The sequence below is a fragment of the Hwanghaeella sp. 1Z406 genome (genome assembly GCF_048892425.1).
GTDB lineage: Bacteria > Pseudomonadota > Alphaproteobacteria > UBA8366 > Aestuariispiraceae > Pacificispira.
Genome location: NZ_JBLZHU010000006.1, coordinates 229,463 through 287,133 on the forward strand (window position 1 = coordinate 229,463; position 57,671 = coordinate 287,133).

Consider the following 57,671-nt stretch of genomic DNA (forward strand, 5'->3'; position numbering starts at 1 on the left):
ACCTTTTCCCAATCCGACAGGCTGAACCCGACAGCGCCCAATCGATCAAACCAGGCCACACGGGCGAAATCATAAGCGCCTGGATAAGAAGGTCTGGGCGGGGGCGATAGTCGGGCCATAAGGCGGACCCGATCTCCAATTCCAGGATATGCCCCCGCCCGAAGCTTAATGCGCACGACTTCGGGGACTGGATCGCCCCGCCCGCGCCAGCCGAAGTCTAAATCCTTCAGACGAATGCGGGCACCGTCCGGGAATGTCTCGACGGCGGCAACTCGGCCACTCATGCCAGGATAGACCTGCGCGCGTTCCAGAACCGGGGCGGCCACCCAGTGCGTTTTCCATACGCTATAGGTCAGTCCGAATAGGGCAAACAGCAACAGAATCAGAATTCCAGAAAGGCGTGGCGCCCCCATCCAATGCGCCACACCTGTGATCAGGCCTGCCAGGACGCCGCAGAATACAAGGGGCAAAAGCGGTGGCTCTATGGGTAGGGAGAAGTATGCGGCTATACCAATGCCAAAGAAGACAGGGCACCACAAAGCCCACCGGTCCCGCTCGCCGGCCAGGGTTGCAGCAAGGGCATTCTGCCAAAAACGGGCAGAAAAGGTATTATCCCGCCGCATAAACGACGCTGCGTTCTGGCCTTTAAAATGACCGCTGTTCATGGTGTCCCCCCGCCAGAATGCCACCATAAAGCGACAGGTCATGACTGGCGAGATACTTTTCCAGGCTTTGCCCAACAGGTGGCTGCTGTGCTAAAGGACACACGCATTTGCTAAATCACGATCTCATTTTAGGAGTGACCATGACTGTTGTTACGCGCTTTGCCCCCTCTCCGACCGGATTTCTGCATATTGGCGGCGCGCGTACGGCCCTGTTCAACTATCTGTTTGCCCGTCATCATGGCGGCCAGTACAAGCTGCGCATCGAAGATACCGATCAGAAACGCTCCAGCCAGGAAGCGATAGACGCGATCAAGGACGGCCTGTCCTGGCTTGGCCTAGAAGGCGACGGCGACATTCTGATGCAATCCAGCCAGGCCGCGCGCCATGCCCAGGTTGCCCGTGATCTGTTGGCTAAAGGACATGCCTATTACTGTTATTGCACACCAGATCAACTGGTCGCGATGCGCGAGAGAATGAAGGACGAAGGCCGCAAGACACCCTATGACGGGACCTGGCGGGACCGGGACCCGGCGACTGCACCGGCAGGCGTTGATCCGGTAATCCGGATCAAAATGCCCCGTGATGGCGGCAGCACGACGATCCACGACCTGGTACAAGGCGATGTGACGATTGAAAATGATCAATTGGATGATTTCATCCTGTTGCGGGGCGATGGCACGCCGACCTATATGCTGTCTGTTGTCGTAGATGATCACGATATGGGTGTCACCCATGTGATCCGGGGGGATGACCATCTGGTCAATGCCTTCCGCCAGCACCATCTGTTCCTTGCGGCCGGTTGGGTTGTCCCAGCCTTTGCCCATATCCCCCTGATCCATGGTCCAGATGGGGCGAAACTGTCCAAGCGGCATGGCGCTTTGGGGGTGGAGCAGTATCGGGAAATGGGCTATCTGCCGGAAACCCTGAAAAATTATCTGCTGCGCCTGGGCTGGTCCCATGGGGATGAGGAAATCATCTCGGAAGAACAGGCAATCGCCTGGTTTGATATGGATGCGGTGGGTCGGTCGCCGTCTCGCATGGATTTTCAGCGTATGCAAAACCTGAATGCTCATTACCTGCGGCAATCCGATCCGGTGCGATTGGCCAGAATGATCGCCCCTGCCCTGAATGTTTCTGATGATGCGGATATGATTGAACGCCTGGCAGCGGGCATGCCCGGCCTGACACAGCGGGCCAGCACACTTCCTGAACTGGCCGATGCTGCGCGGTTTTATGTTCAACGCCCCCATTTCCCCTTGGAAAATCCGAAGGCGGCAAAACTGGTTTCGGGCGATGGCCCGGCAATCGCCAAGGATTTTGCCGATCAGGTCTTATCCACCCTGTCGCCCTGGACAACCGAGTCCTTACATGATGCGATGCAGGCCTATTGCGACGCGAAAGGCCTTGGCTTTGGCAAGGTCGCTCAACCGATCCGGGGGGCTGTAACGGGCAGCAATGCCTCTCCTGACCTGATGGAAGTGCTGTTTGTCCTGGGACGTGATGAGTGTTTGGCCAGGATTGCCGCAGTTCCAGCAGAGTCATAAATTTGTAGGCACTTTCGCCATATTGTGCGCTGCGTCATTACCTTGTACTGTTCCGCACCGAAGCGAAGATAATGCTCATATTCAGCCCTGCCCTACACTCATGGGGCACACGGTAACAGAGATTGGGCACATTGATAATTAGGAGGTTCCAGCATGAGCGATAAAAAACAGCATACAATGACCCTGACCGATAACGCGACGGGCAAGAGCTGGGAATTGCCTGTAATGAGCGGGTCTGTCGGTCCCAAAGTGATCGACATCCGGAAGCTTTATGGCCAGACCGGCTATTTCACCTATGATCCAGGTTTCACCTCTACCGCCTCTTGCGACAGCGCGATCACCTATATTGATGGTGACGAAGGTGTTCTACTGCACCGCGGCTATTCAATCGAAGATCTGGCGGAAAACTGTGAATTCATGGAAGTCTGCTATTTGCTGTTGCATGGGGAATTGCCCAATAAGAAGGAAAACGAGACGTTCAAGCACACCATCACCTATCACACGATGGTGCATGAACAACTGCTGTATTTCTATCGCGGCTTCCGGCGCGATGCCCACCCGATGGCCATTATGGTCGGTGTGGTTGGCGCATTAAGCGCGTTCTATCATGACTCCACGGATATTAATGATCCGGCACAGCGCATGATCGCCTCTCACCGGCTGATCGCGAAAATGCCGACTATTGCGGCGATGGCGTTTAAATATCCAATCGGCCAGCCGTTCATGTATCCCGATAACAGCTTGAGCTATACCGCAAATTTCATGCGCATGACTTTTGGTGTGCCGGCGGAAGACTATGTCCTGTCCCCGGCGGTTGAACGGGCGATGGACCGAATTTTCATTCTACACGCGGACCATGAGCAGAATGCGTCGACATCAACGGTACGCATTGCAGGCTCTTCCGGGGCCAACCCCTTTGCCTGTATCTCCGCTGGTATCTCGTCCTTGTGGGGGCCTGCCCATGGCGGCGCAAACGAAGCTGTTCTGAATATGCTGGAACAGATTGGCGATGTGAAGAACATCCCCAAATTCATTGAGCGTGCCAAGGACAAAGATGATCCTTTCCGCCTGATGGGCTTTGGTCACCGTGTCTATAAAAATTATGATCCACGCGCAGGCGTTCTGAAGAAGAGCTGTGATGAAGTGCTGGCCGAACTGGGCGTGAATGATCCCCTGCTGGAAATCGCTCAGGAATTGGAGCGTATCGCGCTGGAAGATGAGTATTTTGTCAGCCGCAAGCTGTTCCCGAATGTCGATTTCTATTCAGGCATCATTCTGAAGGCAATCGGCTTCCCGACCAGCATGTTTACGGTTCTGTTTGCCCTGGCCCGCACCACCGGCTGGGTCGCCCAATGGAATGAAATGATCGCAGATCCGCATCAGAAGATCGGGCGTCCGCGTCAGTTGTTCCTGGGGTCGGACCGTCGCGATTTTATCGAAATAGATAAGCGCTAATACGCAATTATCTGACATGAAGAGCGCGGCTCAACTTATTGTTGGGCCGCGTTTTTTATGGTCAGACTGGCAAGGATCATGCGGGCGGCTGCCACGCTTGGCGCATCCTCGCCTGATGGTTTCAACTGATCCAGATAGGGTGCCAGCAGTGACGCCTGTTGCGTGCCGGATGGCCCCAAAAGGGCATCAATATCCTGGGCCAATTGGCCTGCCAGACAGTCACTTTGAATGCGTTCCGGCACAATTTCGCGTTGGGCCAGAATGTTCAGCAAATGGGCATATTGTGTTTTGATCAAGCGCCGCACCAGAAAATGGGTCAGCCCATTGATCTTGTAGGCAATAACCGTTGGCACCCGCGCCAATGCCAATTCCAGGGCGACGGTACCAGACGCTGCCAGCGCCGCATTTGACGCGGCCATAGCATCATATTTCTGCGACTGATCTTCCAGAACAGTCACATCAACCGGCCAATCTGCTGCTTGTGCCTTAATTGCCTGTACCAGATGCGGCACAGCCGGGATAATCACGTGCAAACCTGGATGTTTTATCTGTGTTTCTGCGACAGCATCCTTAAACACGGGCAGCAGTCGCTCCATTTCGCCACGTCTGGACCCTGGCAGGACACACAGCACCGATGCATCAGAGGCAATGCTAAATCGCTTTCTAAACCCGGGGCCATTCCCTGTGTCGGCACCACTTTCCAGAATGGAATGGCCAACAAAGTCTGCTTTCAGGTCAACAGCCTCAAAATAGGGCGGTTCGAACGGCAACAGGCACAGCAAGCGGTCGAACAAGGCCTTGAACGCAAAGACCCGCTTTGGTCGCCAGGCCCAGACCGTGGGCGCTACATAATGGACTTTGGGCCATACTGTGGCCCCGCAGGCGCGCGCCAGGCGCTTGTTGAAACCAGGCGCATCAATCGTCACCATAACATCTGGATCAAAGCGGATGGCCGCCTGGGCCGCCTGGGCAATCCGGCGCTTCAGTTTCGGGATATGTGGCAGGATCTCGATCACCCCCATGATCGCCAAATCGGATAGGGGAAACAGGCTGTGCAGCCCTTCCTTTTCCATTTCCGGTCCGCCAATCCCCTGCAGTTCAATGCCCTGGGGCGATAGCTTTTTCAGGGCGGCAATCAACCGCCCCCCCAGAATGTCGCCGGAAACTTCGCCGGCGGATATGAAGACCTTCAAGGGGCGCGACGGCAGCGTCACTTTGTGTCGTCCCCATCCGTCACAGCCAATAGAAACAAACCAGCAGAATCCGCGGCCGCAATCGTCTCAGCCTTAGACACCAACAGGCTGCGGCCCGCCTGAATGACCACACCGGAAAACCCCGCCCTTGCGGCGGCGCTGATGGTATCTGGTCCAATGGTCGGCAAATCGGCGCGCTCTGTCTGTTGCCGCTTGCTCAATTTCACCAGAACGGGTCCATGGCCGCCTTCTTGCCCCGCGCGCTTCAAATGACCGCAGCGATTAATAAGAGCATCGGTCCCTTCCGCTGCTTCGACGCCCAGGATTACGCCATTCTGAACCACGACCGCCTGACCGATATCCAGTCCGGCCATGGCGTTCAAAACCGCGCATCCTTTATCGATATCAGGCTGTACGTCCAATGGCACCGCAAGCGCGCCCAATTGTCCAGATTCCGGCATGATATCATCCAGAATGGTATGGATGGGATGAACAAACAGCCCCTCTTTCTCTTCCAGATAGGTTATCACGGAGCGTAGAAGCCCGTCATCGCCCAATTTCATAAGGCTGCTGCCCACGATGGTCAGTGCCTTTTTATCCGGACGAAGCTCAAAGAGGGATGGACGATTGACCGCGCCAACAAAGACCAGATCACGAATGCCAAGACTGCGGACCAGATCGATGGATGCCTGGGCGGCCCCCATACGAATAACGTGACAGGCATATTGTTCCTGATACAAGGACGGATCAGCCTGATCCTTCAGGATCAGGACTGTGACATCCACCCCCATGCCGCTGGCGCGTTGAGCGACCTTTAGCGGCAGATCCCCGCGTCCCGCCACTATTCCCAGTTTTTCAAAGGGCATCATGGCGACGTCCAATCCTGTTATTTGCCTAGTCCGCCTGTCCAAGAGCGCGCGGCTGCGTCAGTCCACGGCTGGACTGCGCCTGAACGAAATCGACGATCTGTTTCACGGCCTCGTCTGTGCCGAAGATTTCAGCAACATCTGCGACGCGTTCCTTGATCGTGCCTTCATCTGCAAACAGCATGCGATAGGCAGAGCGCATTCTGTGAATGGTTTCCTTATCAAAGCCGCGTCGTTTCAGGCCGACCACATTCAATCCACACAGGCTGGCCCTGTCCCCCATCACGGAACCATAGGGGATGACGTCATTTTCAACGCCAGACATGCCACCGATCATGGCATGCGGGCCGATACGGACGAATTGATGGACCGCTGACAAGCCACCAATAATGGCGAAATCTCCAACCGTCACATGCCCTGCCAGGGTCGCATTATTGGCCAGAATGACATTATTTCCGACCATACAATCATGTGCCACATGCGCGCCCACCATGAACAGACAATCATCTCCGACCCGGGTCAGCAAACCGCCGCCCTCTGTGCCGGGATTCATGGTCACATATTCACGGATCTTATTCCGCTTCCCAATTTCCAGGAAGGACTCCTCGCCACGATACTTCAAATCCTGCGGCGCCATGCCGATGCTGGCGAAGGGGAATATTTCCGACCCCTCGCCTATTTTGGTGCGGCCATTGATAACGACGTGGGAATGCAAATGCACATCCGCGTCCAACACGACATTCGGGCCGATGCTGCAAAATGGCCCCACGCGGACGGTGTCGGCCAGGGTTGCCAGAGGATCAACAATGGCGCTGGGATGAATATTGGTCATTAAATGGGTCCTGACCCTAGGGTTTGTCCCGTATCATTGCGGAAAATGTGGCTTCTGCGACGACTTTGCCGTCGACACGGGCTTCCCCACGGAATTTCCAAACCTGGCCCCTGTTTTGTTTCTTGACGACATGAACTTCCATGCGGTCGCCGGGAACGACGGGGCGCCGGAACTTCGCCTCTTCGATGGACATGAAATAGACCAGCTTTCCTTCGGACTCTGGGCCCAGGCTGGTCACAACCATAACACCGGCGGTTTGTGCCATGCTTTCAATGATCAAAACGCCCGGCATTACAGGCTTCCCAGGGAAATGTCCTTGAAAATGCGGTTCTCCGATGGATACGCATTTGATGCCAACTGCGCTTTCATACGGAACAACATTATCAATCCGGTCGATCATCAGGAAGGGATAGCGATGCGGAATACGCTCCATCACCTTTAAAACATCAATATCGTCCAGGTAATCTGTTTTTATGTCATCCATGATTTGCTCATCTCTTATTTATTATTCTGCCCCTTACGCATCAACGCAGCTACAAAAGCATGTTGTTTAAGCCATTGGCGCATTGATGTAGCAGGATAGCCCCCCACCTTCTCCCCAGGCTCAACATTGCCGATCACGCCACTCTTTGCCGCCACTTGTGCCCCGTCGCCGATTGAAAGGTGCCCGGCAATGCCAGATTGCGCACCACAGGCCACAAAATCGCCCAGCTTTGTGCTGCCTGCGATACCGGATTGACCCGCCAAAACACAGCCGCGTCCTAAGACAACGTTGTGCCCGATTTGAACAAGGTTATCAATCTTGCAGCCATCGCCAATAACCGTATCCGGCCCCATGCCGCGATCGATGGCCGTATTTGCGCCGATTTCAACATAGTTTCCGACCTTAACACTGCCGGTCTGCGGGATATCCAGGTGGCCCCGACCACTCATCGCGAACCCAAATCCACGCGTTCCGATGCGCGCGCCAGGAAGAATTTGGCAGCCCTCCCCAATATCTGCATAGCCGATATAGACGTTAGGACCAATTCGGCTGCCAGCACCTATTGTAACGCCTGTATCGATAACCGAATTCGCGCCGATAACAACGCCCTTCCCCAGTACAACATGCGCCGCGATACTGGCCCCGGCCTCTAATCGAACGCTGGGATCAAGGGTCGCGGTTTCATCTATGTGGGCTGTTGGGTGCAAAAAGGGCTCAACGGGCGGAAGAGGATAATATAACTGGGATATTTTTGCGAAATCGTAATAAGGATCTTTTGAAATCAAGCCAATCGTCGCCGGCGGCAGGAATTCTGCATCCTGCTTGGTTATCAAAACAGCGCCCGCTTTGGTTTGACCCAGCGCCGATTTATAGCGCCGATTGAAAAAGAAACTTAAAGTATCCGGCCCGGCCCCATCCAGGGTCCCAACATCCGCAATGGAAACATCTGTTTGCGCGCCATCAACAACTGCGCAGCCAACAGTGTCGACCAATTCTTTTAGCAAAAACGGGCCGGCCTTCTGGAAGAATCGTTTGTCCGCCATAAAAACCGTCGATGCTATTGAGCGGGTGGTACGGTAAAATCGATTGTCTGAACGCGCTTATCCAACCGTTCAATCACAATATCAGTGATTTCAATATCATCCGTTGCCAGAACGATGGTTGGATCCCCGACGGACCGATCCAAAATCAGGTTGATACCATTGGATGTGGCGATTTCACCGACAATTTCACGATAGTAAGTTACAATTTGGCCTTTTGCTTCAGCCAAAGCTTTTTCCATCGCTTGCTTACGTTCCGCTGCTTTCTTGTTTGATTGCTGCAGACGTTCTTCGAATTCTTTGCGTTTGGCCGCAAAAGCATCTGCGGAAAGAATGGCCTGCTGTTGCTGCAAGGCTTTTCCATCCTCTTCCAGACTGGCCTGCATTTGACGCAATTCGGCCAGCGTCGCCTCATTTGCTTTCTTGAATTTGACGCGTAAATCCTGCCAAACCAAGGCACGTCGTTCAATTTCCGGGACATCCAGAACAGCGATCTTCGGAGCGACGACATCTTGTGCGTAGGAGATAGCAGGTGTGGAAACACTGTATCCAACGGCGATCAGCCCCATAAAAAGGGCCAATCCAGCCGCAGAAAGCGGCATAATACGGATCATTTTAGAACCTCGTTCCGAAGTTGAAGCGGAAAATTTCAGTATCATCGAAATCTTCCTTTAACACGGCCTGAGAGAAATCAACCCGGATCGGGCCGAATGGCGAGACCCATTTGATACCGGTCCCCACTGACGCGCGTATTGAACCGGTATCCTGAATGGTCGTGCCACCGGAATCAACCCCCGAAAGATAACCGGCATCCGTAAAGACGGCCCCGGAAACACCGAATTCATCTGGAAGCCCTAGCGGGAAAACCAGTTCAATCGACCCATTGGCCATACGTTCCCCACCAAGGGAATCGCCACTGATGGAATCGCGCGGTCCAGCGCCCCCATTTGCGAAACCGCGCAGATTGTCACCGCCCAACAGGAAGCGGTCGTTCAATCGGATATCGTCGCCCAATCCGATCAATGACCCGACTTCAGCGCGGGTCACCAGACGCATCTCATCGGTAATTGGCAGATAATGGGATCCTGACAGGGTAGACTTAAGATACCGCACAGACCCACCAAATCCGGCTAAATCGGTTCCCAGAGCAATAAGATAGCCATCGGTGGGGTCCAATCGGCTGTTCAGCTTATCATAGGTCAGTGTTTGCCCGAAAGTTGATACAAGATCGTCGCCGGCGGAGGCCTTCACGAAGCTACTGGCATTTGGATCAACGTTTTCAATGGTTTCCTGGGAAAGGCGATAGCGAACCTGTTGCCGCCAGTCTTCATTGAAATCATATCCAAGACGAACGCCCGCGCCGGTTTCCTGACTGTCATAAGACGCAATATCCTGACGGTCGATAACGGTATGGAACAGGTCCAGGCCAGCTGAGAGCTCACGGTCCAGGAAATATGGTTCAGTGAAGGAAAAATCGATCGTCGTGCGACGCTGTGACAGCGTTGTCCCCAACCGCAGATCTTGACCCCGCCCCAGCAGATTGCGTTCCCGCATCTGAATTTCACCCAAGGCGCCATCGGCTGTGGAGAACCCGGCCCCGATTGACAGTTCCCCTGTTGACTGTTCCTCGACATCAACCATTACGACGGTCTTGTCGGGGTCTGAACCAGGAACGTTCGTTACTTCAACATTAGAGAAGAAATTCAAATCCTCAATACGCTGACGGGAGCGGCGCAATTTGGTGGCGTTGAAGGCATCCCCTTCCACAAGCAGGAATTCGCGACGAACAACTTCGTCCAGGGTGCGCACGTTGCCGCGCACCTCAATACGCTCCACAAATACGCGTGGTGCTTCCTGAATTTCAAAGGTGATATCAATCGTCAGCGCATCTTTATCGCGGTTTACGATGGGCCGAACATCCACAAACGCATAGCCCAAATCGCCCACGGCGTTTGTAATGGCGACAATTGTGTCATCCACTGCATCGGCATTATACCAATCGCCGGTTTCCAACTCGATCACGGGCTTCAGAGTTTCCGGATCGATATCGGGAATCTTGGATGTCAGGTCAAACTTACCAAATTTGTAGCGCTCACCCTCATCCACTGTGAAGGTGATAAAAAAGTTTTCCTGGTCTTCCGAAAGCTCAGCAACGGCAGACGACACCCGAAAATCAGCAAACCCGCTGGCGAGATAATGGCGACGGAGCAATTCCCGATCAAATGTCAGCTTGTCTGGATCATAGGTGTCAGAGCTGGATAGGAAGCGGTACCAACGGGTCTCTTTGGTGACCAGCACTTCACGCAAGGCGCTGTCTGAGAAATACTTGTTCCCGACGAAACCGATGTTTTCAATGCCCGTCAATGCGCCTTCATTAATTTCAAAGACCAGATCGACCCTGTTCTGCTCCAACTGAATGACTTTGGGCTCAACCTTTGCGGCAAAACGACCGTGACGTCGATACAGATCAATAATGCGCTGAACATCGGTTTGAACCCGGGTGCGCGTATAAACGACGCGGGGACGCAATTGGGTTTCCGTCTGCAGCGTCTCATCATCCAGACGCTTGTTCCCCTCAAACGCGATTCGGTTGATGATCGGATTCTCTACCACCCGGATGGCCAGCGTATTGCCGCTCATCTGCATGCTGACATCGGCAAACAAGCCGGTTGCAAACAAGGTCTTCAACGCCTGGTTCACACCACGCGAATCAATCTGATCGCCTTCCCGCACACCAATATAGGAAAGAACGGTTTCACGCTCGATCCGTTGGGTGCCCTCAACTTCGATGCGCGTGATCGTCGGGGATCCGGGCTGAACAGTATTTGAGCCCGACCCGGAAACACCCGGTGCCGTCCCCTGCGGTTGCGGGGCAACGATTGGCGGTACGGTTTGTGCGGCGGCGAAATCAACGGAGACTGTCAGCGGCAGAAGACATGCAACAAAACCACAGGCGAGCCGAAACGCATGACCCAGCCCAGTGTAACGCCTTTGTGGACCACCCTCAGACTTTTGTGCCACCACAAAGCCTGCAAGGTCCGCTTGCGTAATCTCAAGGCCGAAACCGTTATTGGAATTGTTCCTCACCCACACGCCCTTTTTTTTCAAGCAACCGCACACAAAACGACACACTGGTGATTCAGCTTACACTGATCACAGCAGTGTTCATACCCTATCCTGAGTCCAGATTAAACCGGAAAATGCGATGTGAATCAAATTGCTTAGCCCGGATTCGTTATGTTCTCAAAACGCGATGGAACACCTATCCGGAGAAGCCCAGTAAAGTCGGGAGTTTCAGATCGTTTAATGTCACCAGGATCATCACGCCCAACAACAATGCCAATCCAGCCCGCAACATATATTCCTGCATACGCTCGTTCAGGGGTTTTCCGCGTACAGCTTCGATCACATAGAACATTAGGTGTCCCCCATCCAGCATGGGGATGGGCAGCAGGTTCAACAGCCCCAGATTGATGGACAGAACCGCCATGAAGACAACCAGATCCAGAGCGCCGCGCTGGGCCACCTGATTGGACATATCGACAATTTTTACTGGCCCGCCCATATCATCCAGGCTGCGGTTTCCAGTGATAATCTCCCCGATCGCAGAAAGCGTCAGGATGCTATAGTCCCAGGTTCGCTCAGCTGCCATTCCAACAGACTGAAAGGGTCCAAAGGTCACAACCTGGAACGGGGCATGGATACCAATCAAATAGGTTGACGACGCCTCGTTGAAATTTGGCTGCAAACGCTTGGTCAGGACCAGTCCGTCCCGGTCGACCTTAAGCAGAAGCTCCCGTCCCTCGCTGGATTGAACCGCATCAACCAGGCTCGCCCAATCGGGAATATCACGACCGTCAATGGACAGAATGCGATCGCCTTCCATCAACCCGGCCTGTTCTGCCGGGCTGTCGGCGACAATTGCGCCAATGCCATAGGTCGCAACATCTCTGGATTCACGAATGCCCGCGCCGCCGAACAACAGCGCCAGAACTGCGATTGCGAATATGAAATTGGCCATTGGACCGGCCAGGACAATCGCAAAACGTTGGGCTAAGGTTTTATGATCAAAGGAAACAGCGCGATCTTCCTGGGTCATCGCCATGCCGGTTTCGCCCTGGACGGACTCCATGCTGTGTTCGCCATACATGCGAACATATCCCCCCAGGGGAACGATGCTGAATTTCCATCGCGTTCCATGGCTGTCGGTCCAGCCGAACAATTCTTTGCCAAATCCGATTGAGAAAACCTCAATACGGACCCCGCACCAACGCGCGACCAGATAGTGCCCCATTTCATGAACAAAGACCAAAATACAAAAAACAATCACGGCATTGAAATAACCGATGCCACCAATGAAAGAGTCCATGTTGGGTCCTTACCTTTATTCCGCCGCCTGCGCGGTGAATTCCAATGCCCTCGCCCGGGCTTCTTCATCCAAGGCGAAAACAGCGTCCAAATTGTCTAATGCGCGCGCCGGAATTGCATCGATAACACGTTCGACCGTTTCCCAGATATCGCAGAAACGTCCCTGCCCTTTCAGGAAAGCTGCAACCGCAACCTCGTTCGCCGCATTCATGATACATGGGGCATGTGGCCCCGCGATCAAGGCATCCCGAGCCAATCGCAGAGAGGGAAAGCGCGCCGGATCAGGGGCTTCGAAATCCAATCGACAGGTTTCCAGAAAATTCAGTCTGGCAGATGGGCTTTCCATGCGATTGGGCCAGGCCAGGGTATTGGCAATTGGCGTTCGCATATCGGGGCTGCCCAGCTGAGCGAGAACCGATCCATCGGCATATTCAACCATGGAATGGATCACCGATTGCGGATGAACCACGATCTCAATTTTATCTTCCGGCATATCGAAAAGATAATGCGCTTCAATCAGTTCCAGTCCCTTGTTCATCATACTGGCGGAGTCGATGGAGATTTTCGCCCCCATCGCCCAATTGGGATGGGCAACGGCCTGATCTGGTGTTGCCGCCACCATTTCCAGGGCGCTCCAGGTTCGGAACGGGCCACCAGACGCGGTCAGGATCAATCGTGAAATCGCAGCCCTGTTATGCGATTCGAAGACCTGAAATATCGCATTATGCTCTGAATCCACCGGCAGCAGCGTCGCGCCATGGGTGGCAACTTCCTGCATCATTAAAGGACCAGCTGAAACCAGACATTCTTTATTGGCGAAGGCAACACAGGTGCCGGTCCGAACCGCCGCCAAAGTCGGCTTCAGACCCACCGCGCCGACAATTGCTGCCATGACATAATCCACTGGCTGTGAAGCCAGGTCGATGACCGCCGATTCCCCTGCAACGGCCATGCAATCACTGCCAGCCAATGCAGCCTTCAAATCAGCATACAGCGCCTCATCCGCAATGGCGGCGACCTTGGCCCCAAACGCTTTGGCATCCCGCGCCAGGGCGGCAACATTGCGATGCGCGCTTAATCCATAGACATCAAACCGATCGGGCGCGCGACGAATAAGGTCCAGGGTGCTTTGCCCGACAGAGCCGGTTGCGCCCAGAATGGTCACGCGGCGTTTTCCCGTCATGGAATCATGCCCCCAAACTCCTGATACAGCAGCCACGGCCCCAGCCCCAATAGGGATGCCCCCAGAAACCCGTCAAATCGATCCAGTAAGCCGCCATGACCGGGGATCAAGTTTCCGGAATCCTTTCGTCCCGCTCGGCGCTTCAACCAGGATTCCACCAGATCCCCAATTTGGGAGCACACGGATAATCCGGCCAACATCAGCACCATTTCAAGTTCAGAATGCGGTACCAGGTCCCCATGGAACAGATAAATCGTCACCAAGCCCAAAATGATGGCGGAAACCACGCCCCCAATTGCGCCAGACCATGTTTTGTTTGGACTGACCCTGGGGGCCAGCTTCGGCCCGCCAACAAGGCGTCCTGTAAAATAAGCCCCGATATCAGTACCGATCACCGCGGGCACCAACAGGATAAGCGGCGGAATCGTGTAAAAATCTGCCCGCAACTCAGACAAAACCATTGTCAAACAGGCCAGACAAACTGACGCGGCGGCAACCATTCCCATGGGAAAGGCGCGCTTGCGCGTTGATGCCGCCCAGGCGACCAGCAGGGTCCCCGCCATCAATAATAAGGCAACCCAGACCGGAAATCCCTGATTCGGTAAGGCTGGGATCATCGCCAACAGACCAAGCGCGCATAACCCCATCGCAAGCAAACGCGGGCCAGTCCGCTGAACCCCGGTCAGATCCAGGGCCTCCCAGATCATGCCTGCGGCCATGGCTGCAACAAAGATAACAAAAAACGTGCCGCCCATATACAGCTCTATCGCGGCAATCAGGATCAGCACAAAGCCGGAAATGGCCCGAACCTTCAGATCAGACGCAAGCTTGGGAGAAAGTGTCGGGGCCGGGTCGGTCATGCGTAATGCGCGGTCGTGCCATAGCGTCGATCACGGCGGCGAAAATCATCTACCGCCTGCTGAAACGCTAATTTGTCAAAGTCAGGCCAGAATACATCGGTAAAGAACAGTTCTGCATAGGCACATTGCCACAGCAGAAAATTACTGATGCGTTTTTCACCGCTGGTGCGAATGATCAGATCCGGATCGGGCAATCCCACCGACCAGAGGTAATTTTCAAACAGGGCCTCATTAACGGCGTCAGGCTCCAGCAATCCTAATTTCACAGATTGCGCAATCCGCCGGGCCGCATCGGTGATTTCCGCCCGACCGCCATAGGACAGCGCAAGCGTTAGGGTCTGGCGTGAGTTATGCTCTGTGGTGCGTTCCGCCTCTTCCACCAATTTCTGAATATCGGGGGCCAGACGTTTACGCTCCCCAATCACCCGAAAGCGGATATTCTTGCCGTGCAATTCCGCAATTTCAGACTTCAGATAGCGACGCAATAGGCCCATCAGATCACTGATTTCGGTTTCCGGCCGGCGCCAGTTTTCGGACGAGAAACTAAACAGGGTCAGATACTCGATCCCCATATCGCCCGCAGCCTCGACCGCTGCCCGCACAGCCTCTGCCCCTTTACGGTGCCCGGCCAGCCTAGGAAGGCCCCGCTGTTTAGCCCATCGACCGTTGCCATCCATAATGATTGCAACATGTTTTGGCGTGGGTTTGGTGTCGTGATCTGCATCCATGCTAAAGACCATTTTTGGGAAGGAGTAAGCTTGATCCGTTAGACCTGCATGATGTCCTTTTCTTTTTCAGCCAGGGCTGCATCGACCTTGGCGACGAACTCATCGGTCAATTTCTGAATATCATCCTGGCCTTTATGCAGCTCATCCTGACCGATATCACCGTCTTTTTCTTCCCGCTTCAGGGTATCGATCCCGTCGCGGCGAATATTGCGGATCGCAATGCGTGCCTGTTCCGCATATTTGCCGGCAACCTTTGTCAATTCGGCGCGGCGTTCCTGGTTTAATTCCGGCAAGGGAATACGCATCACCGTGCCTTCAGTCATGGGATTAAGGCCCAGATCTGATTCACGAATCGCCTTTTCAACCGCCTTTACCATGCTGTTATCCCAAACCGTGACCATCAACATGCGGGGTTCAGGAGCGGAAATGCTGGCCACCTGATTAAGCGGCATTGAGGCACCATAGGCGTCAACATGGATGGGGGTCAGCAGGTCCGTAGAGGCGCGCCCAGTCCGCAAACCCTGAAATTCCGTCGCCAATGCATCAAGTGCCCCATCCATACGACGGCGCAGATCTTTAATTTTTGCAGACATATCGTTCTTTCCCACTAATCTGGATCCCCTTGGGATCTCTTTGATTGCTTAAACCGTGATCCTTTTAACTGGTTTGCCCGGTTGGGTCCAACCGATCATCACACAGCGTCCGTAACAATGGTGAAGCGCCCTTGGCCGCACACAACCTTTGCAAACGCACCTGGATCATAAAGCGAGAAAACCAGGATCGGAATATTGCGCTCGCGTGACAAAGTTATGGCGGAGGCATCCATGACCTGTAAATCATCGGTCAAAACCTGATGATAGCTTAATCGATCATATCGTGTCGCGGTGCTGTCCTTCATCGGATCCGCTGTATAAACCCCATCCACCTTCGTTGCCTTCAACATCGCATCGCAGTCCATTTCGGATGCGCGCAGGGCAGCGGCTGTATCTGTGGTGAAGAAAGGATTTCCTGTGCCCGCAGCGAATATGACAATGCGGCCCTTTTCCATGTGGCGCGTGGCGCGGCGGCGGATATAGGGCTCGCACACCGTTGCCATGGGAATAGCGGATTGAACGCGTGTCGGAACGCCCTTGGCCTCAAGGGCCGCCTGCATTGCCAAGGCATTCATGACCGTAGCCAGCATTCCCATGTAATCGGCCGTGGTGCGTTCCATTCCCTTAGCCGCGCCCGAAACTCCGCGAAAGATGTTGCCCCCGCCGATGACCAGACAGATTTCACAGCCCATTGAGCGCACGCTGATAATCTCGTCTGCGATTCGCCCCACTATTTCCGGATCTAATCCAAATTCCCTATCCCCCATCAGGGCCTCGCCGGAGATTTTCAACAAAACACGTTTGTAGACAAGGGTCCCGGTTTCGGTGGGCATACACATTCTCCACGGATCAGATCTTTGGGGCGGGATTATTCCAGCGGGCGCATTGTGGCCTGAGCCCCCGATTCAGGCAAAACAAAAGCAACAAAAAAGGGCCGCCCCAATCTGGAAGCGGCCCCCTTTTAAAGCAGTCAGGATCAGCCTTTGACGGCAGCTGCGACTTCTGCTGCGAAGTCTTCTTCCTTCTTTTCGATGCCTTCACCCAGGACATAGCGCGTAAAAGCGCTCAGTTTAACAGGGGCACCGACATCTGCTGCGGCGTTTTCCACCACTTTGCGAACCTTGGTTTCACCGTCGATCACGAATACCTGCTCCAGCAGCACTACTTCTTCATAGTATTTGCGGATACGGCCTTCGACCATTTTCTCAATGATGTTTTCAGGCTTACCTGATTCGCGAGCCTGTTCGACCAGCACGGCGCGTTCCCGCTCCAGATTGCTGGAATCGACATCTTCAATATTCAGGGCTTCAGGCTTGGCGGCTGCGATATGCATCGCAATCTGCTTACCCAAGGCTTCCAGCTTCGCCTTGTCGCCGGTTGATTCCAGGGCGACCAGAACACCGATCTTACCCAGGCCCGGTGCAACCGCGCTGTGAATATAACCCGCGACCACGCCATCATTGACCGACAGCGCCGTGCAGCGACGGAAGCTCATATTCTCGCCAATGGTTGCGATGTTATGGGTCAGCTGTTCCTGAACCGTGCGACCCGTTTCGGGATAGGCTGCGGTCAGGACCTTCTCTGCATTGCCATTTTCCGTCAATGCGATCATGGCGACGTCGCTTACAAATGTCTGGAAGCCTTCGTTACGGGCAACAAAGTCAGTTTCCGCATTGATTTCCAACAGCGCGCCCTTGGTCCCGTCGGTAACGACCGAAACCAGGCCATCGGCGGCAACGCGTCCGGCTTTCTTGGCAGCAGCGGCAAGGCCCTTGGTGCGCAGCCAATCCACTGCGGCATCCATATTGCCATCGGTTTCTGCCAATGCTTTCTTACAATCCATCATGCCTGCGCCGGTCGTATCGCGCAGTTCCTTCACCATGCCTGCCGTAATCTGGCCCATGGAAATGCTCCTCTCGTCTCTCGGTTCAAATTGTTAGGCTACGGGAACAACGGTTCGCCGCGCGTCCCGTCGCTGTGCCACAGAATTGTGACAAAGTGACGGTCGCGACAAATATTCCCGACGATCCTCAGACTTTTGCGTCGTCTTGTGCCGGTGCGTCTTCTGCTGCGGCTTCTTCAACAGCAGGGGCTGCCGTTTCTTCTGCAACAGGGGCCTCAGCCGATTCTGCTTCCAGGGCAGGTTCAACAGCAGGTTCAGCCGCCGCACCCAGATCAACACCCGAAGCCGTCATCGATTCCTGCAATCCACCCAGAACCGCACCCGCGACCAGATCGCAGTACAGGTTAATGGCGCGCATGGCATCATCGTTGCCCGGTACCGGGAAGGTCACGCCATCTGGATCAGAATTGGAATCGAGGATCGCAATAACCGGAATATTCAGGTTGTTGGCTTCCTTGATCGCAATTGATTCCTTGTTGGTATCGACGATGAAGATAACGTCCGGGACGTTGCTCATGTCCTTGATACCGCCCAGGGCGCGATCCAGCTTTTCCTTTTCGCGTTCCAGACCCAGGCGCTCGCGCTTGGTCAGGCCTTGCAGGTTTGCTTCGTCTTCGAACTGGGATTCCAGAGTCTTCAGACGCTTGATTGAATTTGCGATTGTCTTCCAGTTGGTCAGCATGCCGCCCAACCAACGGTGATTGACATAGTACTGACCGCATTTCAGGGCGTTTTCAGCCACGATGGACTGTGCCTGACGCTTGGTGCCGACGAACAGCACGCGACCGCCAGCAGCAGCAACACGGCCGACTTCTTCCAGCGCGCGGGTCAGCATTGGAACAGACTGTTCCAGGTCAATGATATGAATGCCATTGCGTTCGCCAAAGATGAACGGTTTCATCTTCGGGTTCCAGCGACGGGTGGTGTGTCCGAAATGGACGCCAGCTTCAAGCAACTGACGCATGGTAAAAGTTGGCACGGCCATAAAATGGCTCCTTTGCTTCTCCGGTTGATCCTCCACGAAGCCTTGGTTAGCCAGGATTTTATCCCCTGGCACCGGACGGAACGGACCCTATGACGGCCACATCCCGGAAGCTCCGTGTGTGTGTTGAGCGCGGCTATAAACCGCCACCCCTTAGAATGCAAGCAAACTTGTGACGATTATGCTCCGTCCGTGCTTTCCTGTTGGCGGCGCCACATCGCGGCATAGACACCATCGGATGTCACAAGATCCGCATGCGTGCCACGCTCCACCACCCGGCCCGCATCCATCACCAGGATTTCATCGGCATCAACGACGGTCGACAGACGGTGTGCGATGACCAGCGTTGTGCGGCCCTGACTGACCTCCCGCAGGGATTTCTGGATTTCCCGCTCGGTTGCGGTGTCCAGGGCGGATGTTGCCTCATCAAACAACAGGATGCGCGGCCCTTTCAGGATTGCCCGCGCGATTGCGACGCGCTGCTTTTCGCCGCCGGATAACTTCAGACCGCGTTCACCAACCATGCTGTGATAGCCATCCGGCAGGCTTTCAATAAATTCATGAATACGTGCCAGCTTGGCCGCCGCCTGAACCTCTTCGCGGCTGGCGGTTGGGCGACCATAGGCAATGTTGTATTCAATGGTATCGTTGAACAGGACAGTATCTTGGGGGACAATTCCAATAGCGGCACGCACGCTGTGCTGCGTTGCGTCGCGCAAATCGACACCATCCAGCGTCACAGAGCCGGCGCTGGGATCATAGAACCGGAATAACAATCGGCTGATCGTCGATTTCCCGGCCCCGGATGGTCCGACAATCGCCAGGGTTTTGCCCGGCGTGACTGTGAAATCCACCCCTTTCAGAATCGGGCGACGGGGATCATAGCCGAAATCCACCGATTGAAACCGCAACACCCCTTCTGGATTTTCAAGCGTAACCGCGGCCGGCTTGTCCAGAACCTCGAAAGGAACGCCCATCAGTTGGAACATATCTTCCATATCCGTCAGACTCTGGCGGATCTGACGATAAACGAACCCCAGGAAGTTAAGCGGCAGATAAAGCTGAATCAGATAGGTATTCACCAGAACAAAATCACCCAATGTCAGCTCGCTCGCAGCAACCCCATTGGCAGCCATCAACATCAGGGCAACCAGTCCCACGGCAATGATGGCCCCCTGCCCGACATTTACCACTGACAAGCTGGTAATTGAGCGTACCGCCGCATTCTCATAGCGCTGCAGGGCATGGTCATAGCGCCGGGCCTCGTGCCCCTCATTGCCAAAATATTTGACGGTTTCATAATTCAGCAGGCTATCGATGGCCTTGGTATTGGCGACGGTATCGCTTTCATTCATCTGGCGCCGATATTTCAACCGCCATTCCGTCACCAACAGCGTGTAAGCGATATAGCCAACGATCGTCACAAAGGTGACAAGCGCATAGCTGATATCAAAAAGGCCCCACAGAATGCCACAGACCATGCCAATTTCCAGCAAGGTCGGAATGATATTAAACAGCATGAAGGACAGGACGAATTCGATGCCCTTGGTCCCCCGCTCTATCACTCGCGACAGACCGCCGGTCTGACGTTCCAAATGAAAACGCAGACTCAGGCCGTGCAGATGTTCGAATGTCTTCAGGGCGACCGTGCGGATGGCATTCTGGGCGACACGGGAAAACAACGCTTCCCGCAATTCCTGAAACAGCACCGCCATCAGGCGCATCAATCCATAACCCAACAGTAAGGCAACCGGAATGGCCGCAATGCCAGCGCCCGTCGCGACCGCCGCTGTGGTTGATGTACTTGTATCCATAGTTTTGGAGAGCTTATCGAGCGCATCCACCGCATCGCGGTAGAACAGGGGCACCCAGACATTGGCGACCTTTGCCAAAGCCAGCGCACCCATGGCCGCAATCACGCGCAGCTTTATCCCGGTGCGATTCTTTGGCCATAAATAAGGAACGACCGACAACAGTGTCTTGAAGTGAACACGGCGTTTCGCATTCTTGGGCTTGCTGTCGGATTGCATCATATTCTTTCGATAAGGTGGCGTGGTCGGTATAGCAAGTGGCATCGACGTGCTTGAAAGGCAATTGCCTGCATTGCAATGATACAAGCCGGGCGGTAGTTTTACGTCAGAAAACGCAAAAGCCGCAAAGGGATGTTATTTATGTCGATCAAGACACTGCTGGTTCACCTTGCACCCGACCCTGATCGAGAAACACGATTAAAGGCGGCGGTTGGTATCGCCAAACAGTTGGATGCCCATTTAATTGCCCTGTATGTGGCGATGCCTGTCCATATGCCAGCCGGTGCCGAAGGACGTGGCGCCTCCTCGCTTTATCTGCACGAGGCGCGGTCTGCGGCTAAGGAAAAGGCCGGTGCGATTGAAGCGCAGGTCCGGGAATTTTGTGACTCGGCTGGGATCTCTTGGGAATGGGCCTATGGCGAGGAAGATCATTTAGAACACTTGCTGGAAGAAGTGTATCACGTTGATCTGACGATCCTGAACCAGGTCAGTTTTGATAATTTTGAAGACCGTCTGATTTATCAGTTACCGGAAAAACTGGTGATGGGCGCCGGTGGCCCCGTTCTGGTCTTGCCAAAGGGGGTGGATCAGGTGGATCTGAAATCCTTCGATTCGGTTCTGATCGCCTGGACTTATTCAAAGGAAGCCATTCGGGCGTTGCGTGACTCCCTGCCGATGATTGAAAAGGCGAAGCATGTGAAACTGTTCACCTGTGGCAAAGCGCCGAAAGTTGGCGAAGATCTGGCAAAGCCAGTCCTGGAATATCTGGCGCGCCGGGGGATCAAAGCGGACCATATCAATCACTCCCGCTCCGGCCATGCTGGTGAGGAGATTCTGGATCTGGCCGATGAGGTAAAGGCCGATCTGATTGTGATGGGGGCCTATGGTCACAGTTCCATGCTGGACAAGCTGTTCGGCTCCGCCAGTCGCTATGTGATAGGGCATTCAAAGGTGCCCCTGTTGATGTCGCATTGATTCCGCGATTAACCGTACTGCTGTCGCACCGCCAGTCTGGTCTTATTTAGACAAAGAACAGAATGGTGATCAGCCCGAATATCGGCAGCAGGATCAGGCCCGACCACAGCATATACCCAAAGAAACTGGGCATTGGAATCCCGCGCTCTTCTGCAATAGACCGGACCATGAAGTTCGGGGCATTCCCGATATAGGTATTGGCCCCCATGAAGACCGCCCCGGCGGAAATTGCCAGCAACGTATTCGCCATCGGTCCCATCAGGGCCTCCGGGTCGCCACCTGCGGTATTGAAGAATACAAGATAGGTCGGCGCATTATCCAGGAAGCTGGACAGGACTCCCGTAGCCCAGAAATACATCGTATTCACAGGTTCCCCGTTATGGGTGACCAGCGATACGACCGGTTCCAATGCGCCCGCAGTCCCTGCCTTCAGAATAGCAATTGCGGGGATGATTGTGATGAATATTCCTGCGAACAGCTTTGCGACTTCCAGAATGGGAAACCAGCTAAAGCCATTGGCTTCGCGGCTTTGCCGGGATGTCAGAATCCAGGACAAAACAGCCAGGCCCAGCAGGGCGACGTCCCGAACGAGGCTCTGCAAATCAATGGTCACATGATAAATTTCGAAATCAATGCCCGGCTTCCAAATTCCGGAAATCAGCACAGAGGCGACAACACCGGCCAATAGCAGGATATTGATCCCCCCTTCCAACCGGATCGGATGGCGATCTTCCTCAGCCGGGGTTTCCACATGCAACCCTTCCTTCTGTTCCTTGCGATACAGATAGCTATCAACAAAGAAATAACCAACCAACAGAATGCTGGCCGCTACGACCATGGGCAGGAACATATGGACAGTCGGCCAGAAGAAAGAGACCCCCTTCAGAAAACCCAAAAACAGGGGTGGGTCCCCTAAAGGCGTTAAGGACCCGCCGATATTGGCAACCAGAAAGATAAAGAAAACAACAGTATGGACCTGATGTTTGCGGGTTTCATTTGCCCGGATCAAGGGCCGGATCAGCAGCATCGCCGCCCCGGTTGTCCCCATGATGCTGGCGATGAATGTGCCAATCAACAAGATCCCCACATTCACAATTGGCGCCCCTTGCAGATACCCTTTCACCCGCACGCCGCCCGCAACCGTGAACAAGGATAACAGCAGGATGATAAAGGGGATGTATTCCAGGGACATGACATGGACCAGCTCAAACAAGGCCAATTCAAAGCCATAGAAGATCGTAAATGGAATCAGGAACAACAGCGCCCAGAAGGCGGAAATCTTGCCAAAATTATGATGCCAGATATTCGGCGCAACCAATGGGAATAGTGCGATTGACAACAGAATCCCAACAAAGGGAACAATCCAAAGAAGCTGTAAATCCGCACCGTTCAAATGCGGTACCCCTTCACCCGCCGCAAAGGCCGGCCCGATAAACGCCGTCAGAAGATAAACGGCAGCGCCGCCAATCGTTGATAGACCAATCCTGTTTGAAATCAGCACCGCATTCATACCCTCTGGACCGTTGTTTCTGGTCACGCCCCCCTGTCAGGCGCTTATGTGATGGTCTTTGTGTCTAATACCCTTGTTCCAATAGATCAAGTCGACCGGGATGCCGCTTCCCGCTCTGCATCTTCCTCTTCAAGGCTGGGTGAAGAATCGGCGCGGGGATCCAATTCAACGGCCGCGGGGGTAGATTTTGGCACCGGCTGAAAGCCTTCGCCGGATGGTTCGATCCGCCCCGGGCGTTGACGCATCCGAAACAGGATGTAACAGCCCATGCCGCCATGCACCGCTGCTGTCCACCAGAACAGGGAGTGATAATCAAACAAATCCATCAGGGTTGCCGCAGGCAGGGCCCCGATCAAGGCACCAACCCCATACAGCAACAGCAAGCCACCACTGGTGGACACAAAATCTTCTGGTTCCGCTCGATCCCCGGCATGGGCGACAAGAATGGCATAAATTGACTGTGCGAATGCGCCATAGACAGCCGCCACGGCCAGGGTCAGAACGACACCATTGATAAAGGACAGCGCAAGTCCCAACGTCGCCGCGCCGAAGAAACAAATCAGGACGGGTATACGGCGATCCAGCTTATCCGACAGCCAACCGATCGGCCATTGCAGGACCGCATTGCCCAGAATTACAGCGGTGATGAACATCCCGACCGTCTGGGTCGATAATCCGATCCCCTGAGCATAAAGGGGTGACAGGCTCCAAAAAGCACCATTGGCAAGCCCAACCCCCAAACACCCTAATGTCGCAACAGGGGACGTTCTATATAAAGGTCCCATTTTTAGTTTAGCGGTCCGCAGGGGGGCTGGTGTCTGTGAAGTGGTCAGCGCGATGGGGACCAATGACAGGCACACCACAATCGATGCGACCATAAACAGCGTGGAATCTTTCGCGGGAATAAAAATAAAGAGCTGCTGACTGGCAATTTGGGCGCCGATATAGCACAGGGTGTATAGTGCCAGCACCCGACCGCGATTGCTGGCCCCTGCCCGTTCATTCAGCCAGCTTTCCACGACCATGATCAGGCCGGCACCAACAACACCATAGATGAACCTGAAACCGATCCAGGCGACGGGGTTCAGAAACAGGATGAAACACAGGCTGCTGCTGGCAGCGATGGCGGCCATCGCCCCGAAGGCCCGGATATGCCCGACCCGGCGCACCAGCCAGGGCGTCAACTGGCACCCCAGAATAAACCCGATGAAATAGCCAGTCCCCATGCCCCCGACGAATATTGCGCTAAAGCCTTCCTGTCCTGCCCGCACCGGCAGCAATGTCCCCATCAGGGTGTTGCCACCGTACAAAAGCGCAATGCTTGCCAACAGTGCAAAGAAAGACCCGAAGACTCCGGGCATACGAAACTCCTCAATAGCAGGGCAGACTCCAGAATGGTGCGCCCATGCCCGCACTGTAAACAATCAAATCATGTCTGGGAAAGTCTTAGCTGGCTCCCTGCGACATTATCCCTGTCGCAGAACGGGCTTTGCAGAGGGCATCCATTTTCGCAGGATCCGCCCGTCGGAGGTTTTGACCTGAGCTTTGGGCTCCGGCTTTTGTGTAAAGTGCTGGGCGATCTGTTCAAATGGTATGACGGTTCCCGCTTCCTTGCGATAGGCACGGCGATAAACATCGTTATGGGTCATCATACGATTCAGATAGTCGGCGGAATGGTGGCCATATTTCCGCCAGATGCGATTTAGGAAATTATCCGCGACAGGCACCAGCTTGCGCATCATAATGGGCGGGCGGCTGTCTTCGAAGGCATGAAAGACTGTTGGTTCCGTCGGGCCGGTTTCTTCCGCAACAAAGGTGGCAGGCATGAACATCCGTCCATGGTTTTCCGCCGCATACAGGGCCTGAGTGATCCACAACAGACGTTGCAGCTTTTGCGCCGGCAAATGCAGATCATCGCGGCGCGATTGGTCAAAGAACCATAACGCCACGTCCAGCGCGGACGAAACAATCGGTACAGTCATGCCTATTTCGTCTCCCGATTTTCAAATCTGTTCTGAATTGGTATAGCAAATCGAGTGCCAAGTGGCGATATTGATACCTGAATCGAATGAACGCGACGAAATGAAAGGGATTATCTAATGGAAATGACTGGCGAGTATCGCATTCCAGCGGCGCGTGAAACCGTTTGGGAAGCGCTGAACGATCCGGAAGTCCTGAAAGCCTGTATCGCGGGCTGCCAATCCCTGGACCGCACCGAAGAAGGCGGCTTTGAAGCCACCGTCAAAGCAAAAGTCGGCCCGGTCAGCGCAACCTTCAAAGGGGCCGTTCGCCTGGAGAATGTGAATGCGCCGGAAAGCTACACCATCGTTGGGGAAGGCAAAGGCGGCGCAGCGGGCTTTGCGAAAGGGGGCGCCGATGTAAACCTGGTTGAAGAGGGCAGCGATACAATCCTGACCTATAAAGTGAATGCCCAGGTTGGTGGAAAACTGGCACAGATCGGCGCGCGCCTGGTTGATTCAACAGCCAAGAAATATGCGACAGATTTCTTCGATAAATTTGTCGTCATTGCGCAGGAACGCGATTCAGGGGCGGCTTCTGCGGCACCGGCAGCCCCTGCTGCTTCGGACACACCTGCAGACACCACACCGGAAGCCCCCGCAGAACCGGCAGAATCTGCCCCATCGCCTGAACCCGAAACGCATCAATCGGAAGCGGAACAGCCCCCCCGCCCTGCGCCAAAGGAAACGCCTGTTGATCGGGATGCGATCAAGGCAGAGGCGAAACGCGCAGCCGTCGACGCGGTGCATAAACAAACCGCCAAGCGCTGGGGGCTGACGCCAATGCAATGGATCATGATCCTGGTTCTGGTCATGTTGGGCCTGTCCCTGGTTTTTGGTGGCGAAGCCCCGATGCCTGGCGCGGGGAATTAGGGGTTCATCGATAACATTTCCCCAGGGGGCAGCCTGTCATCATGAATTCACAGGATTGTGGGTGCAACCGGACTTGACCGCACGCGCTGTCAGTTCCACACTCATTGGTAAGAACATGGCTCTTTATCGCCATGCATATCACGTCATAAGGGAGGACTAATCTATGCCATCCGTTTCAATGACGGTGAACGGAAAGCAGGTTTCTGGCACTGTTGAGCCCCGGACTCTGCTTGTCCAATTCATCCGTGAGAATCTTCATCTGACGGGAACGCATGTTGGCTGTGACACCAGCCAATGCGGGGCCTGTGTTGTTCATGTCGATGGGGCTTCGGTTAAATCCTGCGCCATGCTGGCCGTAGAAGCCGATGGATCAACTGTCATGACCATTGAAGGTCTGGCTGGAAATGAAGATGTGCTGCACCCGATGCAGGAAGCCTTCCGGGACAATCACGGTCTGCAATGCGGTTTCTGTACGCCAGGGATGGTGATGAGCGCGATTGACCTTGTGAACAACAACCCGTCCCCATCCGAACATGAAATCCGCGACTGGCTGGAAGGCAATATCTGCCGCTGTACCGGCTATCATAACATCGTGAAATCCATTGCCGCCGGCGCGGCCGCGATGAAAGGTCAAAAGGCTGCCGCAGAGTAGCCGCAGAAAGAGGAGCGTTAGGACTATTCGCGCGCCAAAAGAGAACGGCATAAATGTTCCGGCGCAGCAAACAGGCAGTCCCGTATCGTCGGGATCACCCAAGGGAGAAACGTCATGAGTGCTACTGGGATCGGCGCCTCTGTGAAGCGCAAAGAGGATTTCCGCTTTTTAACCGGACGCGGCAATTATACGGACGACATCAATCAACCCAATCAAACCTACGCGTACATCCTGCGCAGCCCGCATGCCCATGCCAAGATCAAGGGCATTGATACCGCAGCGGCAAAAACTGCCCCGGGCGTTGTCGCGGTCTTCACGGGCGAGGATATGCAGGTTGGGTCCATCCCGTGCGGCTGGGGCGTGAACAATAAAGACGGCAGCCCAATGAACGAGCCGTTCCACCCTGCCCTGGCTCAGGGCAAGGTCCGCCATGTCGGCGATCAGGTCGCTGTTATTATCGCTGAGACCTATTCCCAGGCAAAAGATGCGGCAGAACTGATCGAAGTCGATTATGAGGAGTTGCCTGCCGTCACCAATACCGAAAAAGCCATCGCCCCCGGCGCGCCACTGGTTCATGACGACGCTGCGCCCAACAATATGTGCTATGACTGGGAATTGGGCGACGAAGCCGAAGTGGATGCGGAATTTAAGAATGCCGCCCATGTTGTCTCTATTGATCTAACCAACAACCGCCTTGTTCCAAATGCGATGGAACCCCGTGCAGCCGTTGGGGATTATAACAAAGGCACCGGCGAATATACCCTGTACACCACCAGCCAGAATCCACATGTGATCCGGCTGTTGATGGGCGCATTCGTGCTGCAATTGCCAGAACATAAATTGCGCGTTGTCGCCCCGGATGTCGGTGGCGGCTTCGGATCGAAGATTTATCATTATGCCGAAGAAGCGATTGTCACCTGGGCTGCTGGAAAAGTCCGTCGCCCGATCAAATGGACGGCGGAACGGTCAGAAAGCTTCCTGTCGGATGCGCATGGTCGCGACCATATCTCTCATGCCGACCTGGCGCTGGATGCGGACGGTAAATTCCTGGGGTTGAAGGTTTATACAAAGGCGAATATGGGGGCCTATCTTTCCACTTTCGCAACCTGTGTGCCGACATATCTGTATGCCACATTGTTGGCGGGCGTCTATACAACGCCCAAGATCTACGTCAATGTGAAGGCGATCTTCACCAACACCGTGCCCGTCGATGCCTATCGCGGTGCCGGTCGCCCCGAAGCAACCTATCTGCTGGAGCGTTTGGTGACCAAGGCTGCCAAGCAACTGGGCATGGATCAGGTTGCCATTCGGCAGAAGAACTTCATCCCCGCCGATGCCTTCCCCTATCAGACACCAGTTGCCCTGCAATATGACAGCGGCGATTACGAGGCGACCCTGAAAAAGGCGATGGAACTGTCGAAATGGAATGACTTCCCCCAACGCAAGGCAGAGGCCGCCAAACGCGGTAAACTGCGTGGCATAGGAATCTCCACCTATCTGGAAGCCTGTGGTATCGCCCCTTCGGCGGTGGTTGGATCACTCGGAGCCCGCGCTGGACTTTTCGAATCGGCCAATGTCCGCGTGCACCCGACGGGATCGGTTTCGATCTATACCGGGTCCCACAGCCATGGTCAGGGACACGAAACAACCTTTGCACAACTGGTTTCGGAAACCCTTGGTATCCCCTTAGAAAATATCAATATTGAACACGGGGATACGAACCGTATCGCATTTGGGATGGGAACATACGGCTCCCGCTCTCTCGCGGTCGGCGGCGAGGCCATCATGAAGGCTTTGGGCAAGGTCGTGGATAAGGCCAGCAAAATCGCCGCTCATCTGATGGAAGCCTCCCCCGAGGATGTTGAATTCAAGGATGGCAAATTCACGGTTGCGGGCACGGATAAGGAAGTTGATTTCGGGACGGTCGCATTGACCGCCTATGTGCCCCACAACTATCCCCATGAAACGCTGGAGCCGGGTCTGGAAGAAAATGCCTTCTATGACCCGATGAACTTCACCTATCCAGGTGGATGCCATATCTGCGAAGTGGAAATCGATCCGGATACCGGCACGATTGAGGTGATTAACATGACCGCTGTTGATGATGTCGGACGGGTCATCAATCCAATGATCGTCGAAGGACAGATCCATGGCGGTTTGGCCCAGGGTATCGGCCAGGCCCTGCTGGAAGCCTGTGAATATGATGACAATGGACAGCTCACATCGGGCTCCTACATGGATTACTGCATGCCTCGCGCGGATAATCTGCCGAATTTTGTGGCTACGACCGAATCCACACTATGCGCCCATAACTCATTGGGCGTTAAAGGGTGCGGGGAAGTTGGTGCCATCGGGTCCCCGCCAGCGGTTATCAACGCTGTTCTGGACGCCCTGCATGAGCTTGGGGTAGAGGATATCTCCATGCCCGCAACACCGCAGAAAATCTGGCAGGCAATTCAGGCCGCCTCCATGCCTGCCGCGGCCGAATAAGCCCGGCGCGGATAAGAAAGGAAGACAATCATGTACGAATTTTCCTATCACAAGCCCAGTTCTGTTGCGGATGCAGCACAGGCAATGGGCTCGGCGGATGATCCAAAGATCCTGGCGGGGGGCCAAACCCTGCTGCCGACAATGAAGCAACGGCTTGCCTCCCCCACGGATGTCATCTCCTTACGGGGATGTCGGGATCTGGTTGGAATATCCTCTGACGGGTCAACGGTTACCATCGGGGCGATGACGACCCATGCCGCCGTTGCAAATTCTGCGGATGTCCAAAAGGCAATCCCAGCCCTAGCCGCGTTGGCTGGTAATATCGGTGATGCCCAGGTGCGCAATCGCGGCACGATTGGGGGCTCACTGGCCAATAATGATCCGGCAGCGGATTATCCTGCCGCTGCTCTGGCGCTTGGGGCGACGATTGTCACCACCAAGCGGGAATTGTCAGCGGACAGTTTTTTCACCGGCATGTTTGAAACCGCGCTTGAAGAGGATGAGATCATCACTTCTATCCGCTTCCCGGTTCCGCAGGCGGCTGCCTATGCCAAATTCGACAACCCGGCCTCTCGCTATGCCCTGGTAGGCGTTTTTTATGCCAAGACATCCGATGGGCCCCGGGTTGCAATCACCGGCGCTGGGCAGGGTGGTGTTTTCCGGTCGACAGAGATCGAAGACCAGATTGCCGCTGGCAAAACCCCTGACAGCAGTAGCATTAATGAAGGCGATCTGAATGCCGACATTCACGCATCCGCAGCCTATCGCAAGCATTTGATTGGGGTTATGGCCAAACGCGCTGTTGCGGCGGCGGGTTAATCCAATCGACAAACTTGATGTAAAGCGGCCCTGCTTCGGTGATACGCGGCGGGGCCGTTCCTTTTCCAGCCCTTTCTTTTTTCAGCATAGGTCGGCAAAGTACCTGGATGGACATATCCACTGGATCCTTACCATGCAGCCTTACCGGTTTTTCCTTCTCTTCCTGACTGTGTGGGTGATTGCCAGCACACATGCGACCGCCCAAAGCGTTGCGCAGACAGTTGCCCAGCGGGAAGTTCTTTGTCGGGCGGCGGACACGGCGGCAGAAGTGCGCCTCAGCGCCTGTGGCAGCCTGATTGAAGGGGCTGTCTATACCAACCTGTCGGATTACGCCGTGACGCATTTCAATCGGGGAATGGCCCTGGCGCAAACTGGCGCCTTGGAGGCCGCAATGACAGATCTGGACACGGCGCTGGATTACGATCCCTATTTTTATCAGGCCTATATTCAGCGCGGCACGGTGCTTTTATCCAGGGACGAGCCCTATCGCGCCATTCTGGATTTCAGCGTGGCGGCAGGATTAGACCCCTTAATCGCAGAACCTTATGCCAATCGCGCCCTGGCCTTGTTTGCCAACAAGGAATATGCAGCCGCCCTGAAGGACCTGGAGACCGCCCTGAAGTTCGATCCGACCAACACAGCGGCGCGACGCTCCCTGGCTTGGATGCTGTCGGTTGTACCGGATAAAACGCTGCGGGATGGACCCCGTGCCATCAGCTTGATCGATGGTGGTCAACAGGCACAGACCGATCAGGTCGTCTTTGCTGCTGCGCAGGCAGAATCCGGTGATATCGATGGCGCCCTGCAAACCTATCAGGTGCTGGCAGGGCAAGATCCCCGTGCCGCGCAACGGTTTCAAACGTATCTTATGGCCGCTGGATATTATCAGGGACCGATTGACGGGAAATTCTCCCCCGAACTGGAAGCCGCGCTGAAACAATGCCTGCAGGCGGGCTGCCGCATCGGTGGACCGATGGCTCGTCCATGACCCCGACCCCCGAAACTGAATTGAAAGTTGGCGAACGGCTGGTAGAGGAGGAACCGCCACCGGGTCCCGGCCTGTTGCATTGGTTCGGGCGGGGATTAAGGACGGCCCTGATCGTGCTTGTCGTCCTGTGTCTATTAATAGGATTGGGCTGGCTGTTTCGGTTGCCCATCGCGAATGCGATCCTGCCAAAGGTCCTGGAATCTTATTTAGGTCAACCCGTTACACTGAACATCACACAAATAGAATTATCAGACGTAACGATTGAAAATATTGCTGTTTTGAATGGCCCCAGCATTGCGACCCTGCAATTGACCCCCAATTTATCCCTTACCGACGGGGTCTATCTGAATTCCATATCCTTGGCGGATCTGCGCGCCGATATTCATGTGACCGATACGGGCGGCACAGAAATACAGGGACTGGAAGCGCTATTCACCCCCCAGTCAACCACGCAGTCGGATAGCACCCTGCCGCAGATACCCATTCGGCGCATTGATGTTTCTGGCATACAAATTCAGGCAACGACCCCGATTGGCCCGCAACTGTTAAGCGGCAGTCTGGCGATGGTGCTTGAGAATGCGCCTTCCCTGATGCCAATGACCCTGGACGCCCGCCTGAATGCGCCAGACAGCCAAAGCGCGCTTCTGGCGACGGTTACAGCCGGTCCCCGTGGATTGGTCGCCGATGCGACATTGGATCTGTCACTGGGCCATTGGCTGCCCTTCCTGCCTGCCATTCAGACCGCAACGGGTCGAACAACTGCCAGTCTGGCCCTGTCCAGTGGCCCCCTGAATATGGCCCAGATTGAAGAAATGGGCCTGCCCGGTCTGATGGCGGCATTGACAGGATCTGCAGAGATTGCCTGGTCCGGCGCAACAATCAAACCCGATGATTGGTCCCTTCTTACTCTTGAAGACGGCCTTGCACGGTTAATGATTGAAGGTGGGCGTGCCCAGGTCCGCCTACCCACCCCGATTGAAATTGACAGCGGGCCAATTCCTGGCCCTCTGCGTCAATTGCTGCCCGACAGCTTGAAGACTTATGGGGATGGCAATCCACAAATTACTGTCACCCAGAAAGAGGAAACGCCTGCCCTGGTCCTCAGACCCGATCCGGGCGGCGGCTGGGCCACGGACTTTGCTCTGGATGCCAGTTTCGCCCTGGGGCCGTTTTCAGCCCAGATTACACCGGAAAGCCTGAGCTTAAACGACAGTTTCACGCCCGATACACTGTCCATCACAACCGCCAGCATCGATATGGTGCGGGGCCTTGATCTGCCGCGTCAGATTACCGGCCATCTTGAAACCGGCCACCTGGATATCATCCTGCCGCTGCTGCTGTCTGATCCATTAACGCATCCCGCTTTTGATATCCCCTATCAGGCGGATGTGACGGTTTATGGGGATATCCTGCCACCGATATGGGCCAGATCTGCTGCCCTGAAATCCACCGGCACGGCCCGATTGCGCCAAGGTTTAACAGGGTTGGACATGACCATTGATCGGGGCAGTCAATTGAAACTGGACGGATTGACCGGAACGGGGGATGTGCGCCTGTCACCGCAATTGCGCCTGGATGTCGCGGGGCGCGATCCAATGTCGGCAGGGATGGATTTTACAGACCCACTCAACAGCCTGACGGTTCAGGGGGCGTTCCGACTTGGCGCGCTCAGCCTCGCCATTCCCGGTGCCGATCCGCCGCTTTCCCTGAACTTGGATCGGCAACTGGTCTCCCTGCGCTATCAGAAAGGCGCGGCAACCCTGGCCCTGGGTCCGGTGGATGTCACAATCCCGGAACGAAATGCCGGGCTCAGCCGTGCTGTTCTGCACCTGGATATCGGCGGACGATCAGATGGCACCCAATCCGGAACCGCCACGCTGTCGGCGGAGGGTATTTTATTTGCCGGAAAACCGATCCTGCCAGGGCGCATGACCGCCAGCATGGCAATTAGCCAGGCCATGAATGGCACCATATCCATCGATGGCCCGATCTCTCTGGCCGAAGGGCGCGTGACCACCAGCTTATCTGCGAAACATACGCGCGATGGCAATAGTCATATTTCCCTGGAAACGGCCCCGATACAGTTTGGCGCGAAAAACCTGACGCTTGGGGACATCCTGCCACCATCCTTGTTGGGTGCGGATCAAGCGATGCCCAATGTAACCGGGCAAATTGATGCGGCGCTGGATTTAAAATACTCCCCCGCCGGACAATCCGGAACAATGACGGTCAATTTGGCTGACATCGGTGTCATGGATGCAGAAATGGGGGCAAAGGCCATCAATGGCACGCTGCGGTTCGACATGGCCCATCCCGGCGCGACGCAGGGCCAGCAAGTTCTGACCGGCACTGCTATAGCGCCTGGACTGCCGGAAATGCCCAGCACAATTGCCTTTTCCGTGGATGATGCGCGCCTTGTTCATATCAAAGAAGCCACCTTGGATCTTTTCGGGGGGCAGTTCGCACTGATCGACACGCAACTGGATCCTGCCCAGGTCAGCTTGAACGGCACTCTGCGCCTGCGCCGTGTTAACCTGTCCACCGCCCTGAAGCACTTGGAAATAGAGGGTGTTGAAGGAACGGGGACAATTTCCGGTCTGATACCGGTGCGTGTCACAGGTGGAGATGTCATCCTGAAAGACGGCAGTCTTGCAGCGGAAGGCGGCGGCGTTTTGAAAATCGACAATGAAACCGTCAATCAAGCGCTGGCGAGTGATCAAGAGCAGGTTCAACTGCTGACACAGACCCTGAAGGACTTCCATTACGATGGGTTGACGGCGACAGTTGTGCTGCCCGCCGGACAGAATGGAACGATTGGCTTATCGCTGAGCGGTCGTAACCCGGAAGTGATGGACGGGCACCCATTCGTCATTAATGTCAATTTAGAAAGTGATTTCAGGAACTTATTTCGTATTCTTCTGGCATTCATGGATGCGTATGGCTCCGTGCTTGACAAAGCAAAGCTCCCATCGCCCTGATCTTGCCCTTTTCTAAAGTTATAAATCAGTTGTAGAGTCCCTTTACAGATTGTCACTGCATACGATCGGATAAAAACCCCGTGTTTATGGCCCCCGGAAAATTTGGCCTTGCCGCCGCCCTGCTGAGCGTATCGCTGGCATCGGCCTGCACGCCGACCGTCCAATTGGAGGCTCCGCGTGAGCCAATCACCATTAATCTAAACGTCAAGCTGGACGCCGATGTCCGCTTACGGCTGATCAAAGAGGCGCAAGAAGATGTTAAGCAAAATCCAATATTCTAACGCCCGACCCGCTGCGCTTTGGTCTCGCCGTTCTGCGATGGTTGCCTTCGCTGCCCTGATGTTTGCCGGCACCCTGCTGTTTGCCCAATTGCCAAATGCGCTGGCCGCTGATTCGCTGGACGGTCCGCGATCTGCCGGCACGGTGGGAGAGCGCTATGACGGCTATGCCGTTGTGCGCGAGGGCGCAGGCGGCGATGTTCAACAGCTTGTCGCCTCCATCAATGCCAAGCGCAAAGAATTCTATCAGTCCAAGGCGAATGAGCAGGGCGTGGACATCACGGCAATCCAAGTCATTTATGCCAAGGCCATCTATGACAAAGCCCCCAGCGGCTGGTGGTTCCTGACCGAAAGTGGCTGGGTTCAGAAATAACCCGCACTGCTGTCGGGGCTATCAAATCGGTTGAGGCGTATGCCCGGAACCCTATATCGTAGGGTACTGGTTCTATATTACGTGAGGTTTTATGTCTGGCACCCTTCCCCAATCTGTTGATGAAACACAGAAAATGCTGTCTGACGGGCGCTATGTTGCGGATCGTTCATTGTCGACCGCCCTGTTTTTGTCCTTAAAGCTGCACCGGCCGCTTTTCCTGGAAGGCGAAGCGGGAACTGGAAAGACAGAAATTGCAAAGGTCTTGTCCGAGACATTGGACCGTCCCCTGATACGCCTGCAATGCTATGAAGGGTTGGACATCGCCTCGGCCGTGTATGAATGGAATTATGCCCGCCAGATGATGGAAATTCGCTTATCAGAGGCATCCGGCAGCGGGGATCGCGCCGCGCTGGAGGCTGACTTGTTCTCAGAGCGGTTCCTGATCAAGCGACCTATCCTGCAAGCCCTGGAATCCGCAAAGAAAGGTAAGGCCCCGGTTCTGCTGATTGATGAATTGGATCGTACAGATGAACCTTTCGAGGCATTCCTGTTGGAAGTCCTGTCCGATTTTCAGGTCACCGTCCCGGAATTTGGAACGGTAAAAGCCGAAGAGCCGCCATTGGTGGTGCTGACCTCTAACAGAACCCGTGAAATTCATGACGCGATCAAGCGGCGCTGTTTCTATTATTGGGTCGATTATCCAGACGCCGCGCGGGAATTGGCCATCCTGGCCCTGAAAGCCCCGGAAGCGCCAGAGGCCCTGAGCCGCCAGATCGTCGCCTTTGTTCAGAAAATCCGGACGCTGGACCTGTTCAAACTGCCGGGTGTCGCAGAAACCATCGACTGGGCCCAGGCGCTGACACAGTTGGACCGTCTGGCGCTGGACCCTGATACGATTAACGATACTTTGGGGGCGCTGTTGAAGTATCAGGACGATATCGCCCGCCTGCGTGGATCGGAAGCCGCCCGCATTCTGGAAGAGGCGAAGGTCGAACTCGCTCAGGCGGGCTATGCGGCGTGACGGGTCAGGCGCATCAACCTGCTGCCAATCTGGTCCTGGGCCATGCCAATGGCGGTCGTCTGGCTGAAAACATCATGCATTTCGGGCGCGTGCTGCGGGCTGCGGGCCTGCCCGTGGGCCCGGGGAAAGTGCTGGACGCGATTGAAGCCGTCAGCACCGTTGGCGTCGACAGCCGGACAGATTTCTACTGGACCCTGCATGCCATATTCGTCAATCGCCGCGATCAGCGGGAAATCTTCGATCAGGCTTTTCACTTTTTCTGGAAGAACCCGAACCTGCTGGAAAAGGCTATGGCGATGCTGTTACCCGCGATGAAGGGCGAACAGCAACCGGAAAAGGCGGAAATGTCGACCCGTCTGGCAGAAGCATTGTCAAAGGAACGTCCCCCTGCCCCGGAAAATGATGCGGACGAAGACGAGGATGAAGAATTCGACATTGATGCCAGCCTGACATTCTCCCGCAAGGAAGTCCTGACAGAAAAGGACTTTGAGAAGATGAATACGGCGGAAATGGAGGCCGCCCGCAAGGCGATCACCCGCATGCGATTGGCGTTTAATCCAGTGGCGACACGGCGGTTCTACGCAGACCCCAAGGGGCGGCGGACCGATTTGCGCGCCACCCTGCGCCGGGCCGCCCGAACCGGAGGGGACCTGGCGCAATTGAGCATGCGCAAGCGTCGCCGCCGGGTGCCGCCCCTGGTCATTCTGTGCGACATTTCCGGATCAATGGACCGCTATGCCCGCATGATGCTGCATTTCATCCATGCGCTGACCAATGATCGGGACCGGGTTTCCAGCTTTCTGTTCGGTACCAGACTGACCAACATCACCCGCACCATGCGGCGCAAGGACCCTGATGTCGCCATCGATCAATGTGCTGCGCAGGTGGAGGATTGGGCAGGCGGCACCCGCATCGGCGTCACCCTGGCCGAATTCAACCGCATCTGGTCCCGCCGGGTGATGACACAGGGACCGATCGTACTGCTGATCACAGATGGCCTGGACAGAGATGGCGCAAAAGGTCTGGAAGCAGAAATGGAACGCCTGCATAAATCCTGTCGCCAGTTGATCTGGCTGAACCCGCTGTTGCGCTGGGATGGGTATTCCCCCAAGGCAAGCGGGGCCAAGGCGATGATCCGAAATGTCGACAGCTTCCGCCCCATCCACAATCTGGACTCCCTTGAAAAACTGGCAGATGCTTTAAGCAAGGAAACCCCGGCGCAAAACCTGGCGCGCTGGAAGGAGATGGCGGCATGAGTGATCCAATCGACCCCTTAACCCAGGCCAAGGAATGGCAGGACCGGGGGCTTAAAGTGGCCCTGGCGACGGTTGTGGAGACCTGGGGGTCGTCCCCTCGCCCGGCGGGCAGTCAATTGGTGGTCAATGAAGAGGCTGGCTTCGAAGGCTCCGTATCGGGTGGCTGTATCGAAGGGGCTGTGGTGACCGAAGCGCTGGATATCATGGATAGCGGCGTGCCTAAGCTGATGGAGTTTGGCGTATCGGATGCTATGGCTTGGGAGGTTGGACTGGCTTGCGGCGGCACGGTGCGGGTTTTCGTCGAAAAGCTGGAGGCCTAACGCCGTCATGAAGCGATCCGTCCTGGAACAGGTACAAGCCGCCCGCGATGCCGTTCTGCCAACCGTGCTGATCACCCATCTGGCGGATGGTGCACAGGCATTGATCGTCAAGGGGGAGGTCGTCGCCGGGGATTTAATGCCCGACACCGCGCTGAAGACCGCCGCCGATGACTGTCTGCGCCAGGATAAGTCCCGCACGGTGGATGGATATTTCCTGCAAATCTTTAACCCGCCGCTGCGGCTGATCGTTATTGGCGCGGTGCATATTGCCCAGGCCCTGGTGCCCATGGCGACACTGGCGGGCTATGCGGTGACTGTGATCGATCCGCGCGGTGCCTGGGCCAGTGAGGCCCGGTTCCCCGGCGTTAACGTCATTCAGGACTGGCCGGAAGAGGTCATGATCGCCCAAAAGCCGGACCGCCGCACCGCAATCGTGGCCCTGACCCATGATCCGAAACTGGATGATCCGGCCCTGGCCGTCGCCCTGAAATCAGACGCCTTCTATATTGGCGCATTGGGCAGCAAAAAGACCGCTGCCGCCCGCGCAGAACGACTGCAGCAAAGCGGCAGTGATCCGGATGCCATCGCCGGTATTGACGGACCCATCGGATTAAATATCGGCGCGATTTCCCCGGCTGAGATCGCGGTTTCCATCCTGGCGAAAATGACCCTGGCCCTGCGGGGGCCAAAGGGGGGCTGATGGAATTTGGCCCGGTTCCCTCAAATACAGCGGCAGGCGCCATCCTGGCCCATTCTATCCGGCTGCCAGGGCGTGCCCTGAAAAAGGGGCATTTGCTGACCTCAGATGATGCAGCAGCCCTGCAGCAGGCTGGCATTGAAACGGTCACTGTCTGTCGCCTGGATGCACAGGATGTGGCGGAAGATGCTGCTGCAGACAGCCTGGCAAAGGCTGCAACCGGCCACGGTTTGAACCGCAGTGCCGCCTTTACCGGGCGGGTGAACCTGATTGCGCAACAGGATGGTATTCTGGTTTATGACGCCGCGCAGCTGGATTCGCTGAACCGAGTGGATGAGGGCATAACCTGTGCGGCCCTGCCCCCCTATAGTCGGGTTTCTGCACGTCAGATGGTCGCCACGGCCAAGATTATTCCCTTTGGCGTCCCCAATGCGGCGTTAAAGAGCGCGTGTCCCGAAGCCCCGATCTTTAACATCCAGCCGTTCCAACCCCTTTCCATCGGCCTTATTCAAACCGTCCTGCCCGGCGTGAAACCCAGTGTTCTGGATAAGACCGATCAGATCATGTCGGCACGGGCTGCAAGCCTAGGCGCCACGCAAATCGCGCCGGCCCGCTGTGCCCATGATGAACAAGACCTGACGATCGCCCTGACCGCGATGGTTGCGGAAAATGTTTCGATTATCACCATTGTCGGGGCATCGGCGATTGTTGACCGTCGCGATGTGATCCCAGCCGCAATCTCGCGATGTGGTGGAGAGATCGAGCATTTCGGCATGCCCGTCGATCCGGGCAATCTGCTGCTGCTGGGGCGGATTGGCGAAATTCCTGTCATCGGAGCGCCGGGCTGTGTCCGCTCCCCCAAACCCAATGGTTATGACTGGGTTCTGGAACGATTGGTTGCGGGCGTTCCGGTCGACGGGTCCGGTATCATGGCGATGGGATCTGGTGGGTTTTTGAAGGAAATCCCCGTGCGTCCCCTGCCCCGCGCTGAGGCTGGCGCGAAAAATCCCACCAGCCAATCACCGCGCATTGCGGGCCTGATGCTGGCGGCCGGACAGTCGCGCCGCATGGGCAGCGCCAATAAATTACTGGAAGATTTGGATGGAAAGCCGATGCTGCGCCATTCCCTGGAAGCGCTGTCAGCATCACAGATCGACGGAATCACCGTCGTAACCGGACATCAGGCCGATCGGGTCCGGGCCTCTGTTTCGGACCTAGCGGTATCCTTCGCAGACAGTCCTGCCTATGCCAACGGACTGGCGGAAACAGTGAAGCGCGGTATCGCCGCCCTGCCGGAATCGGTGGATGGGGTTCTGATCTGCCTGGGGGATATGCCCCGGGTGAAGACCGAAACCCTGAACCGCCTGATCGCCGCCTTTGACCCGACAGAAGGGCGTGCGATCTGTGTCCCCGTGCATCAGGGTAAGCGCGGCAATCCGGTCCTTTTTGCACGACGGTTTTTTACCGAGATCATGGACTTATCCGGCGATACCGGGGCGAAGTCGCTGATCGGTGCCTATGAAGATCAGGTCGTAGAGATTGCCGTCGATGACCCCGGTGTATTGTTGGACCTGGACACGCCTGAAGCCCTCAAGATGGCGCAAAATCGTTAGAAAAGTCGCTTGAGACGGGCCCCTTGCCGGTGTCATAGTCGCGCATCTTAAAATCTTCTAGCGAGAATGGGTGCAGTATGGCTGAGCAATTTGATGCGATTGTAATTGGGGCGGGCGTTATCGGGGCCGCTGTTGGATTGGAACTGACCCGCAAGGGATACAAGACCGTTAATATCGATAAGCTGCCTGCGGCAGGATATGGATCAACCTCTGGCTCCTGCGCCATTATTCGCACCTATTATTCCACCGTCGATGGCTCCGCCCTGGCCTATGAGGGGTATTATTACTGGAAGAACTGGCAGGCCTATCTGGGCCTGGATGATGGGGAAGACCTGGCCTATTTCCATGAGACCGGCACCATGGTGATGAAGGTCGAAGAAAACGGCTTTATGAAAAAAGCCATGAGCATCGCCGATGAAATTGGCGTTCCTTACGAGGAATGGACCAATGACGACATCCGCAAGAAAATGCCCCATTACGACCTGAACTGCTTCCATCCGCCCAAGCGACCCGACCAGGATGGTTTTGGGGAACCGACAGGCGGCGACGTCGGTGGGGCGGTCTTCTTCCCCAAGGGCGGCTATATCAACGATCCGCAATTGTCTGCACAGAACATTCGCAAAGCCGCTGAAAAGCTTGGTGGTAACTTTAGGTTCAATGCAGAAATCACTGAAATCAGGAAGAATTCAGACGGTTCGATTGCCGGGGTCACTTTAAAGGATGGCAGCCAGATTGATGCGCCCATCCTGGTCAATGTTGCCGGTCCTCATTCCGCCAAGGTGAATGCCATGGCCGGTGCGCTGGATGATATGAATGTGAAAACCCGCGCTCTGAAACAGGAAGTCACCCATGTCCCAATGCCCGTCGAAGGCTGGTACGAGAATGGGTTTGTCACCTCAGACAGCGACATCGCCTGTTACACCCGACCGGAAAAAGGCAATTTCCTGCTGATCGGGTCGGAAGATCCGCCCTGTGACACCCAGATTGAGGTCGACCCGGACAATTGGGACCGCAACTTCAGTGAACAATGGCGCATTCAGGCCTTGCGGGTGGCACAGCGCATTCCCTCCCTGGGCATTCCAAGCGTTATGAAAGGGATTACAGAGCTCTATGATGTCTCTGACGATTGGATCCCGATCTATGACAAATCCCAGGTGCCCGGGTTCTACATGGCGATTGGATCATCGGGCAATCAGTACAAAAACGCGCCCGTTGCCGGGAAAATGATGGCGGAACTGATCCACAAGGATCAGAACGGTCAGGATCATGACAAGGACCCCGTGATTTTCCACATGGACTATACCAATCGCGATCTGAATCTGGGATTCTTCTCCCGTCGGCGGGAAATCAACAAAGACAGCACCTTCTCTGTGCTGGGTTAAGGGTGACAATGGCGCGGATGGTAGAGCTGATCCTGCGGGAAATCCCCTTCAAGGGCTATTTCCAGGTCAGCCGCTATCATCTGCGCCACACTCAATTCAAAGGCGGCATGGGTCCCCGGATCAGCCGCGAAGTTTTTGAGCGGGGTCACGCCGTCTGTGTCGTCCCCTATGATCCCATACGCGATGAAATAGCCTTGATTGAGCAATTCCGTCCGGGTGCCTATGCGGCAGGAGATCCTGATCCCTGGCTGATCGAGGTCGTGGCGGGCATAATTGATGCGAATGAAACGCTGGAAGATGTTGCGCGACGGGAATCATTGGAAGAAACCGGCCTGACAATCAGCGCATTAGACTACCTGGGCAAACATTACATGACGCCCGGCGGCAGTTCCGAATCTATCGCCATGTATGCCGGTTGTGCTGATTTCACGCGATTGGGTGGTCTGCATGGTATGGCAGATGAAGGCGAAGATATCCGGGTTTTCGCCGTCCCCGCCCGTGAAGCAATCGCCATGGTGCATGACAATCGGATCCGGAATGCGATGACGGCGCTTGCGCTTTTGCTGTTTGAATCCCGGCGTCAGGTCTTGCGTCGAGACTGGCAGTAACCTATTTACCATTCTTCTGAGAGGGTATTTAGGAATTCACACAAAGGATCCGGATAATGACATTCCGCAGCGATTTCACCGATGCCGTGGGCAATACACCGCTGATTAAACTGAAGCGTGCGTCTGAAGAAACAGGCTGCACCATTCTGGGCAAGGCGGAATTTCTCAATCCCGGTGGATCGGTGAAAGATCGTGCAGCGAAATACATCATCCTGGATGCGGAAGAACGCGGCGAATTGGAACCAGGCGGGTTGATTGTCGAAGGAACCGCGGGCAATACGGGCATCGGCCTGGCCAGTGTCGGCAATTCCCGTGGATATCGCACGCTGATCGTGATCCCGGAAACACAGAGCCAGGAAAAGAAAGACGCCCTGCGTCTGCTGGGCGCAGAGCTGGTGGAAAATATCGCCGTTCCTTTCAAGGATCCGCGCAATTATGTTCATACCGCGCAGCGCATTGCCGAAGAACGCAAAGCGACCGAACCGCATGGCGCTATTTATGCCAACCAATGGGATAACCTGTCCAATCGGGAAGCGCATATCCGCTCTACCGGCCCGGAAATCTGGGAACAGACCCAGGGAAAGATCGACGGTTTTTCCTGTGCCATGGGAACTGGCGGCACCCTTGCAGGGATGAGCCTGTTTCTGAAGAGCAAAAACAAGGATATCAAGATCGCTGCCGCCGATCCGATGGGCGCGGCAATGTATAACTGGATAAAGACCGGTGAATTGAAGGCGGAAGACGGCGGCTCCATCGCGGAAGGCATTGGCCAGGGCCGGATCACCGGTAACATCGACGGCGCGGTATTCGATGATGCCTATAAGATCACAGATGCCGAAGCCCTGCCCATTGTTCACCGCCTGTTGAAAGAAGAAGGCCTGTGCATGGGCCTGTCGACCGGCGTGAATATCGCGGGCGCAATCCGCCTGGCAAAGGACCTGGGGCCGGGCCATACCATCGTCACGGTCTTATGTGATTGGGGCCATCGCTATATGGGTAAGGTCTGGAACCCGACTTTCCTGAGCGAAAAAGGTCTCCCCGCGCCGGACTGGCTGTAAGGAAAGGTTGCTCGCCTGACGCCTCTGTGACCCGTCTCTAGCGCGGGGTATCGATCCAACTACCGGCACTCTCACCCTGAGGAGCGAAGCGTCTCGAAGGGTGTGCCCGCTGAAAGCATCTGATTTACAGCCCCTCCTTCGAGACGGCGCGGTGCGCCTCCTCAGGATGAGGGTGGTGCGCAATTGCATACACCCGTCCCGATCTCTTCGCATCCTATGCACCCTCTGCGGTTGATCTTCACCAGTCACCTCAGTCATACTCGTGCCGATGGGTTATCCAGTGCGGGGTAACGCTTCATTTCCGAAATCATCCGCTTTCACGAAAATCAGGGTGGCATTCTCTGGCCCCATGACTAGGCTTGGGAAACAGGTTGATAATATCGGGTGGAAACCATGACGGACCGGACGGAAGAACTTTATCGCGACGATTCCTATCTGAAATCCTGCGACGCCACGGTCGTGGAAATCACGGATCGCGGCGCGCTGGTTCTGGATCGCACGGTCTTTTACTATACAGGCGGCGGACAACCCGGCGACAGCGGCACCTTAACCTTTGACGGCGGGGCCATTCGCATCGGGACAACCATTCAGGCCGATGGGGATATTCTGCATATCCCGGAAGAAGGCCAGACTCTGCCCCCTATTGGCACAAAAGTCGTTGCCGAGATCGATTGGGACCGACGCTATCGGTTGATGAAAATGCACACGGCAATGCATCTGCTATGCGCGCTTGTCCCCTGTGGCGTGACCGGCGGTCAGGTTGGGGAAGACAAAAGCCGCCTGGATTTCGATGTCGGCGAACACACGCTGGACAAGGACGCGCTGACCGCGCAGTTGAATGACCTGATTGCACAGGATCATCCTCTGCAAACACTATGGATCAGCGATACGGAACTGGACGCCAACCCCGAACTGGTGCGCACCATGTCCGTAAAGCCGCCCCGCAATGCCGGACGCATTCGTCTGGTCAAGGTCGGGGAAGCGGTCGATCTGCAACCCTGTGGCGGCACCCATATCGCCCATACCGGGGAAATTGGGCCCCTGCGCATTGGGAAGATTGAGAATAAAGGGGCGAAAAACCGCCGCGTGAACATTCATCTTGAAGCATAAATACGCTAGGACTGTTGCTGCCTTGATGATCCCTAACCATTGAAAGCCATAAATCATGTCACATTTTCCGCTCGTTTCCGCCCAATGGTTGAAGGGTGCCCTGTCCGACCCTGATGTGATTGTTGTGGATGCAACCTATCATCTGCCCACGGTTCAGCGGGATGCGAAGGCAGAGTATCTGGAGCGCCGAATTCCAGGGGCGCGGTTCTTTGATGTTGATGGCGTGTCTGATGCATCGGATCCCCTGCCCCATATGGTTCCCAGCCCGGAGGCCTTTGGCGACATGATGGGGGCACTTGGCATTTCCAATGACAGCCATGTCGTTTGCTATGACAGCTATGGCATATTCTCATCTGCCCGCCCCTGGTGGCTGTTTCGATTGTTCGGCCATGATAAAGTTTCTGTCCTGGATGGCGGTTTGCCTGCCTGGATGGCAATGGGATACGCAACCGAATCCGGCCCTGCCCCAGTCGCTCAGCCAACCCAGTTTACAGCGGACTTCCGCCCGAACCTGTTGCGGCGCGTGGCAGAGGTTCAAGCCAATCTGGACGGCGGGACAGAAGTGGTTTTGGATGCACGGGCTGCCAATCGCTTTAATGGCAGCGCACCAGAACCCAGGCCCGGTACACGATCAGGTCATATTCCGGGTTCGCTGAATCTTCCCTTCTCCAACTTGGTGGATGCCGATACAAAGAAAATGATCAGTGTTCACGGATTGCAATCCGCCTTTGACAAGGCCGGGATCAAGCTGGGGCGCGACAAGGTTGTGACAAGCTGTGGATCGGGTGTGTCCGCCTGTGTTCTGGCACTGGGACTGCATCTTCTGGGTGATGATAGCGCTGCCGTCTATGATGGATCCTGGTCCGAATGGGGCACGCGCAGCGATACCCCCATCACCAATCCATCCGACTCCTGAAGAAGTATCATGAAAACACGACCCTGTACGCTTGCGGATATTCCCCATGTTGTGAACCTGTGGAAGGCCTGTGGCCTGACGCGCCCTTGGAATGATCCCGCGCAGGATATGGAAATGGCGCTGAAACACAGCGCATCGACCGTCCTGATTGGTGAATTCAATGGCGCCATTATCGCCAGTGTTATGGCCGGGTTCGATGGCCATCGGGGCTGGCTGTATTATGTCGCGGTTCGCCCCGACCTTCAGGGCAATGGTTATGGTCGCCAGATCATTACAGAGGGTGAAGACTGGTTGCGCCAGAAGGGCTGTCCAAAAATCCTGCTGATCATCCGGGCAGACAATAAAAAGGTTATCGATCTCTATGCCTCCCTGGATTACGTCCAGGAACCACGCGCGATGATGTCGAAATGGCTGATTGAGCCCCCCGCCCAGAATCCGGAGGCTGCCCCGTCGCGCAAGCTGGATGTGACAATCACTTATCTGGAAATGACTCAGGCACCGCAACGCCCGCCTCGGCCAGCCCCGGTAACCCCCAAGCCACTGTCATTACAGCGCGTGCACAATCCAACCGTATCCTTCTATCGCTATTTACAGCACACGGTGGGCGATCCATGGCTGTGGTGGGAACGCCGCGTGATGCCTGATGAAGCCATCGCCGAGATTGTCCAGGACCCAAAGGTTGAACTGTATGTGTTGACCATGGGCGGAGTTCCGGCCGGCTTTGTCGAATTGGACTTTCGCGCCATGCCAGACAAGGCAGAAGTTGCTTATTTCGGGCTCCTGCCCGAGTTTATCGGCCACGGGCTGGGGCCTTACCTGTTGGAATGGGGCATTGATTGCGCCTGGAACCGCAATCCCGCGCCAAAGCGCCTGACGGTCAATACCTGCACGCTGGATCATCCAAAAGCACTCAGCGGGTATCAGCGCGCCGGGTTTGAGGTGGTGGATCAAATTCATATACAAACCTCAGATCCGGTCGCCAAAGGCCACATCCCCAAATCCGTCCGCATCCTAAGCCCTGGATACCCACCTTCGCGGGAATAACGGGGGTGATTGCCTTTGCAACACCTGCGTTTCTCCGCGCCTTTTGGGTTCCCTTTCCATCGTCACCCCGGTCCTGATCCGGGGTCCAGGGCGGCAGGCGCTACTGCCTGAATAGCCGCCTTCGCGGTTCACAAATCGTCAAATTCTCATCCTGAGGAGGCGCGACAGCGCCGTCTCGAAGGATGCTCTGTAAGTACGGTGCTTACAGTGGGCGCCCCCTTCGAGACGCTACGCTCCTCAGGGTGAGGGTGCAGTTATAGACGACAGGCGCAATTGGTCCTGGACGGTGCCCTCTATTTCGTTACTAGAATCTGCCGCCTGATTTGCTTATAGTGATGGCATGATAACAATTGATGTCTTTTCCGACCCAATCTGTCCCTGGTGCTATATCGGAAAGAAGCGCCTGGATCAGGCTTTGGCTGCGCGGCCGGACCTGCCCATTGCTGTACGCTGGCGCGCGTTTCAGCTTAATCCGGATATGCCGCGTGACGGAATGGATCGACAATCCTATCTGTCTGCTAAATTTGGCGGTGCGGATCGCGCATCCGAAGTCTATGGGCAAATTCAGCGCGTTGGCGCCCAGGTTGGTATCGATTTTCAATTCGATAAGATCCCGCGCACGCCCAGCACCCTGAATGCCCATCGGCTGATTCGTTATGCTCAACGCCCCGGCGTGGAGAAGGCTGATGGCCTGATGCCTGCCCTGTTTCAGGCCTATTTCATAGATGGCAAGGATATCGGGGATGTTGCCGTCCTGTTGGATATCGCCCAAGCCGTCGGCCTGGACCGACCTGCCGTGCAGGAATATCTGAACAGCCGGGAAGACGAGGATGAAGTTCAGGCCGAAGACGTGTTCGCCCGACGCCTTGGCATTGGCGGCGTGCCCTGCTTTATCATCGACGGAAAATACGCCCTGTCCGGCGCTCAGGAACCCGAAGCCTTCCTGCCCCTGCTGGACATGGCGGTTCAGGAACAAACCGCCGGTCAGAGTTCAGTTGAGGGTTGAGCCACAATAATTTGATATTATTAAAAATATCTATTTACAAATCCTGTACATCAACAATGCCTGCGATGGATTTGATCGCCTGGCGGAAGGCAGCATTTACCTGATAGGGCTTGTCCAGGGTGAAATCGACATCGCCTTCTTCTGTGTTTAAGGCGCGGATTTCGATGCGGCCACGACCGGGCTTGGCATGCCCCTCAAACACTTTGCGCAGGGCCTCAATCGGATCGGGCGTATCCAGTACAATGCGCATGCCTTTGGCGGCCTGGGCTGCTTCCTCGTCCAGGGATTTGACGGAACTGGCGGTCAGGCGCAATTCAGCATCCGCGCCCTCCCCCTTTTTATCGATATTCACCGTGACCATCAGGGGCTGGCCAGAATCCAGCAACTCCCGCGCTGTGCCCAAGGTTTCCTGGAACATCGTGACTTCAAAGTTACCGCTGGCGTCAGACATGCTGACAAAAGCCATTTTGGAGCCGCGCTTGGTCGTCATAATCCGTTTCGCACCCACCAAACCTGCCAGCTTCACCCCTTGAGAAACACGCACCCGGCCAGCCTGAACATCCGCCCATTGGCTGATCCCCAGTTTACCAAATGTCGCAGCATAGGCTTCCAAAGGGTGGGACGACATGTAAAAGCCAATCGCGTCCAGTTCAAAGGCCAGCTTCTCTGTAGGACCCCATTCCGGCACGTTGGATAGTTTCGGGCGGTTTATGGTGGTCATTTCACCGCCAAACAATCCCGCCTGGGCGCTGACTTTATCGGCCTGCACCGCCGATCCATGACCCAATACACTCTCCAAGCTCTCGACGAGCCGACGGCGATTGCCATCCAGACTGTCAAAAGCCCCCGCCTTGATCAGGTTTTCAACGGACCGCTTGTTCAGCGCCTTGGGTTCTACCCGTTCCGCGAAATCAAAGACATCCTTGAACGGCCCGCCCTCTTCCCGGGCGCGAATGACCCCTTCCATTGCGCCAGCCCCAACGTTTTTCAACGCCGCCAGGGCATAACGCACGCAACGCACCCCCTCCTCTGTTGTTTCCACAGAGAAATCGACGGCTGATTTGTTCACATCTGGCGGCAACAGACCGATTTCCAGTCGCGCGATCTCTTCCCGGAAGACATTCAGCTTATCGGTATTGTGCATATCCAGCGTCATGGACGCGGCCATAAACTCAACCGGATAATTCGCCTTCAACCAGGCCGTCTGATAGGCGACCAGCGCATAGGCGGCGGCGTGGGACTTGTTGAACCCGTATCCAGCGAAAGCATTGATCAAGTCAAAGATTTCATTGGCTTTCGGGGCATCAACATCGGAATGCTCCTTCGCGCCGGAAACAAATAAGGCGCGCTGTTCGTCCATTTCCGACTGAATCTTCTTCCCCATCGCCCGGCGCAGCAAATCAGCGCCGCCCAGCGTATAGCCAGACAGAACCTGGGCCATCTGCATGACCTGTTCCTGATAGATCGGAATACCAAAGGTTTCGGCCAGAACCGGTTCCAGCTTCGGATGCGGATATTTCGGTTTCTCCTGACCATGCTTGCGGCGGATATAGGTGGGGATATTCTCCATCGGGCCCGGTCGATACAGGGCCACAACGGCGATCAGATCTTCCAGCCTATCAGGCTTCAGGGTTTTCAGGACATCGCGCATGCCAGAACTTTCCAACTGGAACACGCCCGTTGAGATGCCCTTGCACAGCATTTCATAGCTTTTCGGGTCATCCAGCGGGATTTTAGCGATATCCAAAGGCTCAGTGCGGTCTGGGCGCTGATCAATCAACTTGCGGGCCTTGTCGATGACCGTCAGGGTTTTCAGGCCCAAAAAGTCAAACTTCACCAATCCAGCCTGTTCAACATATTTCATGTTGAACTGCGTGACGGGGATTTCCGACCGGGGATCACGATACAGCGCGACCAACTCATCCAGGGGACGATCCCCAATCACCACCCCAGCAGCATGGGTTGAGGCATGGCGATACAGGCCTTCCAGGGCCTTTGCCATCTTCACCAGCCGCGCGACGGCCTCATCCTCATAGATCTGGGCCTGCAACAGGGGTTCCCCCTCGATTGCCTGACTCAGGGTGACTGGATTGGCCGGATTGTTCGGCACCAACTTACAGATGCGGTCGACCTGACCATAGGGCATTTGCAGCACCCGCCCGACATCGCGCAGCACAGCGCGGGCCTGCAATTTACCGAAGGTTATGATCTGCGCGACCTTGTCCGCGCCATATTCCTTTTGAACATACGAGATCACTTCGTCGCGGCGGTCCTGACAGAAATCGATATCAAAGTCAGGCATGGAGACACGTTCGGGATTCAAGAACCGTTCGAACAGCAGATTATAGCGCAGCGGGTCCAAATCCGTGATGGTCAGCGCCCAGGCAACGACCGACCCCGCCCCGGACCCACGGCCCGGCCCAACCGGTATTTCCTGTGCCTTGGTCCATTGGATAAAATCCGCAACGATCAGGAAGTAGCCAGGGAATCCCATCTGGCCAATCACGCCCAGTTCGAAATCCAGGCGCTCTTCATAAGGTTTGGCTGTAGCGATGCGCGAAGCCTCATCCATGTCCAGTGTAAAGACTTCCTCTTCCAGCCGGACCTTAAGGCCTGCGACAGAAAGGTCCCGCAATGCCTCTTCCGCCGTGCGATCGCCGCGCTTGGTATATTCCGGCAGCAGTGGCTTGATCTTTTCAGGCATATAGGCGCAACGCTGAGCAATAATGACCGTGTTATCAACCGCTTCCGGCAGATCTGAAAACAGGGCGCGCATTTCGTCCGCACTTTTCAGACGGTGATGGGCGGTCAGTTTGCGGCGGTTCGGGTCGGTGATGACGGTCCCTTGGGCAATGCATAATAAGGCGTCATGGGCCTCGAACATTTCCTCTTTCGGGAAATAACAGTCATTTGTGGCAACCAGCGGCAAATCATGACGATAGGCCAGATCAATCAGTTCCGGTTCGATCCTGTCTTCTTCGACCAGATGATGGCGCATGATTTCAACATACAGACGTCCTGGAAAGATTGCCGCCAATCTAATCAGGCATTCCTCAGCCGCCGCCGATTGCCCATCCCCCAGCAAACGACCAACCGGCCCATCCGGCCCCCCAGTCAGAAAGATTAACCCCTGAGAATGGGCTTCCAGGTCGGGGATGCCAATTTGGGGCGTCTCGCCAGGCGTGGTTTTCAGATACGCTGCGCTGACCAGCTTCATCAGGTTCAGATAGCCACTCTCATCCTGTGCCAGCAGCACGATCTTGTCAGGGGGTGGGCGAATGCCCCCTTGCAGGCCGGTTCCGGCACCTTCCCGCTCTTCCTGTCTCAGGCTCAACTGCACGCCTGCAATCGGCTGTACGCCCGCAGCGGAGGCTGCCTGGGCAAATTCCAGGCCGCCGAACATATTGTTGGTATCGGTGATCGCCACGGCAGGCATTTTCTGCTCCGCACACAGCTTCACCAAATCTTTAACACGGATTGCCCCCTCCGCCAGAGAATAGGCGGAATGGACACGCAAATGAACGAATTGAGCATGATCTGTCATACCCACAGTGTAGAAATGATTCTCCCCCTGTCATGAGGAACCGTCGTGAACGAAGCGGATTTATTGGGGGTAAGCCGGGGGATAACTTCAGGTTTGGGTCGAAATGATCGACGTCACGACTCCTCAGAGGTCAATGCGGTGAAAACCTTCATGACCCGATCAACCTGTTGTTTGCCGGAAAACATCTCTTCCCCTTTGCGGGTCGCGCAATCGGATATTTCCTGCCACTTTTCCGCATTGGTGGCCAAATCAATCATGGTTGATGCGATCTGTGAGGCATCGAAGTCCGCGAACAAATATCCCGTTTTCTGATGCTCAATCACAGCATTCGTAGTCCCCGTCGCCAGGGCAGGAATGCCAGAGCGTGTCGCCTCAATAACATCGCGGCCCCAGGGGTCATTCCACCGTGATACGCGCAAAAGACACAGAGCAGACTGAAGCTCCCGTTCGGGGTGCGGTGTGTGTCCCTTAAACTCAATTCTATCGGTCAATCCACGCGCCTTGACCTGGTCTCTTAGATCTTCCAGAAAATTGGTTCCACTTCGGGCCGATCCGAAGACAGCAATGCGAAGCTGCGGCATAGCCTTTTGATTTTCCAGTTCCGCTGCCACATCGATCAGCCGATCTGCCCCTTTTTCATAATCTATATTGCCAAGGTAGACGGCTACAGGGTCTTTCGGGAATGTTGGCTTTTGGGGTGGGGCTGCCGCGATATTCCAAATGACGTCCCCTGAGACGTGCGCATGACGCAAAAATGCGTCGCGTTCTTCTGGAGAAATATAAAACATGTGGGAGACCAAACCGGCCAAAGTTCGTGCCTCCCAACGGCCCCATAGATTCGATGGAATTCTGGTTCTGGAATGCCCAACAATTGGAAGATCCAGCTGTCGCCGCAACTGGGTGCCCAGCAAGAACAGACCCTCATAGTTCAAATGGACGATCTGTGCCCGATGCTCGACCGTTGCCTGGACTATTTTCTGAACGGCCTTGCGCAGCTTCAGTAGTCGTGGCGCCGTGACCGCGAATATCTTCCAGTTGTTTCGATCCCGTGGCGCGAATGAATAGATCTCAGGGACATGAATTGCCTTGATCCCGATATCTTCATAGCGCTGCTGGATTGGCCCCTTTGTACGACAGATGACCAGGGGACAAACCTTGTCACGATCAAGGCGACTGACCAATTCAAAAAGGCTGCGAGAGGAGCCACCAAAACCGCCTTCGATATCAATATGAACGGAACGTATCGGTGCCGTCACTGTATCTCTCCCCTCCAGGAGAGTCCCTTTTTGTTCAGGTACTTCTCCGTATGCCATGACACCATGTGACGTGCACCCCGACGATCTTTTGCCACTGTTGAATACGGTACAACAGCTTGTGCTTGGAGCGGTTCCATCCAATAGGTAAGATACCGTTTCTCAAATTTATGCCACTGTTTCGCGCCGACCGGTGCATGGGCCACTTTAAGAAGAAAGCGCGGTACTCTGATCCATGAAGGCGCCGTTTTTTGAGGGAAATGATAGGATGGGTCGCCCCACACATTGCCCCAATTATTCTTCAACAGCATTGCCTTATACAGTGATTGGTTTGCCTTGAACCGGTAGGGCATTCCCTGCCAGAAATTAAGATACTCCGTATCCCATAGAGGCAGTCGCCAATCATACCCCGCATAGTCATATATCCGCTGTCCAGAAATCACATATTTGCTTTGCCGGTTTACCAGTTCAAGAAACTCATAAACACCATGCAATCCTCTGGTTTCTAGGGGAAGACCTTGCGCCTGATCTTGAAGGCGCGTCCGGATTTGCGCGTTGAAACCGTCCTGATCCAAATCTTCCCACAACCGATAATGCTTTTGGATCTGCGACTGTATAACGAGGTCGAGATTCTGGTCTTTGGTGGCGTCTGGGGCGAGATGACCAAATACTTTGGGAATATGCCCACCGGAGATGAAATCTCCAGAATTGCCATTCACGATCACCCCGTCTTTTGAAAGATACCCCTGCTCTTCCAACGCGCGAATGGCTGGGAGGTCCTGCTCAAAAGGGACATTAGTGCCAGTATCGGCATGCTGCAGATAGTTTGCGTGATCTTCAGAGGCAAAAAATGCGCGCATTTTAGGGATGGTGTAAGGAACAAACCGCCAGGAATAGCCAAGATCACGGGAAATCTTCTCCCCCGCCTGGGCTTCATGATTGCCCGGTATCCCATAGGAAAAGCACTTAACATTCTCAACGCCCAGATGCCGCAATCCAGATACGATCAATCGCGAGTCCAGGCCAGCGCTAAGAGGAACGAAAATTGGGCGCCCATCGACGGAGCGTGCAAGCTTTTCCAGAATGGAAAGCGTGGTCCGGGTTAATGTCTCTAAAGCATCCTCTTGGGAGACTTCGACAACATCCCACGCAGAATATCTGTTATATTGGATGATATGGTCCTGGCCGTCAGGCTTAAGGATCACGGCTTGCCCTGGGGTTAATGTCTTAAGCGGCTGATACAAGGTATCGCTTCCGATCGTGTATCCAGACATTGCAAGCGCCCGCGCGGCATCCGGATTACGATCCTCATTCCCCCATTTGAATCGGTCAATTAAGGCATTGGCGTTGTCTGAAATGACCCATCGATGACCGTCCCACGCGTAAAACATCGGAATTGATCGAACGCGGTCTACCGCGACAAACGCGGTCTCATCAGAAATTGAAACAAGCGCAAAATGACCGTCTATGGATTGAACGAGATCGCCAAAAGACTTTTCGGTCAGGGAGCCAATCCGGGCCACCTGATTTCTTACCATTGCTTTATTAAATAGATAGCCGCGTACCTGCATCGGCAACGCTGATCCGAATTCGTTAGAGCGCCACAAATCCGGGGCGCACAAGCATAGATCAGGAGCTTTCATAGAGCGACCTTATCCATTAGAAACCTCTAATGCTGGCAAGAGTTTGGACATGCAAAAAGTTAGAGAGGGGTACAACACAAAGCGCGTCTAGTAAATGCCAATTAGATTTCGACATCGATAACCCGCAGACCAAAAAATATTTAAATTCAATTACATAAACTGGTCAAGTTTGAGGTCGTATTAAGGCTCCTCACATTCCGCCATCAAGCTGCGGATGTAACCCGGCATTTCGTGGGCTTGTACCTTGGCCGCACGAACCAGGGAGTCGAAGTGGTCGGACAGGGTTCGGATATGTTCGCGTGTATTGAACACGAAATACATCTGGCCCAAAAAGATTGCCGCACGTCGGGGGCCGAACACCGTATAGGGGACCGCGTACACCTTGCGCCCGTCGAACAGGAACAGACGTACACGGGGATACAGCTCACTGAGCAAGGACGCCATATACTCCAATTGCTCCAACCGAACGCTTTTCGGAAATTCGTCCCAGACCCCCTGTCCCCGCGCAAAAGTGCGCAAAACCTGCCAGGACAGACAAATTTCCATCTCCATTTCCGGGATGCGCGATAGGGCCAATCGGTTCTGGATAGACGACTTCGCTTCCTCCGTCGATTTCGCCTGATAGGTGGCGTATTCCAGGGCCAGAACCGCATCCGTTTTAACCAGATCCGGCAGCGAGGACGGCACATAGCGCACCTTATATCCCACCGCATCGGTATGCCATTGTTCCAGCAATTTATCTGATCCGGCAAAGGTGTCGGGCCGCGCGATTTCAATGGATTCCCGCAGGATTGCCGCCCCCTGTCCCGGTTCTTCCGCCAGCCCCAGCAGCCAGTCCGTGCTGACCTGCAGGGCAACTGCCATGGCAGCCACCGTATCGGCGCGCGGCAGGCGGTCCGCGCTGCGCGACAGCAATTGCGACAGGGTGGATCGATCCACCCCGATCGCGCGGGCCAGACCCGACTGATTAATCCCGACATCCGCCATCGCGCTTTCCAGACGCTTGCGGAAAGAAGACACCGTTTCTCGCCGATCCAGGTTACGCCCGGTCAGATAATCGGTTGCTTTATACATATATACCTTTGTTTATAAAAATCACCATTAACCAGTAAATATAAACATACGCTCTATATTGATGACAAGTATATCGTTTTCAAAACATGAAAATCACGAGACTGTGTTCCCGCACTGCACAATTCCTTTCGGCTTCAACAACACGCACAAGTTCAACAACACGCACAAGGATGTATATGGCCTCCCTGGCAGGAACCCCTCCAAATCTCGCCCCCAGCCCGGTTCAATCCCGTGGTCGCTCAACCCTGGCAGAATGGCCAACATGGTTGGTCTGGGGTGGCGTTTATGGTGGTTTCTTTGCGGTAACAGCCTTCTGGACTCAAATCAGCCCGTGGATCACAATTCCAGCCCTGGCCTATCTGATCTGTTGGAATGGTCATTTGATGCATGAAGTGCTGCACGGTCACCCGACCCGCAGCAACCTTATCAACCGTTTGTTGATTCTGCCCAATCTGATCGCATGGATGCCCTATGAAATCTATCGCGACAGCCATATTGCGCATCATGAGACGGATCATCTGAGCCACCCGAATTTGGATCCGGAAAGCTATTACATCGCGCCGGAACAATGGGCGCGGACGCCCGGTTTCATGCAGGCCTTATTGCGCGCCAATAACAGCCTGATCGGGCGCATGGTGATTGGTCCCATCGTTATGGTCAGCCGTTTCTGGTTGTCGGAAATCCGCCGCTTTGCCTCTGGGGATACCCGCTATATCGGGGCATGGATCATCCTGATAATCAACAATCTGGCCCTGGCCTATTGGCTGTTTGATATCTGTGCCCTGCCGGTCTGGCAGGTGGCGCTTGGCCTTTATGGTGGTTTGGCCCTGGGTACAGTGCGATCCTTCACGGAACACCGGCCAGCCGACAATCAGGATGCGCGCTGTGCCATCGTAGAATCCGGCCCGATGATGCAGTTGTTATTCCTGAACAATAATTTCCATATCGTTCACCACACGCACCCATCCCTGCCCTGGTACGAGATCCCTGGCACCTATTATCGCAATCGGGACTATTGGATTGCCAAGACACAGGGTCATTGGTTCAGCACCTATTGGGATGTCCTGCGCCGCTGTGCCTTCACCGCGAAAGACAGCCCGCAGTTTCCAGACTAGGGCTAGGCGACGACGCGGGCCAACGCTTCCGCAATCTTGCGCACACCTGACAGACGCCTTTCAGAATCACTCCACGCCCGCATGATCACCATTTTATGGTCCGGCCGCAATTTCGCTACCCCCGCCATCTTCTGAATAAAGCCGATCAGGCCACCGGGATTGGCAAAATCATCATTGCGGAACGAAATCAGTGCGCCTTTTGGCCCGGCATCCACCTTTGAAATTCCCGCCGCCTTACACGCCTGCTTTATCGCCACAATCTGCAACAGATTGGCAACTTCCTCCGGCATGGGACCAAAGCGGTCCACCATCTCGACAGCAAAGCGATCAATTTCCCGCGAATCCTTCAAATCGGACAGTCGGCGATACAGGCCCAGGCGCACCGACAGGTCCGGCACATATTTCTCTGGGATCAGCACGGCGATTCCGACATTGATGGTCGGTGTCCAGGTTTCTTCAATCTCTTCTGCAGCGACATGATCGCGGGCGGCGGCGACGGCCTCTTCCAGCATCCGCTGGTACAGTTCCACCCCGACTTCCTTGATATGGCCGGATTGTTCTTCGCCCACCAGATTACCGGCGCCACGAATATCCAGGTCATGACTGGCCAATGTGAAGCCCGCCCCCAGACTGTCCAGCGTTTGCATAACATCCAGGCGCTTGCGGGCGGTTTCGGTCAGGACCTTGCCCGGCGGCAGGGTCAGATAGCAATAAGCCCGCTGTTTGCCGCGCCCGATGCGCCCGCGCAATTGATACAACTGAGCCAATCCAAACATATCGGCCCGGTGAATGATCATCGTGTTGGCATTGGGAATGTCCAGGCCGCTTTCCACGATATTGGTGGACAGCAGGATATCATATTTCCCGCCAACGAAGTCTGTCATGACCTCTTCCAATTCGCGCGCGGCCATGCGGCCATGAGCCATAGCGACATTGGAATCAGGTGATAATTCGCGAATACGCTCCCGCACACGGTCCATATCGGCCAGCCTTGGGCAGACATGGAATATCTGACCGCCGCGATATCGTTCTCTGCGGATGGCTTCCCTCAGGACAACGGGATCATAGGGCAGAACGAAGGTTCGAACCGCCAGGCGATCCACCGGTGGGCTGGCGATGATCGACATCTCGCGCACCCCGGCCAGGGCCATCTGCAAGGTCCGCGGGATTGGCGTCGCGGTCAGTGTCAGCACATGAACATTGGCGCGCAATTGCTTCATGCGTTCCTTCTGCTGAACGCCGAAATGCTGTTCCTCATCAACGATCAACAGGCCCAGATCACGGATTTTGATGGATTTCGCCAACAGGGCATGGGTGCCAACGACAATATCGATTGTGCCATCGGCCAGACCTTCCTTTACGCCCTCCGCCTCTTTTCCCGTCACAAGGCGGGACAATTGGCGCACCCGTACCGGCAATCCTTCAAAGCGTTCTTTGAAATTGCGGAAATGCTGACGGGCCAAAAGGGTCGTGGGGACGACGACAGCGACCTGTTTGCCGGACAGGGCGACCAGGAAGGCGGCACGCAGCCCGACCTCTGTTTTGCCAAACCCGACATCCCCACAGACCAGCCGATCCATTGGCTTGCCGGACCCCAGATCCTCAAACACATCCTGAATGGCGCGCAACTGGTCTTCGGTTTCGGTGAAGGGGAAGCGCGCACAGAACTCATCATACGCCCCTTCCTGCGGGACAACAGGATCGCCCTTGCGCAAGGCCCGCTCCGCCGCGATCTTCATCAGCGACTCGGCGATTTCCCGAACCCGTTCCTTCAGCCGCGCCTTGCGGGCCTGCCAGGCGGCCCCGCCCAGCTTGTCCAATTGAACACCTGAATCCTCTGAGCCATAGCGCGACAGCACTTCCAGATTCTCGACCGGCAGGAACAGACGATCATCGCCCGCATACAGAATGCGCAGGCAATCATGGGGCGCGCCATCAACACGCAGCGTCTCCAGCCCGTCATAACGCCCGATGCCATGTTCGACATGGACGACCAGATCCCCGGCCTCAATGGCCGACAGCTCGGAGATGAATTCCTCCCCCTTACGGCGGCGGCGGGCCGGACGGGCCAGACGTTCCCCCAGAATATCAGGTTCGCTGAGCACCTGAACCGTATCCGTTTCAAAGCCCGCATCCAGTGGCATCAAGCCAATCGCGGCCTTTCCAGGGGACAGAGTTTCTAAATCCGACCAGCTTTTCGCATCACTCAGGTCGGCAACGCCCCCTTCGCGGATCAACAGTTTCAGGCGTTCCCGCGCGCCCTCCCCCGATGCTGCAATCAGGGTGCGCTTTGTTGTCGCCTCGGCAATACGTTGGGCGACAGCCTCAAAC

General features: G+C 55.3%; 49 protein-coding genes (2 of these 49 running past the window's edge). 24 read left to right on the top strand and 25 right to left on the bottom strand.

The features are described 5' to 3' along the window. Positions 1–665 carry the 5' portion of a ComEC/Rec2 family competence protein gene (locus tag ACOSDR_RS13670; RefSeq protein WP_420731616.1) on the bottom strand. It extends 1,525 nt beyond the left edge of the window, so only the first 665 of its 2,190 coding nucleotides appear in the window; its start codon is at positions 663–665; the stop codon falls past the left edge of the window. A 140-nt stretch (positions 666–805) separates the two neighbouring features. On the opposite strand from ACOSDR_RS13670, the gene gltX reads away from it, so the two are divergent. Further along, the gene (gltX, locus tag ACOSDR_RS13675; RefSeq protein WP_420731617.1) at positions 806–2,209 is read left to right on the top strand and encodes a glutamate--tRNA ligase; all 1,404 of its coding nucleotides are present in this window, start codon (positions 806–808) and stop codon (positions 2,207–2,209) included. A 153-nt stretch (positions 2,210–2,362) separates the two neighbouring features. After that, positions 2,363–3,664: a citrate synthase gene (locus ACOSDR_RS13680; protein ID WP_420724056.1), complete on the top strand. Its 1,302-nt coding sequence runs from the start codon at positions 2,363–2,365 to the stop codon at positions 3,662–3,664. Between the two features lie 35 nt (positions 3,665–3,699). Here ACOSDR_RS13680 and lpxB read toward each other — a convergent pair whose 3' ends face one another. The 16 genes from lpxB to ACOSDR_RS13760 form a co-directional block, all read right to left on the bottom strand. Beyond that, positions 3,700–4,878: a lipid-A-disaccharide synthase gene (gene lpxB / locus ACOSDR_RS13685; RefSeq protein ID WP_420731618.1), complete on the bottom strand. Its 1,179-nt coding sequence runs from the start codon at positions 4,876–4,878 to the stop codon at positions 3,700–3,702. Next, positions 4,875–5,726 carry an LpxI family protein gene (locus tag ACOSDR_RS13690; RefSeq protein ID WP_420731619.1) on the bottom strand — a complete coding sequence of 284 codons (852 nt, stop codon included), beginning with the start codon at positions 5,724–5,726 and terminating at the stop codon, positions 4,875–4,877. Before ACOSDR_RS13690 ends, lpxB begins: the two co-directional genes overlap by 4 nt. Positions 5,727–5,751: 25 nt before the next feature. After that, positions 5,752–6,555 (bottom strand): acyl-ACP--UDP-N-acetylglucosamine O-acyltransferase, encoded by an 804-nt coding sequence (gene lpxA / locus ACOSDR_RS13695; RefSeq protein ID WP_420724059.1) that lies wholly within the window; start codon positions 6,553–6,555, stop codon positions 5,752–5,754. A gap of 16 nt (positions 6,556–6,571) precedes the next feature. Further along, positions 6,572–7,039, bottom strand: a complete 468-nt coding sequence (fabZ, locus tag ACOSDR_RS13700) for a 3-hydroxyacyl-ACP dehydratase FabZ (RefSeq protein WP_420724060.1) — start codon at positions 7,037–7,039, stop codon at positions 6,572–6,574. A 14-nt stretch (positions 7,040–7,053) separates the two neighbouring features. Continuing rightward, positions 7,054–8,082 (bottom strand): UDP-3-O-(3-hydroxymyristoyl)glucosamine N-acyltransferase, encoded by a 1,029-nt coding sequence (gene lpxD, locus ACOSDR_RS13705; RefSeq protein ID WP_420724061.1) that lies wholly within the window; start codon positions 8,080–8,082, stop codon positions 7,054–7,056. A 14-nt stretch (positions 8,083–8,096) separates the two neighbouring features. Beyond that, the gene (locus ACOSDR_RS13710; RefSeq protein ID WP_420724062.1) at positions 8,097–8,693 is read right to left on the bottom strand and encodes an OmpH family outer membrane protein; all 597 of its coding nucleotides are present in this window, start codon (positions 8,691–8,693) and stop codon (positions 8,097–8,099) included. 1 nt (position 8,694) lies between these two features. After that, positions 8,695–11,166: an outer membrane protein assembly factor BamA gene (bamA, locus tag ACOSDR_RS13715; protein WP_420731620.1), complete on the bottom strand. Its 2,472-nt coding sequence runs from the start codon at positions 11,164–11,166 to the stop codon at positions 8,695–8,697. Positions 11,167–11,341: 175 nt separating this feature from the next. Continuing rightward, the gene (gene rseP, locus ACOSDR_RS13720; protein ID WP_420724064.1) at positions 11,342–12,448 is read right to left on the bottom strand and encodes an RIP metalloprotease RseP; all 1,107 of its coding nucleotides are present in this window, start codon (positions 12,446–12,448) and stop codon (positions 11,342–11,344) included. A gap of 15 nt (positions 12,449–12,463) precedes the next feature. Then, the gene (locus ACOSDR_RS13725; RefSeq protein WP_420724065.1) at positions 12,464–13,630 is read right to left on the bottom strand and encodes a 1-deoxy-D-xylulose-5-phosphate reductoisomerase; all 1,167 of its coding nucleotides are present in this window, start codon (positions 13,628–13,630) and stop codon (positions 12,464–12,466) included. Next, the gene (locus tag ACOSDR_RS13730) at positions 13,627–14,490 is read right to left on the bottom strand and encodes a phosphatidate cytidylyltransferase (RefSeq protein WP_420724066.1); all 864 of its coding nucleotides are present in this window, start codon (positions 14,488–14,490) and stop codon (positions 13,627–13,629) included. Before ACOSDR_RS13730 ends, ACOSDR_RS13725 begins: the two co-directional genes overlap by 4 nt. Beyond that, positions 14,487–15,218, bottom strand: a complete 732-nt coding sequence (locus ACOSDR_RS13735) for an isoprenyl transferase (protein ID WP_420731621.1) — start codon at positions 15,216–15,218, stop codon at positions 14,487–14,489. Before ACOSDR_RS13735 ends, ACOSDR_RS13730 begins: the two co-directional genes overlap by 4 nt. Positions 15,219–15,256: 38 nt before the next feature. Beyond that, a complete protein-coding gene (frr, locus tag ACOSDR_RS13740) occupies positions 15,257–15,811 on the bottom strand; it encodes a ribosome recycling factor (RefSeq protein ID WP_420724068.1) in 555 nt (184 codons plus the stop codon). A gap of 98 nt (positions 15,812–15,909) precedes the next feature. Further along, positions 15,910–16,644 carry a UMP kinase gene (gene pyrH / locus ACOSDR_RS13745; RefSeq protein WP_420724069.1) on the bottom strand — a complete coding sequence of 245 codons (735 nt, stop codon included), beginning with the start codon at positions 16,642–16,644 and terminating at the stop codon, positions 15,910–15,912. A gap of 143 nt (positions 16,645–16,787) precedes the next feature. Further along, positions 16,788–17,714, bottom strand: a complete 927-nt coding sequence (tsf, locus tag ACOSDR_RS13750; protein WP_420724070.1) for a translation elongation factor Ts — start codon at positions 17,712–17,714, stop codon at positions 16,788–16,790. 127 nt (positions 17,715–17,841) lie between these two features. After that, positions 17,842–18,699, bottom strand: coding sequence for a 30S ribosomal protein S2 (gene rpsB / locus ACOSDR_RS13755; protein ID WP_420724071.1), 858 nt, complete (start codon positions 18,697–18,699; stop codon positions 17,842–17,844). A gap of 176 nt (positions 18,700–18,875) precedes the next feature. Then, positions 18,876–20,729 carry an ABCB family ABC transporter ATP-binding protein/permease gene (locus ACOSDR_RS13760; RefSeq protein ID WP_420731622.1) on the bottom strand — a complete coding sequence of 618 codons (1,854 nt, stop codon included), beginning with the start codon at positions 20,727–20,729 and terminating at the stop codon, positions 18,876–18,878. Between the two features lie 138 nt (positions 20,730–20,867). Between ACOSDR_RS13760 and ACOSDR_RS13765 the strand changes: the two genes are divergently transcribed. Next, positions 20,868–21,701, top strand: coding sequence for a universal stress protein (locus ACOSDR_RS13765; protein WP_420724073.1), 834 nt, complete (start codon positions 20,868–20,870; stop codon positions 21,699–21,701). 46 nt (positions 21,702–21,747) lie between these two features. On the opposite strand, the gene ACOSDR_RS13770 is transcribed toward ACOSDR_RS13765, so the two are convergent. The 3 genes from ACOSDR_RS13770 to ACOSDR_RS13780 are packed head-to-tail and all read right to left on the bottom strand — an operon-like array spanning position 21,748 to position 25,193. Next, the gene (locus ACOSDR_RS13770; RefSeq protein WP_420724074.1) at positions 21,748–23,238 is read right to left on the bottom strand and encodes a sodium:proton antiporter; all 1,491 of its coding nucleotides are present in this window, start codon (positions 23,236–23,238) and stop codon (positions 21,748–21,750) included. Between the two features lie 59 nt (positions 23,239–23,297). Then, on the bottom strand, positions 23,298–24,626 hold the full coding sequence (locus tag ACOSDR_RS13775) for an MFS transporter (protein WP_420724075.1): 1,329 nt from the start codon (positions 24,624–24,626) through the stop codon (positions 23,298–23,300). Positions 24,627–24,677: 51 nt separating this feature from the next. Further along, a complete protein-coding gene (locus ACOSDR_RS13780; protein ID WP_420724076.1) occupies positions 24,678–25,193 on the bottom strand; it encodes a Panacea domain-containing protein in 516 nt (171 codons plus the stop codon). Positions 25,194–25,310: 117 nt separating this feature from the next. Here ACOSDR_RS13780 and ACOSDR_RS13785 point away from each other — a divergent pair, with 117 nt between their 5' ends. The 20 genes from ACOSDR_RS13785 (at position 25,311) to ACOSDR_RS13880 (ending at position 46,711) form a co-directional block, all read left to right on the top strand. After that, the gene (locus tag ACOSDR_RS13785; RefSeq protein WP_420724077.1) at positions 25,311–26,102 is read left to right on the top strand and encodes an SRPBCC domain-containing protein; all 792 of its coding nucleotides are present in this window, start codon (positions 25,311–25,313) and stop codon (positions 26,100–26,102) included. Positions 26,103–26,265: 163 nt separating this feature from the next. Next, the gene (locus ACOSDR_RS13790) at positions 26,266–26,754 is read left to right on the top strand and encodes a (2Fe-2S)-binding protein (RefSeq protein ID WP_420731623.1); all 489 of its coding nucleotides are present in this window, start codon (positions 26,266–26,268) and stop codon (positions 26,752–26,754) included. 114 nt (positions 26,755–26,868) lie between these two features. Continuing rightward, complete coding sequence (locus ACOSDR_RS13795) at positions 26,869–29,244, top strand: xanthine dehydrogenase family protein molybdopterin-binding subunit (RefSeq protein ID WP_420724079.1); 2,376 nt, start codon at positions 26,869–26,871, stop codon at positions 29,242–29,244. 30 nt (positions 29,245–29,274) lie between these two features. Further along, positions 29,275–30,063, top strand: a complete 789-nt coding sequence (locus tag ACOSDR_RS13800; RefSeq protein WP_420731624.1) for an FAD binding domain-containing protein — start codon at positions 29,275–29,277, stop codon at positions 30,061–30,063. Between the two features lie 133 nt (positions 30,064–30,196). Beyond that, positions 30,197–31,051: a tetratricopeptide repeat protein gene (locus tag ACOSDR_RS13805; RefSeq protein WP_420731625.1), complete on the top strand. Its 855-nt coding sequence runs from the start codon at positions 30,197–30,199 to the stop codon at positions 31,049–31,051. Beyond that, positions 31,048–34,029, top strand: coding sequence for an intermembrane phospholipid transport protein YdbH family protein (locus ACOSDR_RS13810; RefSeq protein ID WP_420731626.1), 2,982 nt, complete (start codon positions 31,048–31,050; stop codon positions 34,027–34,029). Before ACOSDR_RS13805 ends, ACOSDR_RS13810 begins: the two co-directional genes overlap by 4 nt. 86 nt (positions 34,030–34,115) lie before the next feature. Then, positions 34,116–34,310, top strand: coding sequence for a YnbE family lipoprotein (locus ACOSDR_RS13815; RefSeq protein WP_420724083.1), 195 nt, complete (start codon positions 34,116–34,118; stop codon positions 34,308–34,310). Further along, a complete protein-coding gene (locus tag ACOSDR_RS13820) occupies positions 34,285–34,680 on the top strand; it encodes a YdbL family protein (protein ID WP_420724084.1) in 396 nt (131 codons plus the stop codon). The genes ACOSDR_RS13815 and ACOSDR_RS13820 overlap by 26 nt, the downstream gene beginning before the upstream one ends. A gap of 91 nt (positions 34,681–34,771) precedes the next feature. After that, positions 34,772–35,701, top strand: coding sequence for an AAA family ATPase (locus tag ACOSDR_RS13825; protein WP_420724085.1), 930 nt, complete (start codon positions 34,772–34,774; stop codon positions 35,699–35,701). Continuing rightward, on the top strand, positions 35,698–36,957 hold the full coding sequence (locus ACOSDR_RS13830; RefSeq protein ID WP_420731627.1) for a vWA domain-containing protein: 1,260 nt from the start codon (positions 35,698–35,700) through the stop codon (positions 36,955–36,957). Before ACOSDR_RS13825 ends, ACOSDR_RS13830 begins: the two co-directional genes overlap by 4 nt. Then, positions 36,954–37,277 (top strand): XdhC family protein, encoded by a 324-nt coding sequence (locus ACOSDR_RS13835; protein WP_420724087.1) that lies wholly within the window; start codon positions 36,954–36,956, stop codon positions 37,275–37,277. The genes ACOSDR_RS13830 and ACOSDR_RS13835 overlap by 4 nt, the downstream gene beginning before the upstream one ends. A 7-nt stretch (positions 37,278–37,284) precedes the next feature. Beyond that, positions 37,285–37,977 (top strand): XdhC family protein, encoded by a 693-nt coding sequence (locus ACOSDR_RS13840; RefSeq protein WP_420731628.1) that lies wholly within the window; start codon positions 37,285–37,287, stop codon positions 37,975–37,977. Continuing rightward, the gene (locus tag ACOSDR_RS13845) at positions 37,977–39,587 is read left to right on the top strand and encodes an NTP transferase domain-containing protein (RefSeq protein WP_420731629.1); all 1,611 of its coding nucleotides are present in this window, start codon (positions 37,977–37,979) and stop codon (positions 39,585–39,587) included. Before ACOSDR_RS13840 ends, ACOSDR_RS13845 begins: the two co-directional genes overlap by 1 nt. A gap of 77 nt (positions 39,588–39,664) precedes the next feature. Next, positions 39,665–40,969: an NAD(P)/FAD-dependent oxidoreductase gene (locus tag ACOSDR_RS13850; RefSeq protein WP_420731630.1), complete on the top strand. Its 1,305-nt coding sequence runs from the start codon at positions 39,665–39,667 to the stop codon at positions 40,967–40,969. Between the two features lie 8 nt (positions 40,970–40,977). After that, positions 40,978–41,577 carry an NUDIX domain-containing protein gene (locus ACOSDR_RS13855; RefSeq protein ID WP_420731631.1) on the top strand — a complete coding sequence of 200 codons (600 nt, stop codon included), beginning with the start codon at positions 40,978–40,980 and terminating at the stop codon, positions 41,575–41,577. 56 nt (positions 41,578–41,633) lie between these two features. Next, positions 41,634–42,635, top strand: coding sequence for a cysteine synthase A (locus ACOSDR_RS13860; RefSeq protein WP_420731632.1), 1,002 nt, complete (start codon positions 41,634–41,636; stop codon positions 42,633–42,635). A 393-nt stretch (positions 42,636–43,028) separates the two neighbouring features. Next, positions 43,029–43,745, top strand: a complete 717-nt coding sequence (locus tag ACOSDR_RS13865; protein WP_420731633.1) for an alanyl-tRNA editing protein — start codon at positions 43,029–43,031, stop codon at positions 43,743–43,745. A 55-nt stretch (positions 43,746–43,800) separates the two neighbouring features. Then, complete coding sequence (gene sseA / locus ACOSDR_RS13870; protein WP_420731634.1) at positions 43,801–44,661, top strand: 3-mercaptopyruvate sulfurtransferase; 861 nt, start codon at positions 43,801–43,803, stop codon at positions 44,659–44,661. 9 nt (positions 44,662–44,670) lie between these two features. Further along, a complete protein-coding gene (locus ACOSDR_RS13875) occupies positions 44,671–45,705 on the top strand; it encodes a GNAT family acetyltransferase (protein WP_420731635.1) in 1,035 nt (344 codons plus the stop codon). 340 nt (positions 45,706–46,045) lie between these two features. Next, entirely contained in the window at positions 46,046–46,711 is a 666-nt protein-coding gene (locus ACOSDR_RS13880) for a DsbA family oxidoreductase (RefSeq protein ID WP_420731636.1), read from the top strand. A 34-nt stretch (positions 46,712–46,745) separates the two neighbouring features. Here the strand turns inward: ACOSDR_RS13880 and dnaE are convergent, their stop codons facing one another. The 4 genes from dnaE to ACOSDR_RS13900 all read right to left on the bottom strand — a co-directional run bounded on the left by dnaE (position 46,746) and on the right by ACOSDR_RS13900 (position 54,225). Continuing rightward, complete coding sequence (gene dnaE / locus ACOSDR_RS13885) at positions 46,746–50,255, bottom strand: DNA polymerase III subunit alpha (RefSeq protein ID WP_420731637.1); 3,510 nt, start codon at positions 50,253–50,255, stop codon at positions 46,746–46,748. Positions 50,256–50,368: 113 nt separating this feature from the next. After that, positions 50,369–51,511: a glycosyltransferase family 4 protein gene (locus tag ACOSDR_RS13890; RefSeq protein WP_420731638.1), complete on the bottom strand. Its 1,143-nt coding sequence runs from the start codon at positions 51,509–51,511 to the stop codon at positions 50,369–50,371. Beyond that, complete coding sequence (locus tag ACOSDR_RS13895; RefSeq protein ID WP_420731639.1) at positions 51,508–53,151, bottom strand: asparagine synthase-related protein; 1,644 nt, start codon at positions 53,149–53,151, stop codon at positions 51,508–51,510. The genes ACOSDR_RS13890 and ACOSDR_RS13895 overlap by 4 nt, the downstream gene beginning before the upstream one ends. Positions 53,152–53,331: 180 nt before the next feature. Next, entirely contained in the window at positions 53,332–54,225 is an 894-nt protein-coding gene (locus ACOSDR_RS13900) for a helix-turn-helix domain-containing protein (protein WP_420724100.1), read from the bottom strand. Positions 54,226–54,401: 176 nt separating this feature from the next. On the opposite strand from ACOSDR_RS13900, the gene ACOSDR_RS13905 reads away from it, so the two are divergent. After that, positions 54,402–55,340 carry a fatty acid desaturase gene (locus ACOSDR_RS13905; RefSeq protein WP_420731640.1) on the top strand — a complete coding sequence of 313 codons (939 nt, stop codon included), beginning with the start codon at positions 54,402–54,404 and terminating at the stop codon, positions 55,338–55,340. 2 nt (positions 55,341–55,342) lie between these two features. Here ACOSDR_RS13905 and mfd read toward each other — a convergent pair whose 3' ends face one another. Next, on the bottom strand, positions 55,343–57,671 hold the 3' portion of the coding sequence (mfd, locus tag ACOSDR_RS13910; protein WP_420731641.1) for a transcription-repair coupling factor. It continues 1,160 nt past the right edge of the window; only the last 2,329 of its 3,489 coding nucleotides appear in the window; its start codon lies beyond the right edge, outside the window; the stop codon is at positions 55,343–55,345.

What these genes read in the sequence shown, in the direction of transcription:
- gltX (WP_420731617.1), top strand. Translation starts at nt 806, where the DNA reads ATGACTGTTGTTACGCGCTTTGCCCCCTCTCCGACCGGATTTCTGCAT.
- ACOSDR_RS13680 (WP_420724056.1), top strand. Translation starts at nt 2,363, where the DNA reads ATGAGCGATAAAAAACAGCATACAATGACCCTGACCGATAACGCGACG.
- ACOSDR_RS13690 (WP_420731619.1), bottom strand. Translation starts at nt 5,726, where the DNA reads ATGATGCCCTTTGAAAAACTGGGAATAGTGGCGGGACGCGGGGATCTG.
- lpxA (WP_420724059.1), bottom strand. Translation starts at nt 6,555, where the DNA reads ATGACCAATATTCATCCCAGCGCCATTGTTGATCCTCTGGCAACCCTG.
- fabZ (WP_420724060.1), bottom strand. Translation starts at nt 7,039, where the DNA reads ATGGATGACATAAAAACAGATTACCTGGACGATATTGATGTTTTAAAG.
- lpxD (WP_420724061.1), bottom strand. Translation starts at nt 8,082, where the DNA reads ATGGCGGACAAACGATTCTTCCAGAAGGCCGGCCCGTTTTTGCTAAAA.
- ACOSDR_RS13710 (WP_420724062.1), bottom strand. Translation starts at nt 8,693, where the DNA reads ATGATCCGTATTATGCCGCTTTCTGCGGCTGGATTGGCCCTTTTTATG.
- rseP (WP_420724064.1), bottom strand. Translation starts at nt 12,448, where the DNA reads ATGGACTCTTTCATTGGTGGCATCGGTTATTTCAATGCCGTGATTGTT.
- ACOSDR_RS13725 (WP_420724065.1), bottom strand. Translation starts at nt 13,630, where the DNA reads ATGACGGGAAAACGCCGCGTGACCATTCTGGGCGCAACCGGCTCTGTC.
- ACOSDR_RS13730 (WP_420724066.1), bottom strand. Translation starts at nt 14,490, where the DNA reads ATGACCGACCCGGCCCCGACACTTTCTCCCAAGCTTGCGTCTGATCTG.
- ACOSDR_RS13735 (WP_420731621.1), bottom strand. Translation starts at nt 15,218, where the DNA reads ATGGATGCAGATCACGACACCAAACCCACGCCAAAACATGTTGCAATC.
- frr (WP_420724068.1), bottom strand. Translation starts at nt 15,811, where the DNA reads ATGTCTGCAAAAATTAAAGATCTGCGCCGTCGTATGGATGGGGCACTT.
- pyrH (WP_420724069.1), bottom strand. Translation starts at nt 16,644, where the DNA reads ATGCCCACCGAAACCGGGACCCTTGTCTACAAACGTGTTTTGTTGAAA.
- tsf (WP_420724070.1), bottom strand. Translation starts at nt 17,714, where the DNA reads ATGGGCCAGATTACGGCAGGCATGGTGAAGGAACTGCGCGATACGACC.
- rpsB (WP_420724071.1), bottom strand. Translation starts at nt 18,699, where the DNA reads ATGGCCGTGCCAACTTTTACCATGCGTCAGTTGCTTGAAGCTGGCGTC.
- ACOSDR_RS13760 (WP_420731622.1), bottom strand. Translation starts at nt 20,729, where the DNA reads ATGATGCAATCCGACAGCAAGCCCAAGAATGCGAAACGCCGTGTTCAC.
- ACOSDR_RS13765 (WP_420724073.1), top strand. Translation starts at nt 20,868, where the DNA reads ATGTCGATCAAGACACTGCTGGTTCACCTTGCACCCGACCCTGATCGA.
- ACOSDR_RS13780 (WP_420724076.1), bottom strand. Translation starts at nt 25,193, where the DNA reads ATGACTGTACCGATTGTTTCGTCCGCGCTGGACGTGGCGTTATGGTTC.
- ACOSDR_RS13785 (WP_420724077.1), top strand. Translation starts at nt 25,311, where the DNA reads ATGGAAATGACTGGCGAGTATCGCATTCCAGCGGCGCGTGAAACCGTT.
- ACOSDR_RS13790 (WP_420731623.1), top strand. Translation starts at nt 26,266, where the DNA reads ATGCCATCCGTTTCAATGACGGTGAACGGAAAGCAGGTTTCTGGCACT.
- ACOSDR_RS13795 (WP_420724079.1), top strand. Translation starts at nt 26,869, where the DNA reads ATGAGTGCTACTGGGATCGGCGCCTCTGTGAAGCGCAAAGAGGATTTC.
- ACOSDR_RS13800 (WP_420731624.1), top strand. Translation starts at nt 29,275, where the DNA reads ATGTACGAATTTTCCTATCACAAGCCCAGTTCTGTTGCGGATGCAGCA.
- ACOSDR_RS13805 (WP_420731625.1), top strand. Translation starts at nt 30,197, where the DNA reads ATGCAGCCTTACCGGTTTTTCCTTCTCTTCCTGACTGTGTGGGTGATT.
- ACOSDR_RS13810 (WP_420731626.1), top strand. Translation starts at nt 31,048, where the DNA reads ATGACCCCGACCCCCGAAACTGAATTGAAAGTTGGCGAACGGCTGGTA.
- ACOSDR_RS13815 (WP_420724083.1), top strand. Translation starts at nt 34,116, where the DNA reads ATGGCCCCCGGAAAATTTGGCCTTGCCGCCGCCCTGCTGAGCGTATCG.
- ACOSDR_RS13820 (WP_420724084.1), top strand. Translation starts at nt 34,285, where the DNA reads ATGTTAAGCAAAATCCAATATTCTAACGCCCGACCCGCTGCGCTTTGG.
- ACOSDR_RS13825 (WP_420724085.1), top strand. Translation starts at nt 34,772, where the DNA reads ATGTCTGGCACCCTTCCCCAATCTGTTGATGAAACACAGAAAATGCTG.
- ACOSDR_RS13835 (WP_420724087.1), top strand. Translation starts at nt 36,954, where the DNA reads ATGAGTGATCCAATCGACCCCTTAACCCAGGCCAAGGAATGGCAGGAC.
- ACOSDR_RS13840 (WP_420731628.1), top strand. Translation starts at nt 37,285, where the DNA reads ATGAAGCGATCCGTCCTGGAACAGGTACAAGCCGCCCGCGATGCCGTT.
- ACOSDR_RS13845 (WP_420731629.1), top strand. Translation starts at nt 37,977, where the DNA reads ATGGAATTTGGCCCGGTTCCCTCAAATACAGCGGCAGGCGCCATCCTG.
- ACOSDR_RS13850 (WP_420731630.1), top strand. Translation starts at nt 39,665, where the DNA reads ATGGCTGAGCAATTTGATGCGATTGTAATTGGGGCGGGCGTTATCGGG.
- ACOSDR_RS13855 (WP_420731631.1), top strand. Translation starts at nt 40,978, where the DNA reads ATGGCGCGGATGGTAGAGCTGATCCTGCGGGAAATCCCCTTCAAGGGC.
- ACOSDR_RS13860 (WP_420731632.1), top strand. Translation starts at nt 41,634, where the DNA reads ATGACATTCCGCAGCGATTTCACCGATGCCGTGGGCAATACACCGCTG.
- ACOSDR_RS13865 (WP_420731633.1), top strand. Translation starts at nt 43,029, where the DNA reads ATGACGGACCGGACGGAAGAACTTTATCGCGACGATTCCTATCTGAAA.
- sseA (WP_420731634.1), top strand. Translation starts at nt 43,801, where the DNA reads ATGTCACATTTTCCGCTCGTTTCCGCCCAATGGTTGAAGGGTGCCCTG.
- ACOSDR_RS13875 (WP_420731635.1), top strand. Translation starts at nt 44,671, where the DNA reads ATGAAAACACGACCCTGTACGCTTGCGGATATTCCCCATGTTGTGAAC.
- ACOSDR_RS13880 (WP_420731636.1), top strand. Translation starts at nt 46,046, where the DNA reads ATGATAACAATTGATGTCTTTTCCGACCCAATCTGTCCCTGGTGCTAT.
- dnaE (WP_420731637.1), bottom strand. Translation starts at nt 50,255, where the DNA reads ATGACAGATCATGCTCAATTCGTTCATTTGCGTGTCCATTCCGCCTAT.
- ACOSDR_RS13895 (WP_420731639.1), bottom strand. Translation starts at nt 53,151, where the DNA reads ATGAAAGCTCCTGATCTATGCTTGTGCGCCCCGGATTTGTGGCGCTCT.
- ACOSDR_RS13900 (WP_420724100.1), bottom strand. Translation starts at nt 54,225, where the DNA reads ATGTATAAAGCAACCGATTATCTGACCGGGCGTAACCTGGATCGGCGA.
- ACOSDR_RS13905 (WP_420731640.1), top strand. Translation starts at nt 54,402, where the DNA reads ATGGCCTCCCTGGCAGGAACCCCTCCAAATCTCGCCCCCAGCCCGGTT.